This window comes from Flavobacterium lipolyticum (assembly GCF_020905335.1).
GTDB lineage: Bacteria > Bacteroidota > Bacteroidia > Flavobacteriales > Flavobacteriaceae > Flavobacterium > Flavobacterium lipolyticum.
The window spans coordinates 3,921,662-3,979,332 of record NZ_JAJJMN010000001.1 but is presented as its reverse complement, the minus strand read 5'-3'; the positions used below and the strand labels follow the sequence as shown (position 1 = coordinate 3,979,332).

General features: G+C 35.4%; 48 protein-coding genes (1 of these 48 cut by a window edge). 32 read left to right on the top strand and 16 right to left on the bottom strand.

Annotation, left to right across the window (positions count from 1 at the left end):
- The first annotated feature begins 796 nt into the window (after positions 1-796).
- On the top strand, positions 797-1,291 hold the full coding sequence (locus tag LNQ34_RS16955) for a hypothetical protein (protein WP_202704423.1): 495 nt from the start codon (positions 797-799) through the stop codon (positions 1,289-1,291).
- A 123-nt stretch (positions 1,292-1,414) separates the two neighbouring features.
- On the opposite strand, the gene LNQ34_RS16950 is transcribed toward LNQ34_RS16955, so the two are convergent.
- Together LNQ34_RS16950 and LNQ34_RS16945 are read right to left on the bottom strand one after the other, a co-directional pair.
- Complete coding sequence (locus tag LNQ34_RS16950; RefSeq protein ID WP_202704424.1) at positions 1,415-1,645, bottom strand: DUF4287 domain-containing protein; 231 nt, start codon at positions 1,643-1,645, stop codon at positions 1,415-1,417.
- Positions 1,646-1,906: 261 nt separating this feature from the next.
- On the bottom strand, positions 1,907-2,515 hold the full coding sequence (locus tag LNQ34_RS16945; protein ID WP_202704425.1) for an NUDIX hydrolase: 609 nt from the start codon (positions 2,513-2,515) through the stop codon (positions 1,907-1,909).
- A 7-nt stretch (positions 2,516-2,522) separates the two neighbouring features.
- Here LNQ34_RS16945 and pyrE point away from each other — a divergent pair, with 7 nt between their 5' ends.
- Positions 2,523-3,167, top strand: coding sequence for an orotate phosphoribosyltransferase (pyrE, locus tag LNQ34_RS16940; RefSeq protein ID WP_202704426.1), 645 nt, complete (start codon positions 2,523-2,525; stop codon positions 3,165-3,167).
- 209 nt (positions 3,168-3,376) lie between these two features.
- Positions 3,377-3,769 carry a hypothetical protein gene (locus LNQ34_RS16935; RefSeq protein WP_035683519.1) on the top strand — a complete coding sequence of 131 codons (393 nt, stop codon included), beginning with the start codon at positions 3,377-3,379 and terminating at the stop codon, positions 3,767-3,769.
- A gap of 254 nt (positions 3,770-4,023) precedes the next feature.
- On the opposite strand, the gene LNQ34_RS16930 is transcribed toward LNQ34_RS16935, so the two are convergent.
- Positions 4,024-4,752: a biotin--[acetyl-CoA-carboxylase] ligase gene (locus LNQ34_RS16930; RefSeq protein ID WP_202703632.1), complete on the bottom strand. Its 729-nt coding sequence runs from the start codon at positions 4,750-4,752 to the stop codon at positions 4,024-4,026.
- A 93-nt stretch (positions 4,753-4,845) separates the two neighbouring features.
- Here LNQ34_RS16930 and rsfS point away from each other — a divergent pair, with 93 nt between their 5' ends.
- The 7 genes from rsfS (at position 4,846) to LNQ34_RS16895 (ending at position 10,467) form a co-directional block, all read left to right on the top strand.
- Positions 4,846-5,217 carry a ribosome silencing factor gene (gene rsfS, locus LNQ34_RS16925; protein ID WP_017496527.1) on the top strand — a complete coding sequence of 124 codons (372 nt, stop codon included), beginning with the start codon at positions 4,846-4,848 and terminating at the stop codon, positions 5,215-5,217.
- A 15-nt stretch (positions 5,218-5,232) separates the two neighbouring features.
- On the top strand, positions 5,233-7,158 hold the full coding sequence (ftsH, locus tag LNQ34_RS16920) for an ATP-dependent zinc metalloprotease FtsH (protein ID WP_017496526.1): 1,926 nt from the start codon (positions 5,233-5,235) through the stop codon (positions 7,156-7,158).
- A gap of 114 nt (positions 7,159-7,272) precedes the next feature.
- Entirely contained in the window at positions 7,273-7,878 is a 606-nt protein-coding gene (locus LNQ34_RS16915; RefSeq protein WP_017496525.1) for a lactate utilization protein B/C, read from the top strand.
- A gap of 1 nt (position 7,879) precedes the next feature.
- Positions 7,880-8,767, top strand: a complete 888-nt coding sequence (locus LNQ34_RS16910; RefSeq protein ID WP_230000539.1) for a phosphatidate cytidylyltransferase — start codon at positions 7,880-7,882, stop codon at positions 8,765-8,767.
- A complete protein-coding gene (locus LNQ34_RS16905) occupies positions 8,757-9,410 on the top strand; it encodes a phosphatidylserine decarboxylase family protein (protein WP_089077391.1) in 654 nt (217 codons plus the stop codon). The genes LNQ34_RS16910 and LNQ34_RS16905 overlap by 11 nt, the downstream gene beginning before the upstream one ends.
- Entirely contained in the window at positions 9,410-9,679 is a 270-nt protein-coding gene (locus LNQ34_RS16900; protein ID WP_070906669.1) for an acyl-CoA-binding protein, read from the top strand. Before LNQ34_RS16905 ends, LNQ34_RS16900 begins: the two co-directional genes overlap by 1 nt.
- A gap of 8 nt (positions 9,680-9,687) precedes the next feature.
- A complete protein-coding gene (locus LNQ34_RS16895; protein ID WP_230000538.1) occupies positions 9,688-10,467 on the top strand; it encodes a superoxide dismutase in 780 nt (259 codons plus the stop codon).
- A gap of 149 nt (positions 10,468-10,616) precedes the next feature.
- Here LNQ34_RS16895 and LNQ34_RS16890 read toward each other — a convergent pair whose 3' ends face one another.
- Positions 10,617-12,488: an alpha-amylase family protein gene (locus tag LNQ34_RS16890; RefSeq protein WP_230000537.1), complete on the bottom strand. Its 1,872-nt coding sequence runs from the start codon at positions 12,486-12,488 to the stop codon at positions 10,617-10,619.
- Positions 12,489-12,818: 330 nt separating this feature from the next.
- Between LNQ34_RS16890 and LNQ34_RS16885 the strand changes: the two genes are divergently transcribed.
- The 6 genes from LNQ34_RS16885 to LNQ34_RS16860 all read left to right on the top strand — a co-directional run bounded on the left by LNQ34_RS16885 (position 12,819) and on the right by LNQ34_RS16860 (position 21,292).
- Positions 12,819-14,489: an OstA-like protein gene (locus tag LNQ34_RS16885; protein ID WP_230000536.1), complete on the top strand. Its 1,671-nt coding sequence runs from the start codon at positions 12,819-12,821 to the stop codon at positions 14,487-14,489.
- Between the two features lie 85 nt (positions 14,490-14,574).
- Positions 14,575-15,771, top strand: a complete 1,197-nt coding sequence (locus LNQ34_RS16880) for an aspartate aminotransferase family protein (RefSeq protein ID WP_089077395.1) — start codon at positions 14,575-14,577, stop codon at positions 15,769-15,771.
- Between the two features lie 208 nt (positions 15,772-15,979).
- Entirely contained in the window at positions 15,980-17,377 is a 1,398-nt protein-coding gene (locus LNQ34_RS16875) for a tetratricopeptide repeat protein (protein ID WP_202703627.1), read from the top strand.
- Complete coding sequence (locus LNQ34_RS16870; protein WP_202703626.1) at positions 17,377-18,126, top strand: shikimate dehydrogenase family protein; 750 nt, start codon at positions 17,377-17,379, stop codon at positions 18,124-18,126. The genes LNQ34_RS16875 and LNQ34_RS16870 overlap by 1 nt, the downstream gene beginning before the upstream one ends.
- A gap of 352 nt (positions 18,127-18,478) precedes the next feature.
- Positions 18,479-20,470: a DUF349 domain-containing protein gene (locus LNQ34_RS16865; protein WP_230000535.1), complete on the top strand. Its 1,992-nt coding sequence runs from the start codon at positions 18,479-18,481 to the stop codon at positions 20,468-20,470.
- Between the two features lie 402 nt (positions 20,471-20,872).
- Complete coding sequence (locus tag LNQ34_RS16860) at positions 20,873-21,292, top strand: OsmC family protein (protein ID WP_202703624.1); 420 nt, start codon at positions 20,873-20,875, stop codon at positions 21,290-21,292.
- A gap of 171 nt (positions 21,293-21,463) precedes the next feature.
- Here the strand turns inward: LNQ34_RS16860 and LNQ34_RS16855 are convergent, their stop codons facing one another.
- Both LNQ34_RS16855 and gyrA read right to left on the bottom strand, forming a co-directional pair.
- Positions 21,464-22,732 (bottom strand): tetratricopeptide repeat protein, encoded by a 1,269-nt coding sequence (locus tag LNQ34_RS16855; protein WP_202703623.1) that lies wholly within the window; start codon positions 22,730-22,732, stop codon positions 21,464-21,466.
- 43 nt (positions 22,733-22,775) lie between these two features.
- Positions 22,776-25,424 (bottom strand): DNA gyrase subunit A, encoded by a 2,649-nt coding sequence (gyrA, locus tag LNQ34_RS16850; protein WP_202703622.1) that lies wholly within the window; start codon positions 25,422-25,424, stop codon positions 22,776-22,778.
- A 257-nt stretch (positions 25,425-25,681) separates the two neighbouring features.
- Between gyrA and LNQ34_RS16845 the strand changes: the two genes are divergently transcribed.
- The 3 genes from LNQ34_RS16845 to LNQ34_RS16835 all read left to right on the top strand — a co-directional run bounded on the left by LNQ34_RS16845 (position 25,682) and on the right by LNQ34_RS16835 (position 30,370).
- Positions 25,682-28,228 carry an ATP-dependent Clp protease ATP-binding subunit gene (locus tag LNQ34_RS16845; protein WP_230000534.1) on the top strand — a complete coding sequence of 849 codons (2,547 nt, stop codon included), beginning with the start codon at positions 25,682-25,684 and terminating at the stop codon, positions 28,226-28,228.
- Positions 28,229-28,368: 140 nt separating this feature from the next.
- Positions 28,369-29,736 (top strand): 30S ribosomal protein S6--L-glutamate ligase, encoded by a 1,368-nt coding sequence (gene rimK, locus LNQ34_RS16840; RefSeq protein WP_230000533.1) that lies wholly within the window; start codon positions 28,369-28,371, stop codon positions 29,734-29,736.
- A 118-nt stretch (positions 29,737-29,854) separates the two neighbouring features.
- On the top strand, positions 29,855-30,370 hold the full coding sequence (locus tag LNQ34_RS16835) for a DUF421 domain-containing protein (RefSeq protein ID WP_202703843.1): 516 nt from the start codon (positions 29,855-29,857) through the stop codon (positions 30,368-30,370).
- A 201-nt stretch (positions 30,371-30,571) separates the two neighbouring features.
- Here the strand turns inward: LNQ34_RS16835 and LNQ34_RS16830 are convergent, their stop codons facing one another.
- From LNQ34_RS16830 to hutH, 4 genes are all read right to left on the bottom strand, one after another.
- Entirely contained in the window at positions 30,572-31,969 is a 1,398-nt protein-coding gene (locus tag LNQ34_RS16830) for an SMI1/KNR4 family protein (protein ID WP_230000532.1), read from the bottom strand.
- A 154-nt stretch (positions 31,970-32,123) separates the two neighbouring features.
- Positions 32,124-33,464 (bottom strand): inorganic phosphate transporter, encoded by a 1,341-nt coding sequence (locus LNQ34_RS16825; protein ID WP_202703836.1) that lies wholly within the window; start codon positions 33,462-33,464, stop codon positions 32,124-32,126.
- 31 nt (positions 33,465-33,495) lie between these two features.
- Positions 33,496-34,140 (bottom strand): DUF47 domain-containing protein, encoded by a 645-nt coding sequence (locus tag LNQ34_RS16820; protein WP_017496503.1) that lies wholly within the window; start codon positions 34,138-34,140, stop codon positions 33,496-33,498.
- Between the two features lie 48 nt (positions 34,141-34,188).
- A complete protein-coding gene (gene hutH / locus LNQ34_RS16815; RefSeq protein WP_202703837.1) occupies positions 34,189-35,703 on the bottom strand; it encodes a histidine ammonia-lyase in 1,515 nt (504 codons plus the stop codon).
- A gap of 727 nt (positions 35,704-36,430) precedes the next feature.
- On the opposite strand from hutH, the gene thrA reads away from it, so the two are divergent.
- From thrA to LNQ34_RS16790, 5 genes are all read left to right on the top strand, one after another.
- On the top strand, positions 36,431-38,878 hold the full coding sequence (gene thrA, locus LNQ34_RS16810; RefSeq protein WP_230000531.1) for a bifunctional aspartate kinase/homoserine dehydrogenase I: 2,448 nt from the start codon (positions 36,431-36,433) through the stop codon (positions 38,876-38,878).
- Between the two features lie 75 nt (positions 38,879-38,953).
- The gene (locus LNQ34_RS16805) at positions 38,954-39,874 is read left to right on the top strand and encodes a homoserine kinase (RefSeq protein WP_202703839.1); all 921 of its coding nucleotides are present in this window, start codon (positions 38,954-38,956) and stop codon (positions 39,872-39,874) included.
- 205 nt (positions 39,875-40,079) lie between these two features.
- Positions 40,080-41,369 (top strand): threonine synthase, encoded by a 1,290-nt coding sequence (gene thrC / locus LNQ34_RS16800; protein ID WP_230000530.1) that lies wholly within the window; start codon positions 40,080-40,082, stop codon positions 41,367-41,369.
- A gap of 121 nt (positions 41,370-41,490) precedes the next feature.
- Positions 41,491-43,167: an ankyrin repeat domain-containing protein gene (locus LNQ34_RS16795; protein WP_230000529.1), complete on the top strand. Its 1,677-nt coding sequence runs from the start codon at positions 41,491-41,493 to the stop codon at positions 43,165-43,167.
- Between the two features lie 175 nt (positions 43,168-43,342).
- On the top strand, positions 43,343-43,669 hold the full coding sequence (locus LNQ34_RS16790; RefSeq protein ID WP_230000528.1) for a hypothetical protein: 327 nt from the start codon (positions 43,343-43,345) through the stop codon (positions 43,667-43,669).
- A gap of 517 nt (positions 43,670-44,186) precedes the next feature.
- On the opposite strand, the gene LNQ34_RS16785 is transcribed toward LNQ34_RS16790, so the two are convergent.
- Positions 44,187-45,140: a hypothetical protein gene (locus LNQ34_RS16785; RefSeq protein ID WP_230000527.1), complete on the bottom strand. Its 954-nt coding sequence runs from the start codon at positions 45,138-45,140 to the stop codon at positions 44,187-44,189.
- 572 nt (positions 45,141-45,712) lie between these two features.
- Between LNQ34_RS16785 and LNQ34_RS16780 the strand changes: the two genes are divergently transcribed.
- The 5 genes from LNQ34_RS16780 to LNQ34_RS16760 all read left to right on the top strand — a co-directional run bounded on the left by LNQ34_RS16780 (position 45,713) and on the right by LNQ34_RS16760 (position 49,706).
- Positions 45,713-47,239, top strand: coding sequence for a S10 family peptidase (locus LNQ34_RS16780; protein WP_230000526.1), 1,527 nt, complete (start codon positions 45,713-45,715; stop codon positions 47,237-47,239).
- A gap of 229 nt (positions 47,240-47,468) precedes the next feature.
- Entirely contained in the window at positions 47,469-47,975 is a 507-nt protein-coding gene (locus LNQ34_RS16775; RefSeq protein WP_230000525.1) for a GNAT family N-acetyltransferase, read from the top strand.
- 125 nt (positions 47,976-48,100) lie between these two features.
- Positions 48,101-48,649: a HutD family protein gene (locus tag LNQ34_RS16770; protein WP_230000524.1), complete on the top strand. Its 549-nt coding sequence runs from the start codon at positions 48,101-48,103 to the stop codon at positions 48,647-48,649.
- Between the two features lie 7 nt (positions 48,650-48,656).
- The gene (locus tag LNQ34_RS16765) at positions 48,657-48,992 is read left to right on the top strand and encodes a hypothetical protein (RefSeq protein ID WP_230000523.1); all 336 of its coding nucleotides are present in this window, start codon (positions 48,657-48,659) and stop codon (positions 48,990-48,992) included.
- Between the two features lie 516 nt (positions 48,993-49,508).
- The gene (locus tag LNQ34_RS16760; protein WP_230000522.1) at positions 49,509-49,706 is read left to right on the top strand and encodes a hypothetical protein; all 198 of its coding nucleotides are present in this window, start codon (positions 49,509-49,511) and stop codon (positions 49,704-49,706) included.
- A gap of 174 nt (positions 49,707-49,880) precedes the next feature.
- On the opposite strand, the gene LNQ34_RS16755 is transcribed toward LNQ34_RS16760, so the two are convergent.
- Positions 49,881-50,450, bottom strand: a complete 570-nt coding sequence (locus LNQ34_RS16755) for a Crp/Fnr family transcriptional regulator (protein WP_202703283.1) — start codon at positions 50,448-50,450, stop codon at positions 49,881-49,883.
- A 218-nt stretch (positions 50,451-50,668) separates the two neighbouring features.
- On the opposite strand from LNQ34_RS16755, the gene LNQ34_RS16750 reads away from it, so the two are divergent.
- Positions 50,669-51,781 carry a pectate lyase family protein gene (locus LNQ34_RS16750; RefSeq protein ID WP_202703282.1) on the top strand — a complete coding sequence of 371 codons (1,113 nt, stop codon included), beginning with the start codon at positions 50,669-50,671 and terminating at the stop codon, positions 51,779-51,781.
- Positions 51,782-52,141: 360 nt separating this feature from the next.
- On the opposite strand, the gene LNQ34_RS16745 is transcribed toward LNQ34_RS16750, so the two are convergent.
- The 4 genes from LNQ34_RS16745 to LNQ34_RS16730 form a co-directional block, all read right to left on the bottom strand.
- Positions 52,142-53,047 carry a hypothetical protein gene (locus LNQ34_RS16745; protein WP_230000521.1) on the bottom strand — a complete coding sequence of 302 codons (906 nt, stop codon included), beginning with the start codon at positions 53,045-53,047 and terminating at the stop codon, positions 52,142-52,144.
- Between the two features lie 341 nt (positions 53,048-53,388).
- Positions 53,389-53,772: a DUF3037 domain-containing protein gene (locus tag LNQ34_RS16740; protein ID WP_017498237.1), complete on the bottom strand. Its 384-nt coding sequence runs from the start codon at positions 53,770-53,772 to the stop codon at positions 53,389-53,391.
- Entirely contained in the window at positions 53,762-54,544 is a 783-nt protein-coding gene (locus tag LNQ34_RS16735) for a HipA family kinase (protein WP_202703279.1), read from the bottom strand. Before LNQ34_RS16735 ends, LNQ34_RS16740 begins: the two co-directional genes overlap by 11 nt.
- Positions 54,545-54,920: 376 nt before the next feature.
- Positions 54,921-55,766 (bottom strand): NAD(P)H-hydrate dehydratase, encoded by an 846-nt coding sequence (locus tag LNQ34_RS16730; RefSeq protein WP_202703278.1) that lies wholly within the window; start codon positions 55,764-55,766, stop codon positions 54,921-54,923.
- 420 nt (positions 55,767-56,186) lie between these two features.
- On the opposite strand from LNQ34_RS16730, the gene gcvT reads away from it, so the two are divergent.
- Together gcvT and LNQ34_RS16720 are read left to right on the top strand one after the other, a co-directional pair.
- Entirely contained in the window at positions 56,187-57,269 is a 1,083-nt protein-coding gene (gene gcvT / locus LNQ34_RS16725; RefSeq protein ID WP_230000520.1) for a glycine cleavage system aminomethyltransferase GcvT, read from the top strand.
- A gap of 237 nt (positions 57,270-57,506) precedes the next feature.
- On the top strand, positions 57,507-57,671 hold the 5' portion of the coding sequence (locus LNQ34_RS16720) for a S41 family peptidase (RefSeq protein ID WP_202703276.1). It continues 1,866 nt past the right edge of the window; the window shows 165 of its 2,031 coding nt (coding positions 1-165); it begins with the start codon at positions 57,507-57,509; the stop codon falls past the right edge of the window.

The following is a 57,671-nucleotide window of genomic DNA, read 5'->3' as shown; positions in this document are numbered from 1 at the left end:
GACATGAAATAGTTAAAAATGAAAAATTATATAGATTCTAAAAAAACAGACTTTCTTAGTAAAAAATCCATAACATATGATAAATTTTTCCTTTGCACATAGTCTATCGCCCTTTCAGGGCTTAACTAAAAAAATCATTATTCATTCTTAGTGCTTCGCACTAAGCTATTGCTAAAGCTCTTTCAGAGCAAAAAAATCATACGTTCACACCAAACCATTACATAGAGCTCTTCTCGATCAAAGATTATCAAAAACGGGCTGAAAGCCCAAAAAGCAGTAGCGGAGTTCCAGAAGCAAAAAAAAAATGGAACTTTCTCAAAATACTTATATTTCGCTCCGCTGGAGCTTTTGATAACTGGAAACTACATTAGCTGGAAATATTTTGCTCTGCTGGAGCAATTCTTCAAAAAAAAGGGCTGAGAGCCCAAAAAGCAACAACGCAGTGCAACGCACAGCAAACGGAATAAAAAATAGATTCCGCCCTGAAAGGGCAAAAGCAAACAAACACAAAGTATATCCATAAAGAGAACAACTCACCTTATACGAAAACACCACACAAAACTTCGGAAATGTTTTCTCGTTGAGATGCGACTTTCCCTTCTGTAGAGAATACTATTTACACTTTCATTTATCCCCTTTTACACCACATTACTGCTAAGATTCTCCTAAAACAAGAAGTTTTAAGCATCGATGATTGGTCCTGATTAATCAAAAAACATTCAGATTATCAAAGAGTTCATTTATATTTGTTAAAACTATAACCATACCATTAAACCAATTTAAACCAAAAACCACAATGAATACCTCTTTTTATCTCGAGGGCTTTCAAAAAGCCGCCGACCGTCTCGATCAAAAAACATTAGACGAAAAATCAATCGAAGTTGCAGTTGGCCTATACTTAGACTCCGTATTCCTAAAACTGTACAAAAGATCATGGTCAACCAATCCGCAGGAAGCACTGACAGCCGAATCACGAATTTTCTTTTCAATTTGGGTTAATGACACTAGCATCGAAAAACAAAAAATGATGTATAACATCCACGCTTTAAAACTTAGAAAATTTAAAGTTTATACCATCGAGAGTCGAAAATTTGCCGAAGTCTTCAGAAAATCATTTAAAAAGTACGAAGAAATCTGGCCAAATGTAACTACAAATCATGGCCCGTTAACCCTAATGGAAGGCTGGGTAACATTAAACTCCGAGAACTTTCAGGAAGAGATTACAGAACTCACTCATAAATTCTTAAAAATTGAGTATCTAATCGACGACGCTTTCTATCAGTTTGAATAATCGATAATTACCAAAATTCTGCTCGTGAACAGGTTTATTTCAAAGTTTAAAACCCTAAAAAAAGAACGGCTTCACGAGCAAAAATTCAAATTTCAACTTTTACTTTTGTAATAGCTAAACCTTTTACTGGCTATTTTCGTCTTTAATACCTTTTAGTAAAGCATAAATTGCCATTGCATGACCTTGCCCTAATTCAAAATCTGCTTTAAGCCAGTTTACAATATCTCCGGCTTTTACTTCAGGCTTGAGTTTTCCTTCCTGAGTAAATGCTTTCTGTTCTGCCAAAGCTCTAAATTCGGCCGGACCATTGCCCGTTTTTTCTTTGATTGTTTTTAAATACGCTTGAAATGACATAAAAGTTCGTTTAATTGATTCATCGACAAACGAAAATACAATTAAAATCAAAACATTACCAAGATTATTCTTAGCTTTTACTACAAAACAACTATAAGTAGCGAATAGAACCCTACCACTGAAGTAGCTCGAAAATCCTACAGCATCCCAATAACAGAACGTATAGGCATATAGTGCCCTCCCCTCTTATGAGGATAATGGCACGCCTAATTAAAAGGACTAAAAAATTATCAGGAAATGATGAGGTAGTATTTTTTTTCCTTACTCTACTTTAATTTCGTTTTCCTCTTCAAATAACAGCTTAATGTTTTCGTAGGAGTTTTTCAAAGCTTCTTTTATTTGCTCTGGATTTAACCAGGCCACTTTTTCGATACCTTCTTCAGCCTGGCCATGAGGAATCCCTTCAAAGTCTGTATGCATTTCAAACCAATGCGTGATTTTAAGTTTGTATTTTCCATTACGCTTAAAAACATGATACGTTTTTTGAAGTTTATTGGTAATACGAAGCTGACTCACTCCTGTTTCTTCTTCCACCTCACGAATAGCCGTAGCCTCGATTTCTTCCCCCTTCTCGATTCCACCCTTAGGCAAATCCCACTTTCCATTTCTGAAGATAAATAAAACCTCGCCCCTTTTATTGTACACAAAACCTCCCCCAGCTTTACTAACAGGAATTTTTGCCTTTAAGGTCTTCATAATCTCCTTTTCGTCAGGATGATACAAATAAGCTTTTTGAATTTTATTTTGAAAGATTTTCACTATAAGCTGCTCGATATCAATACTCTCTAACAAGAATAATTGAAAATTAGTCTCTCTCGAGATTTCATTTGTCAAAAAAAGTGGTTTGTCGTTCACAAAAACTTTATACATTTGTACTATGATTTTTAATAAAGATACTGCCGAAAAAACAGCCGAATTGCTTTTGCAAATAAATGCAATTAAATTGAATCCCGAAAATCCTTTTACATGGGCTTCAGGTTGGAAATCTCCTATTTATTGTGATAATAGGTTAATTCTTTCATTTCCAAGCATCCGAAACTACGTTCGTGATGAATTTGCGAAAAATATAGAAAAACAATTTGGAAAACCGGATGTCATTGCCGGAGTTGCTACCGGAGCAATTGGAATTGGAATTCTTGTGGCCGAAAGCCTTGGATTACCTTTCGTATATGTGCGTCCTGAAGCTAAAAAACACGGAAGACAAAATCAGGTAGAAGGTTTTTTACAAAAAGGTCAAAATGTTGTGGTAGTAGAAGATTTAATCAGTACCGGTAACAGTAGTTTGATGGCTGTGGAAGCTTTACGCAACGAAGGAGCTAATATTAAAGGAATGGCCGCCATTTTTACCTATGGCTTTAATGTTGCCGAAGAAAACTTTAAAAATGCCAATATCGATTTGTATACCTTAAGCAATTACGAAAACTTACTGGATTTAGCGGTTCAAAAACAATACATCAGCGAAGAACAACAGTCTACCCTGCAAGAATGGAACGTGAGTCCATCAACCTGGGGACAGGAGTAATTTTAGATTTTAGATTTTAGATTTTAGATTTTAGATTTTAGATTTTAGATTTTAGATTTTAGATTTTAGATTTTCTTAAAGTCGCTACGCTCCTTTTGTAAATTATTAAAAAATCCAGCTTTGCGAACTTTGCGTTTGTAAACACAAAGAAAATCAAAATCCATAGCGCCCTTTGCGGTTAAATAAAAATAAAAAAAACAAATTAATATATGAACTTAGAAAGTCCAAAAGTTACCGTTCAGAAATCAGCTCAGGATTTATTTGACTTATTGACTGATGTAAAGAATTTCGAAAAATTAATGCCGGATAATATTGCTAAATTTGAAGTAATTGGCGAAGACGCTTTTATTTTTGGATTGAAAGGCATGCCGGAAATAAAACTTAAAATGAAAGACAAAACCGCGCCAAGCAAAATTGTTCTGGGAGCTGCGAGCGATAAACTTCCATTTACCTTAACTTCAAATATTGACAGCGTTTCTGATTCAGAAAGTGCCGTTCAATTGTTTTTTGAAGGCGAATTCAATGCTATGATGGCTATGATGATCAAAGGACCAATCAGCAAATTCATCGAAACTTTAGCAAACAATATGACTAAACTTTAATAATGATTAATTATTAATTGTGAATTATAAATGAAAGCCTGATTTAACGATCAGGTTTTTTTTATTTTTGTTTCCCAAAAAACCTCCAAACCTTTACACCTCTAAAAAAACTTAGAACCTTAGAACCTCAGAACCTCTAAAAAAACTTAGAACCTTAGCAACTAAGAACCTCAGAACCTCTAAAAAAAAACTTTGAACCTTTGAACCTCGAAAAAAAACCTTAGAACCTTAGCAACTCAGAACCTCAGAACCTTCTAATAAAGCATCTGAATCTCCTTAATATCAAACTCTGAAACAGAATCGTCTTCCAACAGAATTTGAATCCTGCCGACAGGTGACACCCCCTGAATGATTCCCATAAAGTTTTGATTCTCGAGGTTCCTGAATGGCATTGGAACACCTTTTCGGAACAATGAATTAAAATAAACAGACCATAAATGTTTAGAATTAACTTCCCATGCTCCTATCGTCTCTTTCATTTTCTCGACAATCAAATAAGGCAAAAGTTCTTTCTCAAAACTACTACCCGAAATCACTGCCAATGAAGAGGCATTTGGAAGTTCATCAAAATTAGTCTGATTGACATTTAAGCCCAATCCAACAACTGACACAATCCTGCCATCACTTTTGAGAGTATTTTCTATAAGTATGCCACCAATTTTCTTATTGTATGACATAATGTCGTTTGGCCATTTTATACTTAAATCAGGAATATTTAGAGATTTTAGTACCTCAATTACACTTAAAGACACTATAACGCTAAGGTTAAAAACATGTTCATTATTAAAGACAAAATCTCTCACCAAAACACTCATAATTAAGTTTTTACCCACCTCAGATTGCCACTTAGCTCCCATCTGCCCCTTGCCTTTTGTCTGATTTTCAGCCGTCACTACAGTAAAATTTTCCAGTTCATCCTGACTTGACAATGATTTAAGGAAATCGTTTGTAGAATCTATGGCATCGAGTTTGATTAGCTTCATTTAAGTAATTTAAATAACTTAATTTAATATTTTGTTAAGGTTCAAAAATAATCACAAAATTTGGTAACTTTACAAATTCATATAAAATAATTCATGGCGAAAAAGACTGTTAATAATGATGTTCTATTGGCGAACATAATCAAAGGGATTGAAGAAGTAAAAGGAAATGATATCGATATTCTTGACTTAAGAGAAATAGACACTGCAGTTTGTGACTATTTTGTCATTTGCAACGGAAGTTCAAATACCCAAGTTAATGCCATTGTAAATTCAATTCAAAAAACTGTATCAAAAGATTTAAAGGACAAACCCTGGCATGTAGAAGGAACCGATAATGCGGAATGGGTTCTTATGGACTATGTACACATTGTAGTGCACGTTTTCCAAAAACACATTCGAGAATATTACAACATCGAAAGCCTTTGGGGTGATGCCAAAATAACTACAATCGAAAACAAATACTAAAGAAAATTTCTTCTAATGGCTAAAGATAATAATCCAAATCCGAGTAAATTTAAAATAAGTCCCTGGTTAATATATACTGCAATACTTCTGGTTTTTTTATTTATAAGTTTTGCAACCGGTGGATCAAACTTAAGCGAACCTGCTCAATTAACTTCTTCTAAATTCAACACTTTATTAGAAAAAGGGCAAATTGAAAAAGTAATCGTTTATAACAAAGCTGAAGCTGAAGTATATTTAAACGCTGCGGCTCTTAAAGACGCAGCTAATAAAAAAGTAGCTAAAGATATTTTTGACAGACCTAATAAAGGTCCTCATTATACTTTAGAAATTGGTAACGATCAAATCTTCCAAACAAAGCTTGAAAAAGCAGTTGGCGAAGGTAAACTGAAAGATTTTAATTTCTTACAGAAAAACAACTGGAGCGACATTTTAATCAGTCTGCTACCCATCATCATCATTATTGGTGTATGGATTTTCATTATGCGCAAAATGTCAGGTGGTGCCGGTGGCGGTGGCGGACAAATTTTCAACATTGGAAAATCGAAAGCTAAGTTGTTTGATGAGAAAACCGATATTAAAACTACATTTAAAGATGTAGCTGGTTTAGAAGGAGCAAAAGAAGAAATACAAGAAATTGTAGAATTCTTAAAAAACCCTGAAAAATATACTAATCTTGGAGGTAAAATCCCAAAAGGAGCTTTACTAGTTGGCCCTCCGGGAACAGGTAAAACATTACTAGCAAAAGCAGTTGCAGGCGAAGCTCAGGTTCCGTTCTTCTCTTTATCAGGTTCTGATTTCGTTGAAATGTTCGTAGGAGTTGGTGCTTCACGTGTACGTGATTTATTCAAACAAGCTAAAGAAAAATCTCCTGCTATTATCTTCATCGACGAAATTGACGCTGTTGGTAGAGCAAGAGGAAAAAGCAATATGTCAGGCGGAAATGACGAAAGAGAAAACACATTGAACCAATTACTAACAGAAATGGACGGTTTTGGTACCAACTCTAACGTAATTGTTCTGGCTGCAACCAACAGAGCCGATGTACTTGACAAAGCTTTAATGCGTGCAGGACGTTTCGACAGACAAATCTTTGTTGACTTACCGGACATTCGTGAAAGAGCTGAAATTTTCGCAGTTCACTTAGCACCTATCAAAAAAGTAGAAGGTCTTGATCTTGATTTCTTAGCCAAACAAACTCCTGGTTTCTCTGGTGCCGATATTGCTAATGTTTGTAACGAGGCTGCTCTTATTGCCGCCCGTAACAACAAAACAGCAGTGGACAAACAAGACTTCCTTGATGCTGTGGACAGAATCATTGGCGGACTTGAAAAGAAAAACAAAATCATTACACCGGAAGAAAAAAGAGCTATCGCTATACACGAAGCTGGTCACGCTACCGTAAGCTGGATGTTAGAACATGCTGCACCACTAATCAAAGTAACGATTGTTCCTCGTGGACAAAGTTTAGGAGCAGCCTGGTACTTACCGGAAGAAAGACAAATCGTCAGAACCGATCAAATGTTAGACGAAATGTGTGCTACTATGGGCGGAAGAGCTGCTGAAAAAGTAACTTTTGACAGAATTTCTACCGGAGCATTAAGCGATTTAGAAAAAGTTACACGTCAGGCTCGTGCTATGGTAACGATCTATGGTTTGAATGATAAAATTGGAAATGTTACGTATTACGATTCAAGCGGTCAAAGCGAATACAATTTTTCAAAACCATATTCTGACGAAACTGCAAAAATCATTGACAAAGAAATCTCAGAATTAATTGAAGGTCAATACCAACGAGCCATTGAAATTCTTGAAGAAAATAAAGACAAGCTAAATCAACTAGCTGACATATTAATTGAAAAAGAAGTTATTTTCAAAGATGACTTAGAAGCTATCTTCGGAAAACGCACTTTTGATAAAAATTTAGAAGAAGTGGTTTCATAGATAATTCAATAAATATGTAATATTTTTTAAAATCTTAATTCAAAACACCCTTTTGAATTAAGATTTTTTTATCTTTGAACGTTTTCAATTAACATGTAAAGTATTTCATATAAAATGAATTTTTTCAAAAAAATATTTGGCTCCAGTGAGCCAGCTTCTGATGAAGAACATGAAAGTGAATACGGGGCAAACCAAGCTCCTGACAGTCATTTATCTATCGATGAAAGATTCATTTTTAATTTCAAAAAAAATGGAGGTAAGTTCTTGTATTGCGAAAACAAACAGGAGGTTGCAGAACAATTTGAAAACATTTTAGAAGAAAACGACTGGTTCGAAAACGAAGTTTTGTGTTATGAACCTGCTCTTTTTAGTTTGCTTGAAGAAAATAAACTCCTTTATCTTTCGCCAAGGAATCCAAAATTTTTACTTGCCACTTGTGAGAATCTGATTGCTGACGAAGGTTCTATTTTATTCTCATCTAAACAAATCAGACAGGACAAACCAAACGAATTACCTGCAAACATTGTTATTATTGCTACAACAAGTCAGATACTTTCCATCAAAAGCGATGGTTTAAGCGCGATCAAACGCAAATACGAAAGAGACTACCCTACTAATATTACCACAATAAAATATTTCGAAAAAGCAAAAGAAGAAGATTTTACGCAATACGGAAGTGTTGCCAAAAACTTGTATTTATTGCTCTTAGAAGATCTTTAAGATGAACGAAACACTCAAGAGAACCATTTCTGGTGCTGTTTATATCGCTTTATTACTAACTTCTATTCTGTTTTCTACCGAAAGCTTTATTATTCTTTTTGGCATCTTTCTGATTATCGCCACATATGAATTCTGTAATTTAGTCGGGATCAATAAAATTTTTTCAATTTTATTTGTTTCCCTGTTTTATAGCGCAGTCGCTTTAATCAGTTTTTATAAAACGGAAACTGAAAACTATATCAGTAAAACATTTAAAGAGAATATTATAATTACTGTGGATACCGAAAAGCTTTTTTCGGCACTGCTTATCATTACCTTAATTGTATCCGTAAAATGTATTGTATTTTTATTTGATGACACACAAATCATCAGCAAAACATCCAAATACGTTTATTTACTTGGATATGTAACACTCCCTTTTCTTTTCATCACTAAAATTTCATTTGGTATCAAGGATTACAATCCAAAAATCATCATTGGATTATTTGTTTTAATCTGGACCAATGACACCTTTGCCTATTTAGTTGGAAAGTCAATGGGAAAACATAAATTGTTTGAACGTATTTCACCTAAAAAAACAATTGAAGGTTTCCTTGGCGGAGTAGTTTTTGCTGCCTTTGCCGGATTTTTAATTTCCAAACTATACATACAGCCAAAAGCAGATTTTAGCACTAAATCTATTCTTATCTGGATGATTATTGCTTTAATCGTTAGCATCTTCGGAACTATTGGGGATTTAATTGAATCCAAATTCAAAAGAGTTGCCGGAGTAAAAGACAGCGGTTCCATTATGCCGGGTCACGGAGGTGTATTAGATCGACTAGATAGTGTTATATTTGTAGCACCAATTATATTTTTATTTTATCAAATTTTATATTATGTTTCATAAAGAAGGAGGCCCATCCATTTTGTTAGGTACTGTTTTCGCAGTAGCTGTACTTTTAATTGCTGAAAAATTCATTGATATCAATTGGCTAAGAATATTAGTTCAGCTAGCTGGTTTATTAGTATTAATTATCATTCTGCAATTTTTTAGAAATCCAAAAAGAATCGCAATCAGAAACAGCGATCACATTCTTGCTCCTGTAGACGGGAAAGTTGTGGTTATTGAAGAAGTTTATGAAGGAGAATTTTTTAAAGACAAACGTCTTCAGGTATCTATCTTCATGTCACCAATTAATGTACACGTAACGCGTTACGCAATGGATGGTATCATCAAATTTAGTAAATACCACCCTGGAAAGTTTTTAGTTGCCTGGCATCCAAAAGCAAGCGAAGAAAACGAAAGAACAACGGTTGTAATCGAAAATGAAACTTTTGGACAGGTATTGTACAGACAAATTGCAGGAGCTTTGGCGCGTAGAATTGTAAATTACGCTAAAGAAGGAATGCAGGTTGTTCAAGGAACAGATGCCGGATTTATAAAATTTGGTTCAAGAGTAGATTTATTTTTACCTTTAGGTACTCCAATCAATGTAGTATTAAACCAAAAAGCAATTGGTGGAAAAACCATCATCGCTACAAAAGCTTAATGACTGAAAAAGATTTAGATACTCGTTTTTCAGAGGCCGTTGAGACCGCTTTAAAAATGACTCAGGCTACACTGCCACAAGACGTGCAGTTGAGACTCTATGCCTATTACAAACAAGCAACTTTTGGAACAGCAGTTTACAATCAATCGGATAATTTTGATTTACGAAATGCTTTCAAAACAAATGCCTGGATGCAAATAAGTCATCTTACAGCTGAGGAAGCCAAAGAAAACTATATTGCAATCATTAATTCACTAACATCAAAATAACTAACATTATGAAGAAAAACATTGTTCGTTTTAGCATTTTGGCTTCATTCTTTCTATTATTTTCATGTAATGACAATAAGTTAACCGAAGTTGTAGAGGTTCCTTTGCCTACAAAAGAAGAAAAAATCACCATTGGATCTCCAAATGATGTAAAAGCAGACCCAGGTTCTTTTGAACTGACAAAACTGCCCTTTTCTTATGATGCTTTGGCTCCTGCCATAAGAACTCTTACTCTGGAAACACATTATTCAAAACATTATTTAACTTATACCAACAATTTCAACAAAGAAATTGTAAATACGGAGTTTGAAAATCTGCCTATAGAAGATATTCTTAAAAAAATGGACCTTAGCAATGCCAAGCTTCGTCAAAATGCAGGTGGATACTACAATCATACGCTTTATTTTAATATTCTAACACCAAAAGAACAAACTCCAAAAGATACTTTAGCAGGTTCGATCAATAAAGAGTTTGGTTCTTTAAGCAATCTAACCAGCCAGTTCAAAGGTCAGGCAACCAAACAATTCGGATCCGGATGGGTTTGGCTGATTGTCGACAGAGCCGGAAAACTTCAAATAACAACTACGGAAAATCAGGACAATCCTTTAATGAAAAACGCCCTGATTCCCGGAACTCCTATTTTAGGAATTGATCTTTGGGAACATGCTTACTATCTGGATTACCAAAACAGAAAAGGGAGTTATATTGATGCTTTTTATCAGCATATTAACTGGGAAAAAGTAAACGAAAATTACATCGAAGCTTTGAAAAAAGTCAAAAAAGTATAAATCATAAAAAAGCTGATACTACATTTTAAGTATCAGCTTTTTTTATCTATTTGCTTTTACCCTTTCAGGGTAATAATCACTTTTAATTTTTCTCATAGTGCGTTGCACCATGCTTTCAGGCTTTCAGCCCTTTAAGCAGATGTCTACAATTACTTTAATTCAAAAATAAATGACTCCGAAGGCATTATTTTCACCCTCACCACTCCTTCACCATTATTTACTTTTAATTGCACAATACTCTTCTCGTACAATTCATCTTTAAGATGGTAAACTCCATCTCTTAAGTTCCATTTTGAAATAATATCCGAAGGAATTTTCAAATCAAACTCACTTGTTTTTTCCGAAGAAAAATTAGTCACGATGATCAGTTTTTGATGCTCTGACCAACGTACATACGAATAAATTAAATCGTCGTAGCCTCTATTATTTTGACGATTTACACTTTGAATTTCCTGAAAACTCCCCATTAAAGCAGGGCTTTTAAGGCAAAAATTTAGCAATTTCTTATAAAAATCACGCAGCTTCTTTTCTGAATCTGAAAGCTGCCCGCCATCAAACTTCCCTTCATTCATCCAACGTTGATGATTTGGTACTCCAATATAATCAAATATCGATGTTCTGGAACGCGTTCCAAAACCGGCATTCTCATTCGCTGCCTCACCTACTTCCTGTCCAAAGTAAACCATAGTTGGAGCCGTACTAATTGTCGCAGAAACCACCATTAACGGCTTCCCACGTTCGGGAGTTCCTGCAAACTCAGAGCTAGCTAATCGCTGCTCATCATGATTGTCTAAAAAATGCAACATATTGTGCTCAATATCTTCCATTCCTTTCTGAATATCCGATAATCCATCTGGCAGTGATTTTCCGCGAATAATATCTTTCAGCTTATCATAAGTTTCTACTTTATCATAGAGATAGTCCATTTTTCCCAAACGAATATAATTACGATATTCCTTTGGATTGTAAACTTCAGCCAATAAAAAGGTATTTGGATTTTTCATCTTAATTGCCGAATTCATATAACTCCAAAATTCGTAGGGTACCATCTCCGCCATATCATAACGGAAACCATCTACCCCTTTGTCAATCCAATACAAAGCAATAGACCTGAACTTTTTCCAGGAATCCGGAACGTCTTTGTCCTGCCAAAAAGCAAAATGTTCCTGATACGATTTTTGATCAAATCCCGCAGGAAGTTCCATAAAATCCTTTGATCCGTCAGGACGAATTCCATAATTTACTTTCACCGTTTCATACCAGTCGTTTTGGTCGGGTTTCGCTTTTCGAGAACCGTTTCCAGTCCATTTTGCAGGATCTTCATTAAATACCCCGTCTACAAGTGCATTTTTTTCTCCATTTAACGGAATATCTCCACTCGGTATTTCAAAATGATTGTTTGGGATATAGTAAAAATTGTTATCCCGTTTATATTCCATATTCACATCATCATCGGCTCCAAAATCTCTTACTCCTGCCGGGTTACTTTTACCTTCATATTTTCTTGCAATATGATTGGGTACAATATCAATAATCAGCTTTAGTCCGGCTTTGTGCGTACGCCCTATTAACGCTTCAAACTCCTGTAATCTGTTTGCCGGATTCACCGCTAAATCGGGATTTACATTGTAATAATCTTTTACAGCATACGGAGATCCTGCACGGCCTTTTACCACTTCCGGATCATCATCTGAAATTCCATACGCCTTATAATCGCCCACCAATGCATGATGCGGAACACCTGTATACCAAATATGGGTAACGCCTAAATCCTTAATCTCCTGCAGCGCTTTGTTCGTAAAATCATTCAATTTTCCAACACCATTTTCCTCGATCGTCCCCCACGGCTTATTAGTGGTATTTTTATTTCCAAACAAACGCGTAAAAACCTGATAGACCACAATTTTAGCATCCTTACGAGTCTCTTCTTTACTTGTATTCATTTTTAGATCTTTGGTTTTACAGGCCGAAAATAGCAGAACCACAGCAAGTCCCGCAACAAAAAAATTCTTATTTATCATATTTTCTTTATAATCTGATTGATCTCCAAATCGGAAATAACATTCCTGATTCTGAAAACCATTTTCTAAATTTAGACTAATTTTTAAATTCACGGAAACCTAAAAATCTTTTTTGTTTGGATAGAAGTACAAAATCATCAACTACAACGTAAGAGTACTCCGTTTTGTTGATAAATTAAACTCAAAACCAAATGAACATTTTTTATCAAATTGATTTAGAATTTTTCATTAAAACCTATCCATCCATTCAAAAAATCCGTATTAATAAATTAATCTTAATATCCATAAAGGTTATAACCTTTTTCATAAATTTGACAAAAAATTAATCCATTGAAGAAATTACTATTTTTCATATCCTTTTGTTTGCTTTTTTTAAGCATACAAGATCTTTTTGCTCAAAAACCTAAAACAATAATTGTTGAAAATGCTGATTTTCAAGAAATCAACGAAAACGAAATCCCGGGTGCTTTACTGCTTACCGGAAATGTAAAAGTGAATCATGACGGGGTTGTACTGACCTGTAATAAAGCTTATTTCTTTCAAAAAGAAAATTATCTTAAAGCTTTTGGAAATGTGCAATTGGTACAAGGTGACACCTTATTTCTAAACAGTAAATATGCCGAATACAGTGGTAATGTAAAAAAAGCTTTTGCGACCGGTGACGCAGTCATGAGTTCACCTGATGCAACTTTAAGTACGGATACAATAAACTTTGACCGAAATATTCAGCAGGTATTTTACAACACCAAAGGAACTATCATCAACAAAGACAATACATTGGTTAGTAAATCAGGAAGGTATTTTGTGGCCGAGAAAAAGTTTCAATTCCTGACTGCGGTTACGATTACCAATCCAAAATATGTGATCAAATCCAATCATTTAGATTACTATAGCAATTCAGGACACTCCTATTTACTTGGCCCTTCAACGATTACCAGTAAATCCAATTATATTTACACGGAAAGGGGTTTTTATGATACCAAGAAGAATCTTGCACATTTTTTACGGAAATCTTACATCAAATATGATGATCGCCTCATAGAAGGGGACAGTTTATACTATAATCGAAATATTGAATTTGCCTCTGCCACCCGAAATGTAAAAATCACGGACTCCATCAATCGTGGCATCGTAAAAGGCCATTATGCTGAGATTTACAAGCTCAAAGATTCGATGTTTGTCACCAAAAGAGCCGTAGCCATTAATCTGGTTGAAAAAGATTCAGTTTATATTCACGGAAAAAAACTGATGGTTACCGGAAAAGAAGGGGAACGAATTCTAAGAGCTTACAACAATGTACGTTTTTACAAAATAGACATGAGCGGAAAATGTGATTCTATTCATTCCAATTCCAAGACTGCTTTGACAAAACTAATTGGCAACCCGATTCTTTGGAATGGAGAAAGCCAAATCACAGGAGATGTCATGCATCTTATTGGTGACAAAAACACCAAAAAGCTGGACTCTTTAAAAGTCCTCAACAACACCTTTATAGTCTCGCGGGATACCCTCGGAACCGGCTATAATCAGGTCAAGGGACTCAATTTATTTGGAAAATTCAGGGAAGGAAAACTACATGATGTCGACGTTATCAAAAACACCGAGGTAATCTACTACATGCGAAATGATGACAATGAGCTAATTGGAATCAATAAAAATGTAAGCAGTAAAATCAATCTGATTATCGAAAATAACGATATTGAAACCATCACATTTTTCAACAAAGTCGACGGTGACGTATATCCCGAAGCCGATTTACCTGAAAACGCCCGTAAATTAAAAGGCTTGCGCTGGCGCGGCGACGAACGAATAAAGTCGAAAGACGATATCTTTACAGCCGAAGACAATGAAATGAACGATAAATTAATCCAGGAGGGAAAAGACGAAGAGGCTAAAGATAAAAATGTACCTCTAAAAGTAAGGAAAGAAACCTTGGATTACGACAAAAAGAAACCCACAGTGAAGACCACCACAAACGCTAAGAGTAAGACTAAAAAATAGTTTTCAGTTTTCAGTCTCAGTTCTCAGTAGATAAAAACTGCGACTGCGACTAAAAACTGCGACTAAACTCAGAACCTCAAAAAAAATGAATCCAGATTTTATAAAATACCAGGCACAAACTTCACCATACCCATTGGGAATGGAGGTTTCACATGCCATTGGCTCGTACATTTACGACACTAACGATAAAAAATACTTAGATTTTGTAGCAGGTGTCTCTGCTTGTACACTTGGGCACCAGCACCCGAGGGTCAATCAGGCTATCAAAGATCAATTGGACAAGTATTCGCACGTGATGGTTTATGGCGAATACTCACAAAGTCCCGCTGTCGAATATTGCAAACTCATGGCTTCACTCCTGCCTGAATCACTAAGCAAAACTTACCTGGTAAATTCAGGAACAGAAGCGATAGAAGGAGCTCTGAAGTTAGCCAAACGAGCAACAGGCCGCAGTCAGCTTATTTCGTGTCATAATGCTTATCATGGCAATACTATGGGATCTATGAGTGTTATGGGCTTTGAAGAGCGCAAACAGGCCTTCAGACCGCTTCTTCCCGATGTTGATTTCATCACCTTTAACAACGAAGAAGATTTACAAAAGATAACGACCAGAACTGCTGCTATACTTTTAGAAACTATTCAGGGTGGTGCCGGATTTATTGAACCTCATGACAATTTTCTGCAAAAAGTCAGAAAACGCTGTGACGAAGTTGGCGCTATGATGATCGTTGACGAAATCCAACCTGGTTTTGGGAGAACCGGAAAACTATTTGGTTTTCAAACCTATGATGTTATTCCCGACATTGTAGTTATGGGAAAAGGTATGGGTGGCGGAATGCCGGTAGGCGCTTTTACAGCATCGGCAGAAAAAATGGATCTGTTAACCGAAAATCCTAAATTGGGGCATATCACTACTTTCGGAGGTCATCCTGTCATTGCGTCAGCATGTCTGGCTACTTTGCAGGAATTAACTGAAACAAATCTAATGGAAGAGACCTTAGAGAAAGAAAAACTCTTCCGATCGCTTTTGGTACATCCTTTGATAAAGGAAGTTAGAGGAAAAGGATTAATGCTTGCCGCCATGACCGAAACTGCCGAAATTACCAATCAGGTTATTTTGAACTGTCAGGACAAAGGGCTCATTTTATTCTGGTTGCTGTTTGAAGGATGCGCGATACGAATAACACCTCCTTTAACCATTTCTGAAGAGGAAATCAAAGAAGGTTGTGCCATAATCTTAAACGTTATGGATGAAATCCTGAAAAAGGAGCAAGAAGTTTAATTAAAACAAATCAGGATAGGAAATCCCTATCAGCAGATAAAATAACAACTCCCTAATCTTCTCATAAATCAGAAGATTAGGACTAAAAACAGAATCGAAATTCTGTCCATATTGTTAATTAAATTGTTCAAAACAATTAATTTCCTTTCCCCACAGCAATAATATGGTTGCCTAAATTTATAACAGGCTAATTTCAAATAAAGACAGTATGCAATTAAGCAACGAAGAAGAAGATTATAACCTATCCCTATCCAAATTTGAGTCAATGTTAAAAACAAACAAAGTACTCTTTTTTGATTCTGAAGAATTCGAAGAAATTATTCTTCATTATTTAGACATAGGTAAGGCTAATTTAGCAAAGAAGGCCCTGAAACTTGCATTAGACCAACACCCAAAATCTACAGGCTTAAAATTAGTACAAGTAGAAATGTTGGTTTACGACGATAAATTGGAAATCGCCGAGAAACTCTTAAATGAGTTGTATGCAATCGAACCTAACAACGAGGAAATTTACATTCAGAAAGCGAATATCTGTTCTAAAAGAGATCAACACGAAAAAGCGGTAGAATTACTTAAAATTGCCTTGCAATTTACAGATGACTACGCGGACGTTTACAACTTGATTGGAATGGAATATCTTTTTATGGATAACCTTGAGATGGCAAAAGACAGTTTCATCAAATGTCTTGAAGAAGATTTAGAAGATCAGTCTGCGCTTTATAACGTGGTGTATTGTTTTGAATTTTTAGATCAAAATCAGGAAGCCATTGTTTATCTAAACGATTATATCAACAAAAATCCATACAGCGAAATTGCCTGGCATCAGCTTGGGCGTTTGCATTATGGGGTAAAAGAATACGAAAACGCTATTCGTGCTTTTGATTATGCCACACTTATCGACGATGAGTTCCTTGGTGCCTTTATGGAAAAAGCAAAAGCCTACGAGCGTTTAAAAAAATACCATGAAGCGATCGAAAGCTACAACCGCACCATTGAGTTAGACGATGCAACTTCCTATGCTTTACTACGCATTGGAAAATGCTACGAAAAACTAGGAAATTTGGTAAAAGCCTTGCAATATTACAATCAGACAGTACATGAAGATCCGCTTTTAGACAAAGGATGGATTGCCATTACTGACTTTCATATGCGCCAGAAAAATTTTCAAAAAGCCCTGTTCTTTGTTAATAAAGCATTAGCGATCGACAATCAGAATCGTTTGTACTGGAAGCGTTACGCTACCATCAACAAACAAATGAACTTTTTTGAAGAGGCTGAATTTGGATACAGAAAAGCAGTAGAATTTGGAGATTATGCACTGGATACCTGGTTGTTCTGGGTTGACATCCTTCAGTTCTTAGGAGAATTCGACAGTGCAATTCAAACTTTATTACAGGCAACCGAATATTTTCCGGAAGAAAACGAAATCGAATACCGATTGGCCGGATTGTATTTTATGACTCAGGACACTACTAAAGCTAAATTTCACTTAAGCAATGGTTTACGCTTAAACTTTGAGAATTACATTCTAATCGAAGATTTATTCCCGGTAGTCTGGTCAAAGAAAACAGTTAAAAATTACATTGAAAAACACAGAAAACAATAATGATTGATACTTTAAGAAGACGTTTTGGCTTGTTGGGCCGTAATATTAGTTACTCTTTTTCAAAAGGATATTTTACAGAAAAATTCAGTGATGAGGTTTTCGCTGGCAACAGCTACGAAAATTTTGACATCTCTGAAATTAACTATTTCACAGAATTAGTAAAAAACAATCCCGATTTGAAAGGTCTAAATGTTACGATCCCGTACAAAGAACAAGTCATTCCATTCTTAGATAAACTTTCAAAAAAAGCAACCTTAATCGGTGCCGTAAACACTATAAAATTTACCAAAAGCGGAAAATTAAAAGGATACAACACCGATTACTACGGCTTTAAAAAATCGTTAGAACCGCTGCTCGAACTTCATCATAAAAAAGCACTGATTTTGGGAACAGGAGGCGCTTCTAAGGGAGTTGCATTTGCTCTTGATGAATTAGGTATACTCTATACTTTTGTTTCAAGAGAAGCCAAAGATAATATCATCGATTACAACTTAATTAACGCTACTACTTTTGATAACTTTCAGATTATCATTAACTGTACGCCTGTTGGAACAATACCTGACACCGATGCTTGTCCTGATATTCCATATGAGTTCTTTACAGACAAACATATTGCCTACGACCTAATTTACAATCCGGCAGAAACGGAATTTTTAAAGAGAGCCAAAGAAAAAGGTGCTGTAATAAAAAATGGTTACGACATGCTTATTTTTCAGGCTGAAAAGGCATGGAAAATCTGGAATAAGTAAAAAGACTACAACAGAACATTACTTTAAATATTTTAACCCGACAAGTTTCAAAACCTGTCGGGTTAACTATTTTATACAATTACCCACTCCATTTCTCTGTTTCAAATCAAAATAAAACGAACAAAAATGCCTTCCGATATCATTTTACTTTTGAATTTCTAAAAATTCCAGCAATTCATAATTTAAATTAACTTCAAGAAATCTCCAAAAAAGCCCCTATCATATCTTTAAATTAAAGCAATAATTAAGAATTTCACTGTAAAATAACGTATAAACAAACGATTTATTTTGTAGTTAGAAACACCTTTACTATCTTTCGCTCTCTTTAAAATAAAAACCTTATACATTAAAAATGTTAGAAGAAAAGAATGATAACCTGCAAGAAGCAGACGGAAAATTAGAAATCGACATTAACGATTCTACTGAGAATAATGCAATCGAAACGGCTGATACCGATGCAGTAACCAAAAATACAATTTCGAATGATGAGATTGAATCAGAAAGTACTGTTGAAACTACCGAAGCCAATCATCAGACTGCATTAGATGCCATAACCAATTCGAATGCCGAAGAAAGTGAAGATGAGACGCTTAAAGAGCGTCATGAAATTCCTATGCAGGATTATGATACTTTTTCTTTGGATGCACTTGTTGATGAACTAAAAAAACTGATCAATACAGACAAAGTAATGTCTGTGAAAGATCACATCGAAGAAATCAAGAAGTCGTTTTTATTACAATACAATCACTTTATAGAAGAGAAAAAAGAAGAATTCAATGCTTCCAAACAAGATCCGAATGAAGAATTCGAATACCACTCTCCTTTAAAATCCAAATTCGACGAGTATTATAATGTTTTTAGAGAAAAAAGAAATGTTCATTTTAAACATTTACAAACTAATCTTAAATCAAATTTAGACAACAGACTTGCCATCGTTGAAGAGCTTAAAGAGCTTATCAATCCGCAGGAGAACATCAAGGACACCCTTAAACATTTTAATGATTTAAGAGAAAGATGGAAGAATGCAGGTGCAATTCCGAAAGACAAATACAATCACGTTTGGAACAATTACCATTTTCATGTAGAGAATTTTTACGATTACCTGCATTTAGATCGTGAGGCGAGAGATTTGGATTTCAAACACAATCTGGAACAAAAACAAAAAATAGTTGCCCGTGTTGAAGAATTGGTTGATGAAACCGACATCAGCAAGGCATTCCGTGAATTACAAGATCTACACAGAATCTGGAAAGAAGATATCGGACCGGTTTCTAAAGAACACCGTGATACGATCTGGAACAGATTTAGTGAACTGACTAAAAAAATTCACGACAAAAGAGAAGTTTTGTTCGAAAGCCAAAGAGCAAACGAACAAAATAATCTTGAAATTAAAAAAGAGATCATTGCCAAAATTGAAGTTTTAGGAACCGAGAAAGTAAACTCTCACTCTCAATGGCTGGTACAGATTCAGAAAGTAGAAGCGCTTAGAAATGAGTTTTTTGCTGCTGGTAAAGTACCTTCGGAAGTAAATGAAGAAACCTGGGCTGCGTTTAAAACTGCTGTTAGAAATTTTAATGCTTTTAAAAATTCATTTTACAAAGACATTAAAAAGGATCAAAATGACAATTTAAACAAAAAAATGGCTCTAGTAGCAAAGGCTAAAGAACTACAGGAAAGCACTGATTTTACCGCCACTACTCCAATCATGAAACAAATTCAGGAAGAGTGGAAACAAATTGGTCACGTCCCTAAAAAATATTCCGATAAAATCTGGAAAGAATTTAAAGATGCCTGCAATCACTATTTTGATAAATTAAAAGAGCATAAATCAGAGGAAAACGTTGATGAAGTAGCCGCTTTCGATAACAAAAAAGCTTATCTGGACATCTTAAGAGCTTACCAGTTAACAGGTGATCATAAAACAGATCTGGATGCCATCAAAGCACATATCGAGATTTGGAAAGGCTACGGAAAAGTACCTTTCGCAAGACGTCATATTGAAGGGAAATTCAATAAAATCTTAGATGCACTTTTCGAAAAACTAAGTCTGAGCAAAAAAGAAACCGAAATGATGCGTTTCTCCAATCGAATCGATTCGTTATCCGACAGTAACGACACTCGTAAATTAGACAATGAGAAGATCTTCTTAATGCGTAAGATTGAAGAAGTACAGAACGAAATTTTCCAATTGGAGAATAACATTCAGTTCTTTACCAATACCAAAAATGCTAAAAAAGAAAACTCAATTGTTCTTGAGGTTCGCAAAAACATCGCAATCCACAAGGAAAGCTTAGAAGTTTGGAAAGAAAAACTAAAGCAATTGCGTAACTTAAATCAGGAATAATTATCCGGTTGAGTAAAAACAAAACCAGCTAAATACAGAAACTGCAGTGAAGAAATTTATTGCAGTTTTTTTTTAACCGCAAAGCACGCAAGGTTTTTTAATATATTAGGATTTAATAAAACGCAAAGTTCGCAAAGCTTTATCTAAAAAAGGCTTTGCGAACTTTGTGTTTATCAATACAATCTAAGTAAAAAAACCTTGCGTACTTTGCGGTAAAATCCGCTCCAACATTTACCTCATTTCAACTTAAAACTTGAAACTTGAAACCTAACCCCTAAGCTTAACATTTCCAATTCAACTTCATAAAACAATTCCGTAAAATATTGATTATATTTGATAAACACATTATTTACTGACAGTCAACAAAATACCAAATAAATTATTAATTCAAATCACAACACGATGAAATTTACAAGAAAAGCACATGCCAACTGGAAAGGAACAGGTATGGAAGGAAAAGGAACCATCAGCACTCAAAGTACAACTTTAGACAATGCACAACTATCGTTTAAAACCAGATTTGCAGATGGAGTTGGAACAAATCCCGAAGAACTTATTGCTGCAGCTCATTCCGGCTGTTTTACGATGCAATTAAGCTTTTTGCTAAACGAAGGTGGCTACACAGCCGATGATCTAACCACAGAAGCCACAGTAACCTTTGAAGACGGCTCTATCACCTTAATCCATTTAGACTTAAAAGGAAAAGTACCATCCATTTCAGCAGAGGAATTTGAAAAAACAGCAACAAAAGCAAAAGAAATCTGCCCGATTTCTAAACTTTTAAATACTACCATTACATTGTCTGCTACACTAATCGCTTAAGAAAATTCCAAATTTAAAAATCCAAATTCCAATAATTTCAAGTATCATTGGAATTTGGATTTTAAAAATATTGACTTTCATGTATCCTAATAAAAAAATTCCAAACTCCAACAATGCAAGGGCATCATTGGAATTTGGAATTTTAAACTATTAAGTACTAACTCTCGTTAATTACATTTTAGCTTTCAATGCTTTTGCTTCAGCAGTCATTTCTAACGCTTTGTAAACACCTAATAACGTTTTAGAAACATCTTCGTTTTTAGGATCTAGCTCATTTGCTTTTTTAAGATAAGGAATAACTCCTCTAAAAACGTTCTCTCTTTGTGCTTTCAATACATCATAACGCTTCATATCTTTAGCAGTAGTCCCCAATTTATTCATTTCATCAATGATTGGTTTTTCAGCTTCTAATTTTAATGCTGCAAGGTTAAGATAAGCATTTGCGTAGCTTGGATTGATTTCGATTGCTTTTAAGTAATATTTCTCAGCATCTGCAGTGTTTTTTGCGTTAGCACTAATTACTCCTAAATTGAAAACTAAATCAGCATTGTTTGGGTCTTTCTGCAAAGCCTCTCCCACTAATTTTTTGTAGGTGTCATAGTCTTTAGACTCAAGATAAAGGTTCGCTTCTGTTAAGATCAAAGAAGAATCTTCCGGATTTGCTTTTCTTGCATCCGCAATCGCTTTTTTAGCATCTTCACTACGTCCTTTTTGAACTAAAATTAAAGCCAAATTTTTGTAGATTTCACCTCTTTTAGAAGGGATAGCTTCTGTTTTAGGCTTTTCGTGAGTTCCTAATTTTACAGCTAAATCTCTATCTTTAGCATTGTTAAAACCATCTTCATTACCAGAAATTTTATTTACAGCTGTAAAACTTGTTCCTTTTCCTGAATAATTTAATTTTTTTAACTCTTCGTACATTGGTAAAGCAAGGTCAAAATCCTGAGCATTTACTGCAGTAGAAGCTGCATAGTATAAATTGATTGTATCTTTTTTGTCCAACAAATAAGCGTCATACAACTTTTTAGCTCCATCAGCATGTTTACTTGCTTGAGAATCAGCAATAGCAGCATTGATCAGCTTTCCTTTAATTTCAGTAATAGAAGCCGCCGCCTGAGTAGAGAATTTAACCTTTCCTGAAGTTTTTTCAGTATCAATTAGCTTCTGATAAGTCTCAGCAGCCAAAGAAAGATTTTTCCCTTCTTCTACTTTTTTATTTGCTAAATCTAAATAAGCGTTACCTTTTACAAAATAGTATTGCGCTTGTTCAACATCTTTGGCATTTACTACCATATTTTCAGCATCTTTTAATATCGTCAGTGCTCCCTGAGCATCTCCGCTTTTTAATGCTTTTTCAGCACTCTTTATCTGATCCTTTTGAGCAAAAGTAGCTACTGAAATCAATAATGCTGACGCAAGTATTACATATTTACTTTTCATAATATTCAATTTGTGTATTTAATTTTAAGTGGTTTATTTTCTATTATTCTTCAGATTCTTCGTCATCAGAATCGCCTTCTTCTTCAGATTCTTCTTCTGTATTGTCATCCTCGTCATCCTCATCTTCAACAACACCTTCGTCTTCAAGAACTTCTAAATCCGGTTTTACTCTTTCAATAACCGATTCAATAACATTACCGTCTTCGTCTACAACAACTTCAGCAACATCATCTTTCATCACTTTTGTTACAGCAGCAATAGAATCTTTACCTTTTAAGTTAATCAATCGAACTCCTTGCGTTGCGCGACCCATTACACGTAAATCTTCAATAGCCATTCTGATCGTTAACCCGGACTTATTGATAATCATTAAATCATCCGCATCCGTTACAGCATTGATAGAGATCAACTTACCGGTTTTATCGGTAATATTAAGAGTTTTAACTCCTTTACCACCGCGATTGGTAATTCTGTACACATCTTCACCATCATCGTCCACTAATTTGGTACGTTTTCCGTATCCATTTTCAGTTACAACCAAAATTTGTGAATCGTTAACATTTTCTCTATCGATAGTTACCATACCAATTACTTCATCGGTATCGTCTTTTAAAGTAATTCCACGAACTCCCGAAGCCGTTCTTCCCATCGGACGTGTTTTGGTTTCCTCAAAACGAACCAGTTTACCTGATTTCACTGCCAAAATAATTTGGCTGTCTCCGTTGGTTAATTTTGCTTCCAGTAATTCATCTCCTTCTTTAATCGTAATGGCAGCAACACCATTCACCCTTGGTTTAGAATATTTTTCTAAAGAAGTTTTCTTCACCTGGCCTTGTTTAGTTACCATCACAAGATTATGACTATTGATATAATCTTTATCTTTTAGGTCTTGCGTACAAATGAAAGCTTTTACTTTATCATCACTTTCAATGTTTACCAGGTTCTGAATAGCTCTACCTTTTGCCGTTTTACTTCCTTCCGGAATTTCGTAAACGCGCATCCAGAAACATTTTCCTTTTTGCGTAAAGAACATCATATACTGGTGGTTAGTTGCCACGAACATGTGCTCAAGGAAATCCTGATCTCTTGTCCCGGCACTTTTTTGCCCAACTCCTCCTCTGTTCTGCGTTTTATATTCGGTAAGGTTAGTACGTTTGATATAACCTGCGTGCGAAATCGTAATGACTACATTTTCATCGGCAATTAAATCTTCGATACTCACATCTCCTCCAGCATATTCTATTATAGAACGACGATCGTCTCCGTATTTTTCACGGATTTCTTCAAGCTCTTCTTTAATTAAATTAGTTCTTAAATTTACATCGGCCAATAAGGCTTTCAAATGTTCGATTAATTTCATTAATTCTTCAAATTCAGCTCTTAACTTATCCTGTTCCAGACCTGTTAACTGACGCAAACGCATTTCTACAATGGCGCGTGCCTGAATATCTGACAAATTGAATCTTTCGATTAATTTTTCACGAGCTTCTTCGGTATTTTTAGACCCTCTAATGATTGCAATTACTTCGTCAATATTATCCGAAGCAATAATTAAACCTTCTAAAATATGTGCTCTCTCTTCGGCTTTACGCAATTCAAACTTCGTTCTGCGAACGACTACATCATGACGGTGCTCAATAAAATAATGAATCATATCTTTCAGATTCAACATCTGTGGGCGACCTTTTACCAATGCAATATTGTTTACACTGAAAGAAGATTGTAGTGATGTATACTTATATAAGGTATTTAATACTACATTTGGTGTAGCATCACGTTTTAAGATATAAACGATACGCATACCATTTCTATCCGACTCGTCACGAATATTGGCAATACCTTCAATTTTTTTATCGTTAACCAAATCAGCTGTACGCTTGATCATTTCGGCTTTATTTACCTGATACGGAATCTCGGTAACGATAATACATTCTCTTCCGTCTACTTCTTCAAAACCAACTTTAGCACGCATGACAATACGTCCTCTACCGGTTTTAAAAGCCTCACGAACTCCTTCATAACCATATATTACACCACCGGTTGGAAAATCCGGAGCTTTAATATGCGTCATTAATTCGTCAACTTCAATATCATTATTATCAAGATACGCTAAGGTACCGTTGATTACTTCGGTTAAATTGTGTGGTGGCATATTAGTTGCCATACCCACCGCAATACCTGTAGCTCCGTTTACTAATAAAGTTGGAACTCTGGTAGGCATTACTTTTGGTTCGTATAAGGTATCGTCAAAGTTCAATTGAAAGTCAACTGTTTCTTTTTCGATATCTGCCATAATATCTTCAGAGATTTTGCGCATTCTGGCCTCTGTATAACGCATTGCTGCAGGGCTATCACCATCAACAGAACCAAAGTTACCCTGACCATCCACTAATAAATATCGCATACTCCATTCCTGAGCCATACGTACCATCGCATCATATACAGAGGTATCTCCGTGCGGGTGATACTTACCCAGAACCTCTCCTACGATTCTTGCAGATTTTTTGTGGGCAGATCTTGATGTTACTCCTAAGTCATACATTCCGTAAAGAACTCTTCGATGCACTGGTTTCAAGCCATCTCTAACATCTGGAAGCGCTCTCGATACAATTACTGACATCGAATAATCGATGTAAGCTGATTTCATTTCATCTTCTATGTTAATAGGAATTAACTTTTCTCCTTCAGACATAAGTTGTTATATTAAATAATTATATTAGTTTCAAAGCGTGCCAAGATACGTTTTTTTGAAATTTTTTCAGCTATTTACCTACACTTATTTCAATGATTTATTAACAACTTTATTTTACGTTTTAGTTAATAAATTAAGCGTATTTTAACGCTTTTATTGTTATTTTTTTTGTCACTTAGCTGTCAGGAGATCCTGAAGGGTACGGTTTTTGTTTTTCAAACAGTAATTCACTAAATTTACAATACCAATTATATATTATGGATGATAATTTTTCACCAAGAGTAAAAGATGTTATTACCTACAGTAAAGAGGAAGCCTTGCGTTTGGGCCACGACTTTATTGGTACTGAGCATCTAATGCTAGGCATTTTAAGAGATGGAAACGGAAAAGCTATTCATATACTTAATAACCTTGCAGTCGATTTAGATCATTTACGCAGGAAAGTAGAAATACTGAGTCCGGCCAATCAAAGCGTTGAAGTAAATGCCGAAAAGAAAAACCTTCATCTTACGCGTCAGGCGGAAAGAGCCCTGAAGACCACTTTTCTGGAGGCTAAAGTATTTCAAAGCTCGTCAATTAGCACAGCGCACCTGCTTCTATGCATCTTACGAAACGAAAACGATCCAACAACCAAGCTATTGAATAAACTAAAAATAGATTATGACATAGCTAAAGAACAATATTTAAATATGACTCCAAACGAAGAAGAATTCTTAGAAAACTTGCCAAGAAACGAATCGTATAATGACGATTCAGGACAAGATGACAGTCTTAAAGAAAGCAGTTTTAACAATCCCGCCAATAAGTCAAACAAAAAATCCAAGACTCCGGTACTGGACAATTTTGGGAGAGATTTAACAGAAATGGCCGAGGAAGGAAAACTGGATCCGGTTGTAGGACGCGAGAAAGAAATCGAACGTGTTTCTCAAATTCTAAGCCGTAGAAAAAAGAACAACCCTCTTCTTATCGGAGAGCCCGGAGTTGGTAAATCTGCTATTGCAGAAGGTTTGGCTTTGCGTATTATACAGAAAAAAGTTTCCCGTATTCTTTTTCACAAACGCGTGGTTACACTTGACCTTGCCAGCTTAGTTGCCGGAACAAAATACCGCGGCCAGTTTGAAGAAAGAATGAAAGCCGTTATGAACGAATTGGAAAAAAACGACGATATCATTCTTTTCATTGACGAAATCCATACCATTGTAGGCGCAGGTGGAGCAACAGGTTCACTTGATGCTTCAAACATGTTCAAACCTGCTTTGGCAAGAGGCGAAATCCAATGTATTGGAGCTACAACTCTTGACGAATACCGACAATATATTGAAAAAGATGGCGCCCTTGAAAGACGTTTTCAAAAAGTAATTGTCGAACCAACTTCTGTTGAAGAAACAATTGCCATCTTAAACAATGTAAAAGACAAATACGAAGATCACCATAATGTAACTTACACTCAAGAAGCTATTGAAGCCTGTGTTAAATTAACAAACAGATATATGTCTGAGCGTTTCTTACCAGACAAAGCCATTGATGCTCTGGACGAAGCCGGATCACGTGTACACATTACCAACATTGATGTTCCGAAGCAAATCTTAGACTTGGAGCGTCAACTGGAAGAAGTTCGCGAAATGAAAAACATGGTGGTTAAAAAACAGAAATACGAAGAAGCTGCCAAACTTCGCGATGATGAAAAACGCATCGAAAAAGACCTGGCTACTGCTCAGGAACAATGGGAAGAAGACTCTAAAAACAATAGAATTCAAGTTACAGAAGACAATGTAGCCGATGTTGTTTCGATGATGACCGGAATTCCTGTAAACCGAATTGCACAGACCGAAAGTAACAAATTAGCTCAATTACCTGAGCTAATTCAGAATAAAGTAATCGGACAAAACGAAGCCGTTTTAAAAATTGCACGTTCTATTCAGCGTAACAGAGCCGGACTTAAAGATCCAAACAAACCAATTGGTTCGTTTATCTTCTTAGGCCAGACTGGAGTTGGTAAAACACAATTGGCAAAAGTATTAGCAAAAGAATTATTTGATTCAGAAGATGCGTTAATCCGTATCGATATGAGTGAATACATGGAGAAATTTGCGATCTCGCGTTTAGTTGGAGCGCCTCCGGGATACGTAGGATACGAAGAAGGTGGTCAATTGACTGAAAAAGTACGCAGAAAACCATACTGTGTAGTTCTTTTAGACGAAATCGAAAAAGCACATCCGGACGTATTCAATATGATGCTTCAGGTTTTGGACGATGGCTATTTGACGGATAGTTTAGGTCGTAAAATCGACTTTAAAAACACCATCATTATCATGACTTCTAACGTTGGAGCGCGTCAATTGAAAGATTTCGGTCAAGGTGTCGGATTCGGAACTGCTGCAAAAGTGGCTCAGGCCGATGAAAACTCAAAAAGCATTATCGAAAATGCATTGAAGAAAACTTTCGCACCTGAATTCTTAAACAGAATTGATGATGTAATCGTATTCAATGCCTTAGAAAAAGCCGATATTGACTTGATTATCGAAATTGAACTTAAAAAATTGTACAGCCGAGTTTCAGAATTAGGATACACCTTAAGTCTTACCGATAAAGCAAAAGCCTTTATTGCAGAAAAAGGTTTCGACAGACAATTTGGCGCAAGACCTCTAAAAAGAGCGATTCAGAAATATGTTGAAGATCTATTAGCCGAGGAGATCATCACTTCAAAAATACATTCTGGTGATGAAATCTTAATGGATCTTAAAGATGATTCTCAGGAACTTTCTGTAGAAATCCATAAAGCTGAAGAACCAACAAATCAATAGATTAGTTTAAATTTATAACAAGAATAACATACCCGTTACGTTTTCATAACATAACGGGTATTTTTTTTAAATAATTTGCTACCTTTAATAAAAGCAAATAGCTATTTTTGGCCATTAAATTCTATAATAAAAAACAACGTATGCTTCAAAACAAAGTCATTTTAGGTAGCGAAGAATGGTGCTCATTTCCAGAACTAGGAATCCCGACAATTAAGGCTCGTGTCGATTCCGGTGCCAAAACTTCGGCAATGCACGCTATAAACATAGCTCCTTTTATAAAAAATGATGCCAATTGGGTAAAATTCGACATTAACCCAATTCAGAATAATATTAAAACCATCATTCACTGTGAAGCTCCGTTGGTTGACAAAAGAATTGTAAAAAGTTCAAGCGGATTTAGAGAACATCGTTATGTAATTCAGACGCATTTAAAAATTGGCGATATCAAATGGCCAATTGAAATGACACTAACTAACAGGGATTCTATGGGATTCCGAATGCTTTTAGGTCGTGAAGCCATGAGCGGACGCGTATTAGTTGATCCAGAAGAAAAATATCTTTTGGGACAACCAAGTCCTGAAGCCTTAAAAGAATTGTACCAAAATTCCGAAAAAGCAACCTCCGGATTAAGAATTGGCCTTCTGGCAAGTAATCCTGAATTGTACAGCAATAAAAGAATCATGGAAGCGGGTGAAATGCGCGGACATGAAATGCATTTTTTGAACATCAAAGAATGTTATATGAAGCTGGATGCCAAAACTCCCGAAATTCATTATCGCGGTGGTAAAATACTAAACCAATTTGATGCTATAATTCCAAGAATCCGACCAAGCATTACTTTTTACGGCTGTGCTTTAACACGTCAGTTTGAAGCACTGAAGGTTTTTGTACTGAACTCTGCGTCAGCAATCACTCAATCACGTGACAAGCTTTACTCTTTGCAGCTTCTTTTAAACAGCGGAATCGATATCCCAACGACCGGATTTGCTAATTCTCCGCTCGATACTGACAATTTAATCAAGATGGTTGGAGGTTCTCCTTTAATCGTAAAATTACTGGAAGGAACTCAGGGAAAAGGAGTTGTTTTAGCTGAAACCAAAAAAGCAGCAGAAAGTGTTATCAACGCCTTTAAGAGCTTAAATGCCAATATACTTGTTCAGGAATTCATTAAAGAAGCAAACGGAAAAGATATTCGCTGTTTTGTGATCGACGGTAAAGTGGTAGCCGCAATACAGCGTGAAGCGATGCCAGGTGAATTCCGGGCTAATATCCATTTGGGAGGAACCGCATCTGTCATAAAAGTAACTGCTGAAGAGAAAAAAATAGCCATAAAAGCCGCAAAAGCTATGGACTTAAAAGTAGCAGGTGTTGACATTATTCGTTCTTCTAAAGGGCCATTATTACTTGAAGTAAACTCTTCTCCGGGACTTGAAGGAATTGAAGGCGCCACCAACAAAGATGTAGCAGGCGAAATGATTAAAGCGATTGAAAAGAACTTTAAATTATAATCGATTCTTTTTCAGTAAAAATATTCATTTAGACCTAATGTCTAAGCATTAATTTAGCAACTTTGTTGAGGTTTTACTTTGACAAAGTTTTTTTTTTAATTCAAATCATAACGAAATGATGCTATCTCCCTATTTAGATATTATCTTAAGAAGTCTCTCCGTCTATTTTTTCATGACTATCGCTTTGAGAATCTTTGGAAAAAAAGAGCTTTCACAATTGAATACAGCCGATATTATTCTGATTTTATTAATTAGTAATTCCGTTCAAAATGCCATGGTTGGCCCGGACACTAGTCTTTGGGGAGGCTTAGTTGCTGCATTGGCATTATTTATCATCAACTACATCATCAAAAAACTAACACACAAATACAAAGGTCTCAGCAATTTACTACTGGATAAACCTGAAATCCTGATTCATAATGGAGAATTGGATTTTAAAATTTTGAGCAAACTAGACATTTCGCACGAAGAATTAAAAGAAGCGGCGCGCGAACATGGCCTAGAGCATTTAACTGATGTAAAGCTTGCTATGCTTGAAATTGACGGCACCATTAGCATTATTTCAAAAGACAAACAGAATCTTAAACAAACACATTACAAGCGAAAACACAATAGAAAGAATTTACAAAAATAACCCCTACCATACTTACATCTGTCACGGCTACTCTTTAGGCTATGCGAAGAGCAACAACGAATGTAATTCTTCTATGCTTGAAGAAAAATAGAACAAAGAAATACTTCTGAAACAGTACGGAAAAGATTATTTATTTTCAAAAGAATAACCCCTACTAAAAAAAGCTAGTTTCAATAAAGAAACTAGCTTTTTTTTCCAAAATTAATACAATTCCTTACCCTGGTTATCGGTTTCAAAATCAGTATTAATTTTCTTAATCGTTTTATTTGTCAAACCATACGCTTTTAATCTGTGATTGAGATTTGCCAGAATATAATCTTTTTCTTTTAGAAATTTTTCTGCAATCGCCTTATAATGCTTTAAAAGCCTTTTATCCTCTACCCCATCCAATGCCTGCAAAGTTGCATGAATAACTCTATTTGAACTATCTTGAAGCCCTTCGATAAAAACACTGAGATACTTGTTTTTATTACCCATTTGACCAAGTGCATAATAAGCACTCACTCGTATTTCTTCACTTTTATTAAACATAAACGGGACAATAATTTCACCATAATCCAACTTCGTTTCTTTTAACAAATAAGTACAAAATCTAAAGGTTTCATCATCTTCAATCGTATCAGCATTTGCTTTTATAACCTCTATCCAGTCCGCACTTTTGTCTTTTGCGTACCAAAATACAAACTGAAAGACAGCCAGTAAATTCTCTTTTGCAAAATCAAGCAAATAAAGTTTTGAACGCTCATAATCAAACTTAGCAAGTACCTGAAGTATTGTTTTTTGAATTTCTCCTGAGCTTACCTTATACTGCTCTTCTAAAACAGTAAGAATTTCAGACCCTACAGTGTTCTTTTTTAAAACTCCGTTCAAACACTCCATTTTAACTTCTTTATCCTCCGTAGAAAAATACACTTCTAAAATATAACCTGACAATCCTCCTAATGTATAGCGAAATAAATCCGGTTCCTTTGCCATTGTACTTTCGGGAATAATTTCATCAAGCCATCTTTCGTACCAATCTAAAAAATTAGATTCAAAAACAAAGAAAGGTTTCTGTCTCTCGATATCAACATTAACAATCCGGCCTTTCCATTCACCGTTTAAAACAAGAGCGTAATAATAAGTACATCCTTGAGTACCGATAGGCAATAATCCCGAAAATATCTTTCCTAATTCAGCATAAAAATCTTCATTCGAAATCTCATCATTTTCTTCTATGATCCTGTTTAAATCCTCCCAAAATGAGTCAGACATTGTTAGATCCAGCTTACAATCTTCTTTCAGGTATTTTTTTGCATTCTCAGAAACGAATTCGTCGACATTTTCTCCAAACGGAAATATCCCGTAACCAGGTCCTGCAGCGGAATTCTCATAGGAGATCCCTCCGTTGCCAACGTGTACTAAAAATGCTCTATAATCCTCTGGAAGCTGTACATCATACTCCTTCTCAAACGCTAAGATTTTATCTTTATTTACCGTTTCTTTTACAATATATTTATGACTGTCAGCCCCAAACACTTGCAAATCCTTGTCTGCATTTTTCGCCAGGATCAACTTCCTTTTTATTCTTTCTATCTGATTCAATAGCTCTGTTTCCAATCTGTATTTCTTTATTTTTGAGTAAATATAAATACATTATAATTTCAAAACAACCCATCATACCAAACAAAAAAGCCGATTTCAAATTGAAATCGGCTTTAAAATATATTAAGAAAATGTGATTTACATCTCACATTTTACAATAATCATTTTACTAAATAAACACACTCAATACAAAGTAAACCAAACCGGCTAATATTGCTGAAATTGGAATGGTTAGTATCCATGCCCAGATTAAACTAACGGTAACTCCCCAACGAACTGCAGAAACACGTTTTGTTAATCCAACTCCAATAATAGAACCCGTAATCGTATGTGTTGTACTTACCGGAATTTTTAAGTGTTCTGTAAAATAAAGCGTTAAAGCTCCTGCAGTTTCGGCTGCAACTCCTTCAAACGAACTTACTTTTGTGATTTTGGAACCCATTGTTTTGACAATCTTCCATCCACCACTTAAAGTTCCCGCTGCAATTGCAGAATAACAAGCCAAAGGAATCCATCCCGGCATTACTCCTTTTACCCCTAAATCATCGTTTGGCAAAACAACATCTAACCAGGAATCCATGTGTACACCAGGATTAGTGTTGATATAAACCGCTACCGCAGCTGCAATAATACCCATTACTTTTTGAGAATCATTCCCTCCGTGACCTAAACTAAAAGCCGCAGAAGATAATAATTGCATTTTTTTCAAAGCAGCATCTGCCTGATGAAGATTTAAACTACTGAATATCAAACAAAACAAACTTACGGTTAAGATGATAAAAGCAACTAAAAACCATTTAATATTATGCGGATCAAAAGCTACACTCCAAAAATGAGACTCAAAACGTGGTTTTCCATGCTCAACAATCTCTGAATAAGGAATCATTAAACTGCTCACCATCCAGATTGTCGCAATCATCAGTGCTACAGTAAATATTTTTGGCCCAATACTTTTACGTGAAGCATTCAACAACCAGATCGAAATCAAGTAAGAAGCCAATGCTCCCAATAATGGCGCCAATACAATAAAAGCGATAATAATAAGTACTCCTGAAGGCATTGCTCCTTCTTTACCAGCCTTGTACCAGCTTACGATTTCGTACCAGTAATGCGTTGTTCCGTCTTCGCCCACATAACCTGAAAATCCATGTACAGCGATCGCATGAGCAATTGCTGCTCCGGCAAAACCACCAATCAGCGTATGAGAAGAACTTGAAGGAATCCCTAACCACCAAGTCAATAAATTCCAACAAATAGCTGCTATAACTCCTGCGAGGATTACAACAAGGTTAATTTCCATGGTGTGCGCTGTTTTAGCAACCGTATCGGCAACACCAAATCCAAAAACCCAATAGGCCAGAAAGTTAAAAAATGCTGCCCAAAGAACGGCCTGAAAAGGCGTCAGAACCTTGGTCGCAACAACAGTCGCTATAGCATTTGCCGCATCATGAAAACCGTTGATGTAATCAAAAATTAAAGCTAATACTATAATAATTATAAGTAGCGTCATAAATTATAACTTCAGAATGAAATAAATTGAATTAAGAATGTTTTACAGAAATAGATTCCAGTATGTTCGCAACACTCTTACATTTGTCTGTTGCTGATTCTAAAACAGATAACACTTCTTTATACTTAATGATATTTTTTGCGTCTGTTTCGTTTTCAAAAATTTCAAAAACTGCTTTGTTATAAACGTTATCCGACTTGTTCTCCAATTTATTAATTCTGGCACAAGCTTCTTTGATAATGTTCATGTTTTTTAAGTTACTTAACTCTTTTACAGCACTGTCGATGTTCTGACAAGCTTCAAGGTTAATTTCGGTCATCTTTCTGATTGACTTTGTAATCTTATCTACCTGATATAATTTCATTCTACTTGCCGCACCATGAAGGTAATCGGCAACGTTATCAATTGAAGTAATCAATGTATGAATATCCTCTCTGTCAAATGGAGTAATAAAATTTCTACTCAATTCAAGATTGGTTTGACGTGTAATGTCTTCTCCTTTTTGCTCTAACTCATCAATTTTTTGAAAAAGAACTTCTCTTTCTTTCAATGGAAGGTTTACAGCTTCGTGTAAATTAGAAGCTAACTCAATTAGATTGCTTGAAGCCTCTTCAAAAAGTGGAAAGAATTTCTTGTCTTTCGGCACTAAAAATTGGAAAATACTGTTTATTGACATTTTTATATTTTTGATAGTGCAAAATTACTTCAATATTATTTTGCCATGTTAAGCCATTGTTAACAAATCGTTTTCAATTTGAAAACTGTCAAGGAATTCAACTGTTTTTTCAATATCATAATGCAGGATTCTGTCTTCTTTAACCAAAGGCACCACTTCTCTGTAACTGCTTAAGAATGTTTCAATAAAATCACTTGATTTCAAAGGTTCTCTGTAAGCAATCGCCTGTGAAGCGTTCATCAATTCGATAGCTAAAATACGCTCTAAGTTGTCCATAACACGTAATGCTTTTGTGGCTCCGTTTGCTCCCATACTTACGTGATCTTCCTGTCCGTTACTTGAAACAATACTATCTATACTCGAAGGTGTAGCCAATTGTTTGTTCTGACTTGCGATACTTGCCGCTGTGTATTGCGGAATCATAAATCCTGAATTCAATCCCGGATTATCTACCAAAAATGCCGGAAGATTACGCAATCCTGAAATTAACTGATACGTTCTTCTTTCAGAAATACTGCCTAGTTCTGCCAAAGCGATTGCTATAAAATCCAAAGCCAAAGCTAAAGGCTGTCCGTGGAAATTTCCTCCTGAGATAATCTGATCTGCTTCAATGAAGATATTAGGATTGTCTGTAACAGAGTTGATTTCGGTTTTGAATACTTTTCTAACGTAATCAATGGCGTCTTTTGAAGCACCGTGAACCTGAGGCATGCAACGGAAAGAATACGGATCCTGTACGTGTTTTTTCTCCTGAGCAATAATTTCGCTTCCTTCCAAAAATTCAGTAAGGCGCTGTGCCGTTACAATCTGTCCTTTGTGAGGACGTATAAAATGGATCAATTCGTTAAAAGGCTCAATTCTTCCATCAAAACCTTCTAATGAAATTGCTCCGATCAAATCTGCCAAATAAGAATATTTATATGCTTTTAATAAAATATGTGCTCCGTACGCACTCATGAACTGAGTTCCATTTAATAAAGCCAAACCTTCTTTAGACTGTAAAACAATTGGTTCCCAGTTAAAATGTTTTAAAACTTCGGCTGCAGTTGTTTTTTTACCTTCAAAAAGAACCTCACCCTCACCTAATAAAGGTAATGATAAATGTGCCAAAGGTGCCAAATCTCCCGAAGCCCCTAAGGATCCCTGAGTATAAATCACCGGAAGAATATCATTATTGTAAAAATCCACCAAACGCTCTAAAGTCTGCAATTGAACTCCTGAATGTCCGTAGCTCAACGATTGGATCTTAAGCAACAGCATCAATTTTACAATTTCGGCCGGAACCTCTTCTCCTGTTCCGCAAGCATGCGATTTTACAAGATTCTCCTGAAGTTTCGATAAATTTTCATTCGAAATTTTCACATTACAAAGCGAGCCAAAACCTGTATTGATTCCGTAAATAGGTTCAGAATGTGAAGCCATTTTTTTATCGAGATAATCACGACATTTTTGAACGTTTACCTTTGCTTCTTCTGATAATTCAAGTGTTTTTTGATTGACAATAATTTCCTGTAAAGCTTCTAAACTTAGGGTTTCTGTGCTTATATAATGAATTTCTTTCATGCTGTTTAAATTTTAAGACTTCAAAATTCAGCAAATCAATATTAAAAAGCAACATTTATTCCTAATAATTAAAAAATGATTCTCACGAATTCCCCGATTTTGCTCTTTTCACAATAGTAATCAGACAAAACCAAGGGCATCTTTTTATCATAAAAGAACTCCTCTGTTTTTTAACAAGAAAACAGCAAAAGCAATTAATTCCTACCGATTTTATAGACTAATGACGCTTTTCAATGTTTTTCGAGATTAAAAATCAGACTATTAATCATATCTCTTTTAAAGATAAGCTTCAATAATTATATGAATCCATCAATTTAATACACACAATTCTGACAAAAAGCTCAATATTGATTTGCTGAATTTTGAATTTTTAAAATATTCATAAAAAGACCGGAAAGATTTTTAACTTTTATAAAAAACTGTACTTTTGAAAAACCAAAATGAAAAGTAACAGCGTAAAATATCATTCTACACTAACAACTCAAACCAGAGTTGCAATCGCTGCTATTACAATTTCAACTACAACAATTACTACCCCTTAGGGGTATACATTTTACATATCACTCAGGTTACCTAGTACTTTTTTTCTAAAAAGAAGAGAGTTATTGGATACATAAAAAACATTTACAAAGAAAAAAATAGTCGCAGTTTTCAGTTTCGGTTCAAAGTTGATAACCTTTGAACCTTTGTTACTAAAAATCTTTGCGCCTTATTAAAAACATCAAAAATGAAAGTATTAAAATTTGGCGGAACTTCGGTTGCCAATGCACAAAATATAAAATTAGTTCTCGAAATCATAAATCAAAAATCGAAGCAGAGCCAATTGGTTGTTGTGGTATCAGCCTTAAGCAAAGTCACTGATTTACTGCAATTGGCAGCAGCAAAAGCAGCAGCAAATGACGAAAGCTTCAGAGAAATTGTGGGCGAAATTGAGAAAAAACACCTTGACACTTTAAAAGTACTTATCCCGGTCAGCGAACAAAGCAGTTTGTTGAGCCATGTAAAAAGAATCATCAATCATTTAGAAACTTTGTTAGACGGTTGTTTCTTACTGGGTGAGTTATCTCCCAGAACTGCCGACACTATTTTAAGTTTTGGAGAATTACTTTCGTCTTACATCATTGCGCAGGCGTATCAGCAAATTGATAAAAATGCGGTTTACAAAGACAGCCGCGAACTGATTAAAACCGACAATAACTTTGGAAAAGCGGTTGTAAATTTTGAAGTTTCCAACCAATTGATCAGAACGTATTTTGCCGAAAATAAATCTAAAATTAATATTCTTCCGGGATTTATTTCTCAAACTCTTGACGGAATCGCCACTACCTTGGGCCGTGGAGGTTCTGATTATACCGCTGCTATTGTTGCCGGAGCACTTGAAGCGGAACAATTAGAAATCTGGACTGACGTGAACGGAATGTTTACGGCCAATCCAAAAATCGTTAAACAGGCCCACCCTATTGCAACAATCTCTTATCAGGAAGCTATGGAATTATCACATTTTGGTGCCAAAGTGCTGTATCCGCCAACGATTCAGCCCGTTTTAAGAAAAAACATTCCAATTTTAATCAAAAATACTTTTGAACCGGAAGCTGAAGGAACCTTAATTTCAGATCAGGTTTTATCAAAAGATACGGTTGTAAAAGGAATCAGTCATATCGATAATATTTCAATGGTAACACTTGAAGGTCCTGGAATGATTGGAGTTTCAGGTTCGTCAAAACGTTTGTTTGAAGTACTGTCCCAGGAAAAAATCAACGTTATTTTTATCACTCAGGCTTCTTCTGAGCATTCCATTTGTATTGGAATCCTGAATTCGGATGCAGATAATGCCGAGGCTGCCATCAACAGAGCCTTTGAAGTCGAAATTTCGCAAAATAAAGTTGATCCCTGTATCGTCGAAAAAGACCTGTGCATTATCGCTTTGGTGGGCGAAAACATGAAGAATCATCAAGGTTTAAGCGGTAGAATGTTTAGCACTTTAGGAAAAAACAATGTCAACATCCGTGCTATTGCACAAGGAGCCTCTGAGCGTAATATCTCAACTGTAATTAACGAAAGGGATGTTAAGAAAGCATTGAATACGCTGCACGAAAATTTCTTTGAAGAAAACACCAAACAGCTCAATTTGTTTGTGATGGGTGTTGGAAATGTGGGTGAAAAATTCATCGAACAAATTCACAATCAAAGAAAGTTTTTAAAAGATAATTTGAAGATTAACGTTCGTGTGATCGCGTTGTCAAATTCCAGAAAAATGTTTTTTGAAGAGGACGGAATTTCGTTAAAAGACTGGCAATCGGCTTTAGATCAAGGTGAAAAGGCTAATAAAGAAGCTTTCATCGCCCGTGCAAAGGAACTAAACTTGCGTAACAGCATCTTTGTTGATATTACTGCAAGTGCAAGCGTGTCTGAAACCTACGAAAATTTCTTAAAACAAAGTATTGCGGTGGTTACCTGCAACAAAATTGCCTGTTCATCTGCCTATGATAATTATAAAAAATTAAAGAATTTATCCCTTCAGTACAATGCTCCATTTTTATTTGAAACCAATGTTGGAGCTGGATTGCCTATTATTGATACCGTGAAAAACTTAATCGCTTCGGGTGATAAAGTACATAAAATTCAGGCGGTTTTATCCGGAAGTCTGAACTTCATTTTCAACAATTTCGATAAAGACAATTCTTTTCACGATGTGGTAAAAGAAGCCGGAGTACAAGGTTTCACAGAGCCAGATCCGAAAATTGACTTAAGCGGAATCGACGTAGCGCGTAAAATCCTGATCCTGATTCGCGAAAGCGGTTACGAAATGGATATTGACGCCATCACCAACGAATCGTTCCTGCCAGCGGAATGTCTTGCCACAACTAACAACGAAGATTTCTTTGCTTCTTTAACACAACATGCTCCTCATTTTTCAAAAATCTACGACGAAGCAGTAAGCAAAGATTCCAGATTGAAATATGTAGCACAATTCGAAAACGGAAAAGCAAGTGTTGGTCTGCAATTCATTCCAAAAGAGCATCCTTTTTACAATCTGGAAGGAAAAGACAATATTGTACTTTTCTACACCGATCGCTACGTAGATCAGCCTTTGCTAATCAAAGGTGCAGGTGCAGGTGCAGCCGTTACCGCATCGGGAATTTTTGCGGATGTGATTCGAATTGGAAATATATAATTTTTTGTTTCAAGTTTCAAGTTTCAGGTTCCAGCAACTTGAAACTTAAAACTTGAAACCTGAAACAACTAAATAATGACACAAATAAAACTATTTTGCCCGGCCACAATCGCTAATCTCTCCTGTGGATTTGACGTATTGGGACTTTGCCTGGATAATGCGGGCGACGAAATGATTGTTCGAAAAGTAGCTCAAAAAGGAATTCGAATTACCAAAATTGAGGGAGCCGATTTGCCTTTAGAGACCGAGAAAAACGTTTCGGGGGTCGCAGCTTTGGCCATGTTGGAGACACTTGACGTAGATTGCGGATTTGAAATTGAAATTTACAAACATATCAAAGCCGGAAGCGGAATCGGAAGCAGTGCTGCGAGTTCTGCGGGAGCGGTTTTTGGAATCAATGAGCTTCTGGGGCGCCCTTATTCCCGCAAGGATTTGGTGCAATTTGCCATGCAGGGTGAAAAATTAGCCAGCGGAAACGCTCATGCCGATAACGTTGCTCCTGCCCTTTTAGGCGGTTTTACTTTGGTAAGAAGTTATAGTCCCTTAGACATTATCCGAATTGACAGCCCTGAAGAATTGTTCGCAACTGTCGTTCATCCTCAAATTGAATTGAAAACTTCGGATGCACGTTCGGTACTAAAACAAAACGTTTCGCTAAAAAGTGCCATCATGCAATGGGGAAATGTAGGCGGATTGGTCGCAGGATTATACACCAAAGATTACGACTTAATCGGACGTTCGCTTCACGACGAAATTGTGGAGCCTTTACGAAGTGTTTTGATCCCGGGATTCGACCAAATCAAACAAACAGCACTTGAAAACGGTGCATTGGGTTCAGGAATTTCAGGTTCCGGTCCTTCTATCTTCGCTTTAAGCCGTGGAGAAGAAACTGCAAACCAAATCGCCAAAGCCATGAGCGACGTTTACGAAAAAATGAATTTACCGTATGAAATTCACGTTTCGAAAATTAATCCGGATGGTGTCCGCGTCCTTTAAGACGGGACGCTTTAAGCAATAGGCTTTAGGCAATAAGCTTAAAACCATTGCGTAATTCTTTGCCCTGGCTTCGACTTCGCTCAGCCTGACAAAAAATGCGATTAAAAATATTTGAATAATTTAAAGGCTATGAATTGCAAACAAGACAAAAGCTTAAAGCTTATTGCCTAAAGCTTAAAGCAAAAAAGCCTAAAGCACTAAAAAAATGAAATACTACAGTTTAAACCATAACGCCCCAAAGGTTTCGTTTCAGGAAGCGGTAATACAAGGACTCGCCAGTGATAAAGGATTATATTTCCCTGAAAAAATCACTCCTTTAGACCCTTCGTTTTTTGATGAAATTGAAAATTTAAGCCACGAGCACATTGCTTTTGAAGCGATCAAACAATTCGTTGGCGATGAAATACCGGCAGACAAATTAAAAGAAATCATTGCGGATACTTTAGTTTTTGATTTTCCGGTAGTGAAAGTCGAAGACGGAATCTACTCCTTAGAATTATTCCACGGCCCTACGATGGCTTTCAAAGACGTTGGAGCACGTTTTATGTCACGCTGTCTGGGGTACTTCAACAGAGACAATAAAGACGCTAAAAACACTGTTCTTGTGGCCACTTCCGGAGATACAGGCGGAGCGGTTGCCAGTGGTTTTTTAGGCGTTGACGGTGTCGATGTGGTGATTTTATATCCGTCAGGAAAGGTGAGCGACATTCAGGAAAAACAATTGACTACTTTAGGACAAAACATAAAAGCCCTTGAAGTTGATGGTGTTTTTGACGATTGTCAGGATATGGTTAAAAAAGCCTTTTTAGATGAAACTTTAGCGCATAAAAACCTGACTTCGGCCAATTCGATTAATATTGCGCGCTGGTTGCCACAAATGTTCTATTTTTTCTTTGCTTATAAAGCTTTGAAGAGCCAAAACAAACCACTGGTTTTCTCTTGCCCAAGTGGAAACTTCGGGAATATCTGTGCCGGAATTATGGCAAAGAGATTAGGATTGCCTATCGAACATTTTGTAGCATCCACCAACGTAAACGACACGATACCAAGATTCTTAGAAAGCGGTAAATACGACCCAAAACCTTCTAAAGCGACAATCTCCAACGCTATGGACGTTGGTAACCCAAGCAACTTTATTAGAATTCAGGAATTGTACAACAACGACTTAAAAGCTTTCGAAAAAGACTTCTCATCTTATAGCTATACTGACGAAGAAACCCTTATTGCTCTAAAAAATATTTATAACACAAACGGTTATATTGCAGAACCACATGGTGCTGTTGGTTATCTAGGTTTAAAAAAAGAACTGGAAAAACACCCTAACACCATTGGTATTTTCTTAGAAACCGCTCATCCTATTAAATTCTTAGATGTGGTTGAACCGGCGCTAGGAATTACGATTCCGATTCCGGAACAGATTGAGAGTGTTATAAATGAGGAGAAAGTTAGTGTGAAGATTAAGGGTTATGAGGAGTTGAAGATGTTTTTGAGCTAAAAGCTTGTCCCTTTACAAAATTTTAAACTACAAGTTACACAAATATCTATGTGTGATTTGTGGTTTTTATATTTACATTAGACAAGTTTTAAAAAACGTGCATAATATCAATTTTTTTAAGATGAACATCTATCAAAAAGACCATACTCAAACGCCAGAAATTTTCACTCTTATCAAAGAACATCAAAATTCCGAAGCAATCCATTATTTAAAGAAAAACCCTGAAGAAATTCATTTAAAAGGCTGGATGGATGACACTCCTTTACACACTGCTGCATTAAGTGGTAATTTTGAAATGGTTAAATACCTGATTAAAAAAAATGCAAATGTAAATGCTGAAAGAAGTGGTGTATACGCAACTCCATTATGCTGGGCAGAAAATTACGAAATTGCAAAATATCTTCTCGATAATGGTGCAACGATGAATGATAAAGAACTTTTTGTCGCGACATCTAATGATAAAGTTAAAATAATTGATTTATTAATAACTAATGGAGCGCAAATTGATCAAAATGAACCTCAATATTTAAAATGTAAGTCAATTGAATCTATAATGATCTATTTAAATCATAAGATTGATCTAAATGGCTGCGATAACAACAACAGTAATTTACTCCATAAATTAGCTTGGCTTGATTTGCCAACTGTGTTTGATTTTGCATATAATAACGGATGTGAATGGAGAAAAGATAATAGTCAGAGAACGCCCTACTATTTGGCAAAACAAGGAAAATGCGAAAATATTTTAAATCATTTTAGAAACCATTATATTGAATTAATTTCTAATAAAGTAGAAAATATCGTAAAAGAGGATTATGTCTATCAAAGAATCTTTTTTATAAAACAAAGTTCGTTTAAATCAGATTGGTTTATTGCATTAACTAAAAACTCTAACCTTATACGATATCTAAAACAAGATGATAAATTAATCGTTGATCAAATTGTAAATATTGATACTTCAACAATAAGGAACTTTACTTTTGATGAAAGTAACCATGTTATTGTTCCAACAGGTGATAATCAATTACTCATTCTTGAACAAAAAACTTTTAATCTTACTCGTTCTATAAAATTACCAAATGATCTAGTTTTAGATCAAATCACATATCTTCCTTCAAAAGGTTTATATATTGGAAGTTCCCAAAATTGGGAAATAGTTTTACTATCAAAAGATTTCAAAATAATCAGCAGAACTAAAGCCGAAGATGGAACTCTTTTTCCAAAAATAAATCAGAATGAAAATTTAATTTCCTTTATGAGTTATGATCAAGAAACCTATTTTAATTTATATAATCTTAAAAATGATTTAAGCATTAGTTTTATCCATACCTTTTTTAAAGAATGGGAAAATACTTCTAGTGACTTTGCTTTTAATGACAATGAATTTATTGTATCATTTCCTAATGATTTAGAATATTATTCATTTGAAGATGGGGAAATCAATAAAATTTGGGAAATAGATATTTCACAATATACATCACAACATGCTTTAAGTTTTCTAACTTTTACAAATGAAAATATTATTCTTGTAGGCAAAGGAAAAATACTACTTTTTATCGATAAACGTGAACAAAAAATACTCCGAGAAGTTATAGTAGATTTAACAAGCGAAATAAGATCTCTATACCTTGACAAAGAAAAAAAGAATTTAATAGTTTATACCGATAGTGAATTAAAATTAATTCCAATAAATCAAATCGAATTAAAACAAGAAGAAACTAGCTATATTACAATTATTTCTAAAGCTAATAAAGAAGGTTTTTTGGCAAGAATTTGGAATAAAATTACATCATATTAAATACCATGCCCCCGCTAGCGCGAGCGTCCCGCTCGTGAACACAAAGAGAAGCAAGTTTCAAGTAGTATTTAAAATTCCTAAACTAAAATAGATTTCTGTAAAAAACAAATTAGCTATGTAAGATGCGCTTTTCAATAATTTATTAATCTTTAAAACCTAAAAACAATATCAAAACATGAGTAAAATATATAATTTTGAAAAATTTGAAGTCATTAAAAATCTAATAAGAATCTCATCTTGGTTTTTAATTTCAATATTATTGTTTGCTATAATTTTTACTTTACTTTCTAATGGATTTGAAAGTTATTCCATTAATTATTTTATAGTATTTCTATCTGTTTTCACATTGTTTTTCAATGCTATTATCTTATTTGTAATTTCTATTTTGTATAAATTAAGGGAAGAAAAAGTATTTTACAATATTAAAAAAGAATTAATCTTATTTCTGGCTTCTTTAGCTAGTCTGATGCTTTTAAGTTCTATAATACAATTAAAATATTAGAATAATTATTTCCCTTGCGCGAGCGTCCCGCTCGTGAACACAAAGAAATTCAAAAGCCAATTGAAGCGGGCACGAGCGAGACGCTCGCGCTAGCGATAGCAATGGCAATACTATACTTGAACACGAAACTTTCTAATTGCCAACATATTACCATTATCTACAAAAGAGTAATAACCCTGATCGCGCAGATTTATCTCCGCAACGATAGCGCGGATTTGCAATCCGTGCCCACAAAGCAATTCCCCGCTAGCGCGAGCGTCCCGCTCGTGAACACAAAGAAATTCAAAAATCAATTGGAACGGACACCAGCGAGACGCTCGCGATAGCGAGGATTTTCTGGGGTAATAGTATCTTTTTTTTAAAGAAACTTTGAAATTACTTACTTTTAAGGTAGAAGTTTATGCTTTTGACTAAAGATTCTTAGTTTATACCGCTTAGAATTTCCAAAAATTTAAAAAGTTCGCAAAGTTTGGTTTAAACTTTGCGAACTTTTTAATTTTACAGTTATTCCTTCTAATTACTTATAAATCAAATTCACTTTTGCATCCGAAAAAGTTTTAGTACTAGTCGTAGTAGTAGGACCGTTCTTTGAATACCTATAGGTAGTTCCTGACATTAAAATCTCATTTAATTCTCCGGATTTATCAAAATTTCTTTTTATGCTAATGTTTTTAAAATAGGTATAACCTACCATAAAAACGATATCTTCATTGTTATCAAATTCTATATCTACGATATTATTTTTACTCTTTTTACCTAACTTGTCATCAAAAAAAGTTGCAAATGCTCCACTAACACAGAAAATAGGAGTTTCAAAGTTAATATCTCCAAAATTAATATAAGCACTGTTATCGTATTTATATTTCATAATATTAACATTCCCTATAGAAATATTAGTTCTTTTAAGCTGAGTAATATTTCCATCTGTAACTTGAAAGTCAAATTGACCTCCTAAAGTATAGCTTTTTCCATTATCTTTACTTGAATAGTATTGAATTTTAGAAAGATAACGATCCGAATAAGCAAAAGTAACAGAATCTATCTTTGCACCAAATGCTTCATTTGTACTTTCGTTTAAAAAAGAGCTTCTCTCAATTATAGTGGTAATATCTCCATTTTTTAATTTCAGTGTTTTTTCTGAATAGTTTTTATATCCGGCGACAGGATCTTCTATCAAATTAATTTTTATGATATCAGAACTCACATAAGTAACACCATAAATCCAACCATCCATGCTAATTTTGCTAATTCTATTCAAATTATCAAACTCATGTTTTACTTCATTCAAAGTGTATGGTAAAGGATGCCCCCCATCATAGGAATATTTAGCTGTGCTTATTTTTTTAGTCACAGGATCTATAACCTCAGGATTTTTAATAGTGGGTTGTGGATTTTCAGAATCAGAAGAGCAGGAAACAATGCTAAAAAAAATAAGCGGTAAAAAGAGTAATAGTAATTTTTTAAATTTCATATTTAGTTTGTAAAAATTAATTAGTAGGGCTTTCCCCAAATGAGGCGCCAAAAGTAAGTATTTTGCTCTTAAAAATAAATCAAAAACCATTATTCTATTTAGTAATAATCCTTAGAGGGGAAGTTAGAAAATTGTTGATTTCATCCTGCTCCCGAACACAAACAAATTAAATCACAAAAAATTCGGCTAAAGCCATTTCCTATTCTCTTCTTTATTTTCTCCAGTTGAAGCTGGACGCTATTCAAAAAAAAATCTAAAAAATTAACTTCAATATAAATCACTTCAATAGCCCTCAACTTCAGCTAGGGGTTTTGTATTCAAAAATAAGAATTGGGCTTTAGCCAAATACTTATTTTTGGCTAAAGCCACAATGAAAACTTCCTAAAACCTCCAGCTAAAGCAGGAGGCTATTCAAAAAACATGGGGGATCCCTATCCCACTTAGACCTTCCTAAAATTACTTCTCCTCTCTTAGAGATTAAAAACCCTCACTTATGATTATTTTTATATCTTTAAAAATTCTAAATACAGCCACCTGTTTAGAGCATTAATTTCTATTAACACCCTACTTTTATGAAAAAAACATTATTTGTATTCCTTTTAGCCGGATCCTTAATTTCATCTGCTCAGGAATCAAAACCAAAAGCTCCCCAAGCCCCTGCAAAAGAAGAAAATTCGCCTTCTAATCTTACTTTCAATCCGGATGCTAGTGTGATCACCAATCACTCCGTTACCATAAAAGGACAAAAAGTTCCTTACAAAGCTACAACAGGTACGATGCCGGTTTGGGACGAAGACGGAAAAGCAATTGCCGGATTGTTCTACACCTATTATGAGCGTTCTGATGTAAAAGATCAGGCTTCGCGTCCGCTAGTTATTTCCTTTAACGGTGGTCCGGGCTCTGCTTCGGTTTGGATGCAGATTGCTTACACAGGACCGAGTCTCTTAAACATTGATGATGAGGGATATCCTGTACAACCTTACGGAATAAAGGAAAATCCATATTCGATTTTAGATGTTGCCGATATTGTTTTTGTAAACCCTGTGAATACGGCTTATTCCAGACCTACCAGCAAAGACATTCCTACTACAAAATTCTTTGGCGTAAATGCCGACATTAAATATCTGGCCGACTGGATCAATGGTTTTGTAACCCGTACCAATCGCTGGGCTTCTCCTAAATACCTAATTGGTGAAAGTTATGGTACAACCCGTGTTTCGGGATTAGCGCTTCAATTGCAAAACAGTCAGTGGATGTATCTTAACGGAGTGATTTTGGTTTCTCCAACTGAATTAGGAATAACACGTGGCGTGGTTTCTGATGCTGCTCTTAAATTGCCTTATTTTGCAGCTACTGCCTGGTACCACAAAATGCTTCCTCCTGATCTGCAAAACAAAGATTTAACGGATATGTTACCCGAAGTGGAAGATTTTACCGTCAACGAACTTCTTCCTGCATTGACCAAAGGAGGATCTCTGAACGAACAAAAAAGAAAAGAAATTGGCGCTAAAATAGCACGTTATTCCGGTATTCCGGAGAAAGTGATCCAGCAAAACAATTTGGACCTTCCTTATGATTATTTTTGGAAAGAACTGCTAAGAGATAAGGGCTATACGGTAGGAAGACTTGATTCGAGATACAAAGGAATTGACCGCAAAGACTCAGGCGAAAGCCCTGATTTTAATGCCGAACTTACTTCCTGGCTGCACTCGTTTACGCCTGCCATCAATATGTACCTGCGTAACAATCTGAACTATAAAACAGATTTTAAATACAATATGTTCGGCTCTGTGCATCCTTGGGACAGATCGAATGATAAAACAGGCGAAAACCTGAGACAAGCTATGGCACAAAATCCATATTTGCATGTCATGGTACAATCCGGATATTACGATGGCGCCTGCGATTACTTTAATTCAAAATACGATTTATGGCAAATGGATCCAAGCGGAAAACTAACCGATAGAATGTCATGGAAAGGTTACAGAAGCGGTCACATGATGTACCTAAGAAAAGCCGATCTGGAAGCTGCCAACGAAGACATCAGAACTTTCATTAAGCAATCCTTACCTAAAGCCGGACAACCTGCAAAATACTAAATAGAACCTCTTGGGTTTAATGAACAAAAATTGATTTAACACATAGAAACATAGATTTTTAAGCACAATCAAAGAGAACGAAAAAGAGAAACAAATTTCTTTCACATAGAAGTATATGTGAATTAAAATAAAGTGAAACGTCTTTTTCAAAAATACTGAACCTATGTCTCTATGTGTTAAAATTAATTACAGCCAATACATTAAAGCTAAATTACAACTACAATAATTCATGATTACAAAAGCTTCCTTACAGGACATTCCGGCGTTAACCGTTTTAATCAATTCGGCCTACAGAGGCGAAACCTCCAAAAAAGGCTGGACAACCGAAGCCAATTTATTAGAAGGAAAAAGAACTGACGAACAGGAAATGACCGAAATTTTTCTGGATCCTAAAAACACCATTCTAAAATACACCGAAAATGACCAAATTATAGGTTCGGTTTTACTGGTCGAAAAAGGACAGCAATTGTATCTCGGAATGTTAACGGTTTCACCGGAATTACAAAACAGCGGTATCGGAAAAAAAATGCTGGCAGAAGCTGAAAATCATGCGAAAGCTTTGGGATTATCCAGTATTATTATGACGGTGATCTCGGTTCGGGATGAACTTATTGCGTGGTACAAACGTCACGGCTACGTTGATACAGGCGAGAGAGAAGCTTTTCCAGTAAGTGAAATTCATGTTACTATTTCTGAAAAACCTCTGGAGTTTATTTACTTAGAGAAGGTTATTTAGTTTTATTTGTTTCAAGTTTCAAGTTTCAAGTTTCAGGTTTGAGGTTTGAGGTTTGAAAGTAAAAACTAAAAAAACTTAGTAACTCAGAAAAACCTTTGCCTCTCTGAACCTCCAATAATAAAAAAATGACCCTACACCTTTTACCCAAAGAAAATTGTAAACCCGCTGTTTGGAGCGGTGGATTGACGTATGAATATATGATCTATCCAAAAACAGCAAACTACGCTGATAGAGATTTCGCATTCAGAATAAGCAGTGCTACCATAGAGCAGGAACCATCGGTATTTACCCAATTTAAAGGTTATCATCGATATCTGGTTATGCTTGATAACGATTTGCATATTGAGATAAACAAACAAAAGAAGATATATGAGCAATATGAAATCATGGAATTTAACTCAAATGATGCCGTAACTTCTTTTACAAAAGGCATTGATTTTAACTGGATGGTTTCTGAAAAAATATCCCATCATCAACTGAAAATAACAGCTGTTAATCAAAATTGTAATGCTCAAATCGTACTTTTATTTTCTTTAGATACAACCGTTGTTCAAATTAATGAGAAGCCGTACGATTTAAAACCTTATGATTTACTGGTGATTGAAAATCCGGAAAAGAAAAACATAACACTTCACTTTTCTAATAAATGCCTCTTTGGAGTATTGGATTTTTAATTCTAGAATGAATTTAACCGCAACATTCGCGAAGGGTTACGCAAAGATTCGCAAAGTTTTTTGGGCAGGTATGGCATATGCTCGCAAAGGCGCAAAGTCACAGAGTTTAAGCTCTTCTTTGTTCTTGCCTCTTTCTTCTATTTATCAAAGCATACTACTAAAAAAAACTCAGCCCCTTAGCCTCTTAATATCCCATCACCAACTGAAAATAACAGCTGCTAATCAAAATTGTAATGCTCAAATCGTACTTTTATTTTCTATAGATACAACCGTTATTCAAATTAATGAGAAGCCGTACGATTTAAAACCTTATGATTTACTGGTGATTGAAAATCCGGAATGAATTTAACCGCAACGTTCGCGAAGGGTTACGCAAAGATTCGCAAAGTTTTTTTGGCAGGTATGGCATATGCTCGCAAAGGCGCAAAGTTTAAGCTTCTTTCTTCTTGCCTCTTTCTTCTATTTATCAAAGCATACTACTAAAAAAACTCAGCCCCTTAGCCTCTTAGAATCTTAATATCCCATGACCAACTGAAAATAACAGCTGCTAATCAAAATTGTAATGCTCAAATCGTACTTTTATTTTCTTTAGATACAACCGTTGTTCAAATTAATGAGAAGCCGTACGATCTAAAACCTTATGATTTGTTAGTGATTGAAAATCCGGAATGAATTTAACTGCAACGTTCGCGAAGGGTTACGCAAAGATTCGCAAAGTTTTTTTGGCAGGTATGGTATATGCTCGCAAAGGCACAAAGTTTAAGCTTCTTTCTTCTTGCCTCTTTCTTCTATTTATCAAAGCATACTACTAAAAAAACTCAGCCCCTTAGCCTCTTAGAATCTTAATATCCCATTACCAATGAAAATAACAGCTGTTAATCAAAATTGTAATGCTCAAATCGTACTTTTATTTTCTTTAGATACAACCGTTGTTCAAATTAATGAGAAGACGTACGATCTAAAACCTTATGATTTACTGATCATTGAAAATCCGGAAAAGAAAAACATAACACTTCACTTTTCTAATAAATGCCTATTTGGAGTATTGGATTTTTAATTCCGGAATGAATTTAACCGCAACATTCGCGAAGAGTTACGCAAAGATTCGCAAAGTTTTTTTTGGCAGGTATGGCATATGCTCGCAAAGGCGCAAAGTTTAAGCTTCTTTCTTCTTGCCTCTTTCTTCTATTTATCAAAGCATACTATTAAAAAAACTCAGCCTCTTAGAATCTTAGCAGCTTCTCTTAATCTTTGACAAAAACTCGTGAGAAACTCCCAGATAAGAGGATAAATTCCGGTTATTGATTTTATCAGCCTTGTGTGAATATCGTGCCATAAACTCCAAATATCTTTGCTTGGAAGTTTTGTTTAATACATCAATAAGTCTTTGTTGAATGGCAATATTAGCCCTTTCAACCATTAAAATATGAAACTGAATCAACTTGGGGACTTGTTCGAACAAAAGTGCTTTGTTTTTCTTACTGATCACCAAGATTTCACTTTCTTCTATTGCTTTGATATTATAAGTCGTAGGTTTTTGATGATAGAAGCTTTCAAGGTCACAAATCCATTCATTTTCGAAAGAGAAGAAAATGACACTTTCGGTTCCGTTGTCATTTAAAATATAAGTTTTAAAAGTACCTTTCAAAATAAAGCCTTCATAAGAACTCTTTGAATCCTGAATCTGCAAAAATTCGTTTTTCTTAAGTTTAATAAACTTTACTTTTTCAACTACAAAATTCCATTCCTCATCTGTTAACGGAATCTTGCGCTCGATACTTAATCGTAGGTCTTTGTACATATGGTATTTACTTTTTATTCTTACTCAGGGACGTAAGTAGGTGAATGAATGAAAAATAATGCAATCGATTACACAAAAATATACTTTTTTGTAATGTAACGACTACCGAAAACACATTTAACAGTAAATTATTTTCAAAACATTGAACTTGTTCAACTTTTTTCATCCTAATTATAAGCAGATTTGCACTATTAACTATTTAACCAAACTTAATTATTATGAAATTTAAATCAACAATCTCAGTGTTTCTATTGACATTGATTTTCGGTTTTGCAGCCTGTAATACCGAAGAAATTGCTACCCCGCAAAGTAGTGAAAATGCTACTATCGAAACCTCTCCAACAACTTCCGGTAATTTGACGGCAAAAATTGGAAACTGCGCCCAGGTTCCGGGATGGGCTTCTCAAAATGGAGGGACAACTGGTGGAGGTTCCTCTCCAGAAGAAGTAGTTTCGAATTATACACAGCTGAAATCGGCTATTGAAAACAGTGCTGTAAAAGTGATTAAAGTTACCGGTACCATTACGGTTACTACAAGATTATCACTACAGGATCAAAGTGGCAAAACCATTTATGGTGCAAGCGGTGCAAAACTGGTTTCGACTAACCAAACGAAAGACGGTTCGGGTATCATCAACATTAAAAGATGCACCAATCTTATTATCAGAAATCTTATTTTTGAAGGTCCGGGTGCTTATGACACAGATGGTTGGGACAATGCTATTTTAGATGATTGCCAAAATGTATGGGTAGACCATTGCGAATTCAGAGATGGCGTTGACGGGAACTTCGATATCAAAAACAAATCAGATTTTATTACGGTTTCGTATACAAAATTCGGTTATTTAAAAGCTCCTAAAGCCGGAGGTCCAGGAGGTTCTGACGATCACAGGTATTCTAATTTAATTGGTTCCAGTGATGGTGCAACTGCCGACCGTGGAAAATTAAGAATCACTTTCGCTCGCTGCTGGTGGGCTCCGGGATGCAAAGAAAGAATGCCAAGAGTACGTTTTGGAAGGATACATCTGGTAAACAACTTCTTTAACAGCACAGTAAGTAATAAATGTATTGCGGCAGGTTTTGAAGCGAATCTAAATGTAGAAAGCAACGTTTTTGAAGGTGTAAAAACGCCTATCGATCTAATGAGCGGTTTTACTGCTGTTACAGCAACAGACAATGTTTTCACCAATACAACCGGAAATCAAGCAGGAAGCGGTACTGCTTTTACTCCACCCTATTCGATCGTAAAACTGAACAAAACTGCTGTTAAAGCTGATATCTCTGCCAATGCAGGAGCAACTTTAGGAGGCAATATCTGCGGATCGTTTTAATCCGTTACAATTAATAAATACAAGTTAGTTTTATTTTGAAACCACGGATTACAGTTTTGTAGTTCGTGTTTTTTTTGTTTCAAGTTTCAGGTTTCAAGTTTCAGGTTTCAGGTTTCTTTTGTTTCAGGTTTCTTTTGTTTCAAGTTTTAGGTTTCAAGTTTTAGGTTTCAAGTTTTAGGTTTCAGGTTTCAGGTTTTAGCTTTGATGCAAAAACTACAATGCTTTTAATCTGTTGAAAATTTCATGAAATATAAAAGTTCGCAAAGCTTTACATTAAATCTTTGCGAACTTTGCGCTTAAGTTAACTTTCGTCGCTTCAAACCTCTGAATCTTTATGTCTCTCCAACTTTGCGAGATTTTTTATTTGTATTCGAAGATTACTTTTTCATCTGTAAAATTGGTAGCCGTATTGAATGGATTGCTGGTTACACAACTTCCGGATAATACAATTTCGCTAATTCTTCCGTATTTATCTACGTTTCTTCTGTAATTTACAGTTTTGTAAGATTTTTGAAAAGGTGTTTCTTTAAATACATTTTCCATTGAAACAACATTATTTACGTTTCTTTTTCCTAATTTATCATGTAATAAAATGTTATACCCTCTAATTAAAGATAGTGGTGTTTCATATGCAATATCTCCCATTAAAATATTTGGTGTACTATCATAAGTATAATTACTAACGACTACTTCACCATATTCAGCAGTTTTAACTTGTGTAATATTTCCTGCTGTAACCTGGAAATCCAATTGTCTTTGTAAACGATACTTTCCATCCCCGTCAACAGATTTCTTATGATAGCTTAAAATCTTAGAGATGTATTCATTCGCATAGCTATAAACAGTTGAATCTCTTTCGATACTGTAAGTTTCTCCCGTAGTTCTTTTAAAAACTGTGTTAGAAATGATACTGGTAACATTTTTATTCTTTAACACTATCGATGTTTTGTTTTCAATGTCAGCATTAGATACATTATCTCCTAATGTTTTGGTTTCAATCAAATCGTCTCCAACATAAGAAACAGATAAATAGCTCCCAATCACATTAATACGTTTAGAATTATCATATTTAAACTCCTGTTTATCCATCATATAAGCCAGATTATTACTTGAGGGATAAGCAATTGAAACTAATTTTTGTTCTGCCGGATTAATTACGGCGGGATCTGTTATTTCACCTGATGTTGGAGAATCTTCTGACGTACAGGAATAAAGAGAAAGTACCATTAAGGCCAATGGTAACAAAGGTAATTTTTGAAACTTCATACTTTTTGTAGGTTTACAAAGGGGATTTAAATTTAATTTGGACTGTTTTTTATGAAGCAAACTTAAAAAATTAAAAACAATAACAGGTATTTTCTTTCTAACAATTCCCGGCAAAAAACTGTCTAATGATAAGCATCGGAATTATAGAAATTTGCAAAAGAAGGTTTTACACAAAATCAAAAGAATTCAACATTTTTTAGTCTCACAAAGACGCTAAGTCACAAAGTTTTATATTATTTAGGTCTTAGCGTCTTTGCATTTTTTTTAAACATATCAGACAGTGATACCCTTTTCTACTAAAAACCTCTGAACCTTTGTATCTCTGCAACTCTAAACCTCCTCTAAAGAACCAATTCTTCAAATAATCTCTGAATCGTTTTTTCTAAGTCCTGACATAAGCCCGGATGGGGTCTTGATGTTTGTATTGCCGAACTTCTAATGGCCGTGAGCCATCTAAAACGTTCCGGAATCTCAAATTCAGCGATCGGACCGCCGTCTTTAGCCCCATTAACAATTTTTTCTAATGACGTTAAATTACATTCTAATTGCTCGATGTCAAAGTCGGCAGAAAGGGCTTGTATTCTTTCTTTATTCAGATGAAAAAGAACTTTTATGAATTTCTTTTTTTTGCAAAACAAAATGATTCCGATATTCAGAAACTCTTCGCGCTCTACTCTTGGCACCACGCGGATTACGGCATACTCATATAAGTGATTATCTTGCATTTTGCGCCTGGTTTACAAAGATTTCTGAATGATTTAATCGGGTCTGCAAGAACTGTAAATACACCTTTCGCAAGGTTTCCGGCTCTTCGTCGGTATCTTCCCATTGCAGCCATTCCAGTGGAATTGTATTTACAATTTCTTCTAATATTTCGTGCGATAAAAGCGCTTTAAATTCAGCATCTACTTCCTTTAAAAGCGAAGCTTGCGGCAATAAAACATGGTCTTTAATTAATGCAAACGGACTTTTGGCATGCTGTTCCCAATTGTTCCAGGAATGATGAAAATACAAACACGCTCCGTGATCGATCAGCCATAATTCTTTATGCCAAATTAACATATTTGTATTTTTGAAAGTACGGTCGACATTGGTAATATAAGCATCCAGCCAAACAATTTGCGAAGCCAGCTTAGCATCAACAGTAGTCACCACAGGATCGAATGTGATGGCTCCTGATAAAAAATGGAGTGCCAGATTTAATCCCTGGCTTCCCTGCAGTAAATCCTGAATTTCTTCATCAGCTTCCGTTCTTCCAAACGCTTCGTCAAGATTGGCGAAAACTAATTCCGGAAGCTGCAATTTTAAAGCTTTTGCGATTTGCCCACCCACCAATTCGGCAATCAAAGCTTTTACACCATGACCGGCTCCTCTAAATTTTAAGACGTATTTAAAATCGTCATCGGCTTCTGCCAAAGCAGGTAAAGAACCTCCCTCGCGCAATGGCGTTATATAACGCATGACGTTTACTGTTCTCAGATCAAAAGTATTTTTCATAGATACAAACTTAGCAATTTAGATTTTTAGATTATTGGATTTTTAGAATATTAGACTTACTTAGACTGCTTAGACTGCTTAGATTTTTTTTTCACAAAGTTCGCGAGGGTTTTGTCTTTAAGATTCTTATAAAGCATAAAGGTTCGCAAGGCTTTGTGCAAAATCTTTGCGAGTCTTTGCGTAAAACTTTGCGTGCCTTGCGGTTAAACCAAACTCAAAAAAGCTTTTCCAAAATACTTCATAACAGCACAAGACGTAAAAGATTCATTACTTGTTGTCGACAAAATAATACCAGCCGTTAGTCTGTGGAGGAAGTTTACAAAGCTATCTACAAAAACCTTGCGAACCTTTGCGTAAAACTTTGCGTGCCTTGCGGTTAAACCAAGCTCAAAAAAGCTTTTCCCAAATACTTAATAATAGTAGAAGCTGTAAAAGATTCATAACCTGTTTTTGGTAACGCAATATCGGCTGTAAGTCCGTGGAGAAAAACGCCTAGTTTTGCTGCGTATTTAGGTTCGTAGCCCTGAGCCAGTAAACCCGTAATGATTCCTGTGAGGGTATCTCCGCTTCCGGCAGTGGCTAAAGCTGCATTACCGGTGGTGTTTTCGTAAATCTCAGTCTTAATGATGATGTAGGTTGGTGCGCCTTTCATGACCATGATTACTTTGTACTTTTCTGAAAAAGCAATCGTTTTTTGAAACTTTTCCGATTCCGAATTCCACTTACCTATCAAACGCTCGAGTTCTTTCGGATGTGGTGTCAGAATAGTATTTTCAGGAACTAATTCGAGCCAGGTTAAATTTTCTGCCATAATATTCAGAGCATCGGCATCCAGTACTAAAGGAGATTTGTTCACTCTTAAAAACTCAAAAAGCGCTTTTTGAGTACCCAGTTCCACTCCTATTCCGGGTCCAATTCCGATGGCCTGAGGTACTAACGGAAGATGAATGCTGGTCAGGAAATTAGTGTTTTCATCGGTTATTACCATCACCTCCGGAATCGAGATCTGCAGGATTTGATAACCGCATTTGGGTACAAAAACCGTTACTAGTCCGCAACCCGATTTTAAACAGGATTTTGAGGCTAAAACTGCCGCTCCTACTTTTCCGTAACTTCCGGCAATGATAACGGCATGCCCCTGAAGTCCCTTATGCGTTATAGGATTCACCGGTTGGAGAAATTTTAAAACCTCTTCTTTTGTAATTAGAAATGGATCTTTCATCGGACAGATTTAATGATTTAGAGCCTGTTTAAAATTTATTTATTGGCTTTCTTATGATGATTTTCGGCTACAACTTCGTCAAATTTTTATACAATAACGCTGCTATTCTATAAAAATTTGCCTTGTTTCACTCGAAAATCCTTTGATAATAAACCTCAAAAATAAATTTTAAACAGACTCTTAAAGTTACATAAAAAATAAAGATGTAGACACTTCGTAAGATTCTAAAATCAGATTCTGTTGCCTCTAGCAGGTTTCTTTCATTCCTTAGAAAACCAAAACGTCAAAAACTATTCAAACTACAGGATATTGCTTCGTATGCATAAATTGGGCAAGAATATTGCGAATTTTATTAATTTAGTATATAAATCTTCGATATTTTTTAAATAAATTTGCGACACAATTTTATAAAACAACACAATGAAAAATACTGCGCTTACGCACATACATGAGAGTTTAGGAGCAAAAATGCTACCTTTTGCCGGATACAATATGCCTATTACCTATGAAGGCGTAAATGCTGAACACGAAACAGTTCGCAACAGTGTGGGCGTTTTTGACGTTTCGCATATGGGAGAATTTTTGTTGACAGGTCCAAATGCTTTGGCTTTGATTCAAAAAGTAACTTCAAATGATGCTTCGACTTTAACTATCGGAAGAGCACAATATTCTTGTCTGCCAAACAACGAAGGTGGAATTGTAGATGATTTGATTGTATATAAAATGAAAGAAGAAGAGTATTTACTGGTTGTAAATGCTTCAAATATTGAAAAAGACTGGAACTGGATTTCTTCGCACAATGATTTGGGTGTTGAAATGAAAAACATTTCTGATGATTATTCTTTATTGGCCATTCAGGGACCAAAAGCGGTTGAAGCGATGCAGCCTTTATCTTCTATCGACTTAGGAGCAATTACGTATTATCATTTTGAAGTGGCTGATTTTGCAGGATTCAACGATGTAATCATTTCTGCAACTGGCTATACCGGTTCTGGTGGATTTGAAATTTACTGTAAAAATGCCGACGCTGAAGCTATCTGGAATAAAGTTTTCGAAGCGGGTGCCGCTTTCGGAATTAAACCTATCGGATTAGCTGCTCGTGATACCTTACGTCTTGAAATGGGATTCTGTTTGTACGGAAATGATATTAACGATGCTACTTCACCTTTAGAGGCCGGATTAGGCTGGATTACTAAGTTTACTAAAGATTTTACTAATTCTGAAAATCTGAAAAAACAAAAAGAAGAAGGTGTTACCCGAAAACTAATTGCTTTTGAAATGCAGGAGCGTGCGGTACCAAGACATGACTACGAGATTGTAGATGCTTCAGGTGCTGTGATTGGTATAGTTACATCAGGAACTATGTCACCTTCTATGAACAAAGGTATTGGATTAGGATATGTTACGGTAAATAATAGTGCTGTTGACAGCGATATCTTTATCAGAATCAGAAAAAATGATGTAGCTGCTAAAGTGGTTAAACTTCCTTTTTACAAAAAATAGATTTTTATCTCTATAAAATTAGAAAATGCATTGCCTGATAAGTAATGCATTTTTTTTATACCCTGTTTTCTTTGCCACGAATTCACGAATGATTGTAAATAAAAAAGCCCGCCAAATTCGTGAATTCGTGGTGAAAACTCCGCAGAAAAAAATCATCTGAATGTAAGAATTTTTAGAAAAGAATAAGATTTTATAAAAAAATAAGCGTAATTTTAGTCTGAACGAAGATTTACATTTATGAAAAAAATAGCACTGGTGTTGATTCTAACCACAAATATTCTATTTAGTCAAAGTGGAAATCCCACGTGCGAAATAGTCAACAAAATAAATGCCGTTATTCAGGAAGAGCACATCCGACCAAAACCTGTTGATGATAGCTTGTCGATTTTTGTTTTTGATAAT

What these genes read in the sequence shown, in the direction of transcription:
- LNQ34_RS16765 (WP_230000523.1), top strand. Translation starts at nt 48,657, where the DNA reads ATGAATTTAACCGCAACATTCGCGAAGGGTTACGCAAAGATTCGCAAA.
- LNQ34_RS16955 (WP_202704423.1), top strand. Translation starts at nt 797, where the DNA reads ATGAATACCTCTTTTTATCTCGAGGGCTTTCAAAAAGCCGCCGACCGT.
- LNQ34_RS16750 (WP_202703282.1), top strand. Translation starts at nt 50,669, where the DNA reads ATGAAATTTAAATCAACAATCTCAGTGTTTCTATTGACATTGATTTTC.
- LNQ34_RS16905 (WP_089077391.1), top strand. Translation starts at nt 8,757, where the DNA reads ATGTTTCATAAAGAAGGAGGCCCATCCATTTTGTTAGGTACTGTTTTC.
- LNQ34_RS16790 (WP_230000528.1), top strand. Translation starts at nt 43,343, where the DNA reads ATGAGTAAAATATATAATTTTGAAAAATTTGAAGTCATTAAAAATCTA.
- LNQ34_RS16775 (WP_230000525.1), top strand. Translation starts at nt 47,469, where the DNA reads ATGATTACAAAAGCTTCCTTACAGGACATTCCGGCGTTAACCGTTTTA.
- LNQ34_RS16930 (WP_202703632.1), bottom strand. Translation starts at nt 4,752, where the DNA reads ATGAAGCTAATCAAACTCGATGCCATAGATTCTACAAACGATTTCCTT.
- LNQ34_RS16880 (WP_089077395.1), top strand. Translation starts at nt 14,575, where the DNA reads ATGAATCCAGATTTTATAAAATACCAGGCACAAACTTCACCATACCCA.
- LNQ34_RS16825 (WP_202703836.1), bottom strand. Translation starts at nt 33,464, where the DNA reads ATGACGCTACTTATAATTATTATAGTATTAGCTTTAATTTTTGATTAC.
- LNQ34_RS16865 (WP_230000535.1), top strand. Translation starts at nt 18,479, where the DNA reads ATGTTAGAAGAAAAGAATGATAACCTGCAAGAAGCAGACGGAAAATTA.
- LNQ34_RS16835 (WP_202703843.1), top strand. Translation starts at nt 29,855, where the DNA reads ATGCTATCTCCCTATTTAGATATTATCTTAAGAAGTCTCTCCGTCTAT.
- LNQ34_RS16890 (WP_230000537.1), bottom strand. Translation starts at nt 12,488, where the DNA reads ATGATAAATAAGAATTTTTTTGTTGCGGGACTTGCTGTGGTTCTGCTA.
- thrC (WP_230000530.1), top strand. Translation starts at nt 40,080, where the DNA reads ATGAAATACTACAGTTTAAACCATAACGCCCCAAAGGTTTCGTTTCAG.
- LNQ34_RS16915 (WP_017496525.1), top strand. Translation starts at nt 7,273, where the DNA reads ATGAATTTTTTCAAAAAAATATTTGGCTCCAGTGAGCCAGCTTCTGAT.
- hutH (WP_202703837.1), bottom strand. Translation starts at nt 35,703, where the DNA reads ATGAAAGAAATTCATTATATAAGCACAGAAACCCTAAGTTTAGAAGCT.
- LNQ34_RS16895 (WP_230000538.1), top strand. Translation starts at nt 9,688, where the DNA reads ATGAAGAAAAACATTGTTCGTTTTAGCATTTTGGCTTCATTCTTTCTA.
- LNQ34_RS16795 (WP_230000529.1), top strand. Translation starts at nt 41,491, where the DNA reads ATGAACATCTATCAAAAAGACCATACTCAAACGCCAGAAATTTTCACT.
- LNQ34_RS16820 (WP_017496503.1), bottom strand. Translation starts at nt 34,140, where the DNA reads ATGTCAATAAACAGTATTTTCCAATTTTTAGTGCCGAAAGACAAGAAA.
- LNQ34_RS16950 (WP_202704424.1), bottom strand. Translation starts at nt 1,645, where the DNA reads ATGTCATTTCAAGCGTATTTAAAAACAATCAAAGAAAAAACGGGCAAT.
- LNQ34_RS16785 (WP_230000527.1), bottom strand. Translation starts at nt 45,140, where the DNA reads ATGAAATTTAAAAAATTACTATTACTCTTTTTACCGCTTATTTTTTTT.
- LNQ34_RS16945 (WP_202704425.1), bottom strand. Translation starts at nt 2,515, where the DNA reads ATGTATAAAGTTTTTGTGAACGACAAACCACTTTTTTTGACAAATGAA.
- LNQ34_RS16935 (WP_035683519.1), top strand. Translation starts at nt 3,377, where the DNA reads ATGAACTTAGAAAGTCCAAAAGTTACCGTTCAGAAATCAGCTCAGGAT.
- gyrA (WP_202703622.1), bottom strand. Translation starts at nt 25,424, where the DNA reads ATGTCTGAAGGAGAAAAGTTAATTCCTATTAACATAGAAGATGAAATG.
- LNQ34_RS16740 (WP_017498237.1), bottom strand. Translation starts at nt 53,772, where the DNA reads ATGCAAGATAATCACTTATATGAGTATGCCGTAATCCGCGTGGTGCCA.
- LNQ34_RS16745 (WP_230000521.1), bottom strand. Translation starts at nt 53,047, where the DNA reads ATGAAGTTTCAAAAATTACCTTTGTTACCATTGGCCTTAATGGTACTT.
- pyrE (WP_202704426.1), top strand. Translation starts at nt 2,523, where the DNA reads ATGATTTTTAATAAAGATACTGCCGAAAAAACAGCCGAATTGCTTTTG.
- LNQ34_RS16770 (WP_230000524.1), top strand. Translation starts at nt 48,101, where the DNA reads ATGACCCTACACCTTTTACCCAAAGAAAATTGTAAACCCGCTGTTTGG.
- LNQ34_RS16780 (WP_230000526.1), top strand. Translation starts at nt 45,713, where the DNA reads ATGAAAAAAACATTATTTGTATTCCTTTTAGCCGGATCCTTAATTTCA.
- LNQ34_RS16900 (WP_070906669.1), top strand. Translation starts at nt 9,410, where the DNA reads ATGACTGAAAAAGATTTAGATACTCGTTTTTCAGAGGCCGTTGAGACC.
- LNQ34_RS16845 (WP_230000534.1), top strand. Translation starts at nt 25,682, where the DNA reads ATGGATGATAATTTTTCACCAAGAGTAAAAGATGTTATTACCTACAGT.
- LNQ34_RS16860 (WP_202703624.1), top strand. Translation starts at nt 20,873, where the DNA reads ATGAAATTTACAAGAAAAGCACATGCCAACTGGAAAGGAACAGGTATG.
- thrA (WP_230000531.1), top strand. Translation starts at nt 36,431, where the DNA reads ATGAAAGTATTAAAATTTGGCGGAACTTCGGTTGCCAATGCACAAAAT.
- LNQ34_RS16805 (WP_202703839.1), top strand. Translation starts at nt 38,954, where the DNA reads ATGACACAAATAAAACTATTTTGCCCGGCCACAATCGCTAATCTCTCC.
- LNQ34_RS16870 (WP_202703626.1), top strand. Translation starts at nt 17,377, where the DNA reads ATGATTGATACTTTAAGAAGACGTTTTGGCTTGTTGGGCCGTAATATT.
- ftsH (WP_017496526.1), top strand. Translation starts at nt 5,233, where the DNA reads ATGGCTAAAGATAATAATCCAAATCCGAGTAAATTTAAAATAAGTCCC.
- LNQ34_RS16755 (WP_202703283.1), bottom strand. Translation starts at nt 50,450, where the DNA reads ATGTACAAAGACCTACGATTAAGTATCGAGCGCAAGATTCCGTTAACA.
- LNQ34_RS16855 (WP_202703623.1), bottom strand. Translation starts at nt 22,732, where the DNA reads ATGAAAAGTAAATATGTAATACTTGCGTCAGCATTATTGATTTCAGTA.
- LNQ34_RS16730 (WP_202703278.1), bottom strand. Translation starts at nt 55,766, where the DNA reads ATGAAAGATCCATTTCTAATTACAAAAGAAGAGGTTTTAAAATTTCTC.
- LNQ34_RS16875 (WP_202703627.1), top strand. Translation starts at nt 15,980, where the DNA reads ATGCAATTAAGCAACGAAGAAGAAGATTATAACCTATCCCTATCCAAA.
- LNQ34_RS16910 (WP_230000539.1), top strand. Translation starts at nt 7,880, where the DNA reads ATGAACGAAACACTCAAGAGAACCATTTCTGGTGCTGTTTATATCGCT.
- LNQ34_RS16735 (WP_202703279.1), bottom strand. Translation starts at nt 54,544, where the DNA reads ATGAAAAATACTTTTGATCTGAGAACAGTAAACGTCATGCGTTATATA.
- LNQ34_RS16760 (WP_230000522.1), top strand. Translation starts at nt 49,509, where the DNA reads ATGAAAATAACAGCTGTTAATCAAAATTGTAATGCTCAAATCGTACTT.
- rsfS (WP_017496527.1), top strand. Translation starts at nt 4,846, where the DNA reads ATGGCGAAAAAGACTGTTAATAATGATGTTCTATTGGCGAACATAATC.
- gcvT (WP_230000520.1), top strand. Translation starts at nt 56,187, where the DNA reads ATGAAAAATACTGCGCTTACGCACATACATGAGAGTTTAGGAGCAAAA.
- rimK (WP_230000533.1), top strand. Translation starts at nt 28,369, where the DNA reads ATGCTTCAAAACAAAGTCATTTTAGGTAGCGAAGAATGGTGCTCATTT.